The organism is Specibacter sp. NPDC078709, assembly GCF_040686795.1.
Lineage (GTDB): Bacteria > Actinomycetota > Actinomycetes > Actinomycetales > Micrococcaceae > Specibacter.
The window spans coordinates 859,066-916,736 of sequence record NZ_JBFBLU010000001.1 but is presented as its reverse complement, the minus strand read 5'-3'; the positions used below and the strand labels follow the sequence as shown (position 1 = coordinate 916,736).

Below are 57,671 nucleotides of genomic sequence, written 5' to 3'. Positions count from 1 at the left end.
AGCCCTTAACATTCTCGGGCGGCCCGAGGCAGCACTGGGCTGGCAGGCTGATTTGATGGGTATCGTCGACGATGACCCTCGCAACACCTCCAACTCCTGGATCGGCGTAACCGCCGCCGCAGCCCCGCTGTCCTCACCCAAGGTCCTAGCTGCTCTGAACCCGAGAGAGAGCAGCGAGCAATTCGACCCCAAAGCCTTCATCGAGCAACGGGGGACCCTCTACCTGATCGGGACTAAGAGCGGTGCTGCCGCGGCAGGTCCCTTCCTGTCCGCGTTGATCGATGACATTGACTACGCCGCCAGGGAGATGGCTTTCGTCTGCGCGGGTGGTCGGCTTGATCCGCCGTTGTCGCTCATCCTCGACGAAATTGCCAATCTTTCCCCATGGCCGGGGCTTCCAGTGGTGTTGTCGGACGGTGGTGGCATTGGCATCTCCACCATCGTGGTGCTGCAGTCCTTGTCCCAGGCCCGCTCTGGCTGGTCCATGGACGAGGCCGCCACGATTTGGGACGCCGCCATCATCAAGGTCATCTTCGGAGGCGGCTCGGACGAACGCGACCTCCGCGCACTCGCGGGCCTGATCGGCGAACGGACGCTGACGTTCAACACCCGATCCTGGTCATCGCAGGGCCGGCAGGACGGCGAGCAGATCCGCGAGTCACCGGTAATCCCGCTCCATGAGATCCGCCGACTGCCGGCCGGTACTGCCATCATGCTCGGGCGCCGCAGCCGCCCCATCCTGTTGGACCTGCGCGAATGGCATAAGCGCAAAGACGCAGCGCAACTTGGACGGTCCAAGGAGCAAACCGAGCTCGAACTGCTCACCGGCCACCTCAAACGACAGCACGAACAACAAACGCCAATCCCCGCACAAGAACAGGAGACATAGCCATGGACGAGGACGAATCCTTTGAATACGACGTCGAGAACGGTGCCGAAGACAATTTCGCGGCGCTGCTCTTCGGCTCCACGCGCGGTCTGCGCTCCGAGCGCGTACCCATGACATACCGGTGGCGGGACATGGACACCCGCACCGCCGAGACCGTGTGGAACCACCTCGGTAGTTGGGTCCGCTGGCTCGTAGAGACCTACCACCTGCCCACCTCAGTGGTTCCCGACTGCTGGTGGCGGCACTCGGACATCGTCGCCGAGCTGTATGCGCTGCAGCGGGCGGAGCAGGCCTCCTATACCGAGGACGACGGCGGTTTCGGTCCCTTGGGTTTTCATGAACACATGGAGCACAGCATCGTCCGCTTGCGGGATCTAACCAGGACGGCGGGCTGCGTCAGCTTGCAGCAGCACCGCGAACCGGTCGTCCGCCGATTGCCTGACGACGGCCCCGCCTTGACGGGGTTGCCGCATACAAGCTTGAATACGGCAAATCAGCCAGATTCGGGAACACCCGGCAGTGCGGATTCAGGCACCACCGATTCCGGACAGTAACGGAGGGATGAAGCCATGGAAGCCATATCCGAACCAACACCACGATGGCTGAAAGCAGTTCAAGCAAATGAGGGAGCGCCGCCAGCCACCCACCCCAGTCCTGAACAGCGAGTTAACGAGCTCACCGAAGGGCTCTACTCGCTGCTTGCAGAGGCTGTCGACCACCCGCAGCGATGGCACCGGCTCCTCGACGCTTCGGCGACCATGTGGCGGTACTCGGGAGGTAATGTCGCACTTTTGACGATGCAAATGGCCCAACGAGGTCCAATGAAGCCGACCCTCGTTGCCGGGTACAAGGAGTGGGAACGGCACAGTCGCTATGTTCTCAAGGGTGAACACGCCTTGTATGTGATTGCGCCAAGAACCGCCCGAATCACGCCTGCTGATGAACAAGGTGAGGCTTCCGGGGCGCGAAAACCTGAACTTGCGGCGTCGGGGGACGGTGAACACCGATCAAGGATTGTCGGATGGCGTGGACAGGCAGTGTTCGATGTGTCGCAGACCGAGGGGGAGCCTTTGCTTGTTCCTATTGCCGGTCAGCTGGAGGTGCCATCGCAGCCAGATTCATGCACTCAGCTGTGGGAGTCTCTCACTGGAGTGGCACGAAACGCGCGCTACAACATCGTCGTCTCGGAGATGCAGGCAGGATTGGCGGACGGCTACACCGACCACGGACGTCGCCTTATCAGCGTTGGGTCATGGCTGGATGCTGAGGATCGAGTTGCAACGCTCGCGCACGAACTTGCCCACGCTTCGTTGCACGTTCCAGGAGACGCCATCGGAGCCCTCTATGGCAGCAGTGCCGAACACCGTGGCCTCGCAGAGATCGAGGCCGAGTCAGTTGCCTACGTGGTCCTTCGGGCTCATGGCATCGACCGGGGTGTGCAGTCAGCTGCCTATTTGTCAGGTTGGGCCGACGCCGTGCTGGAAGCAGAATCACATTCAATTCTCCGATGTACTCGGGACAGGAAGCCTATGTCCCGAGTTGATGTCGCCAAGTCCGTTTTGGGCCGCGTGACCTCTGTGGCCAGAACGATTATGGAGACTACAAATCCGCCGGGGTTTGGTGGGAAGTTGGGGCTGGCAGGTCCCCGCACCTCTCCAAGGAATATGACACGGGATCCGGTCAATCAACCATTGATGAATGGCGGTTACGACGATTCAGCCTGGCGGGGGCCGATTGCCGCGGGCTAGTTGAGGCGCCAGCATCACAGCCGCTCGTCACCCCTCGAAGGCAGATCGCACCACTTCGGAAAGTAACCCAACGGACCATCCTCCAGAGTCCCGTATGTCCGAGCGCGGAACAAAGATCCCTGATCTCGCTGCTTTGCTGATGTTTGCCGGGTTCACGCTAGGTTGGTCATAATCTGCCTGTTGCTAAGAAGTTCATTGCCACGAGGAGCCTGACCATGACAGCCTTACCCGCCGATTTGAAGACAAAGTTCCAGACGTGGGATGACAGTGGACGCCCGCAGCAAGTCGGTTTTGAATGGAAAACAGAGAATTGGCGGAGGTATCTAAGAAATAGCAACATCTTGGATTCTCTTCCAAACCCCATCGACCGACGTGCCGTCATTGACACGTTTAGGCGGATTTACGACTCCGACTCCGCCCTCGACGCGTTCATCGCCAGCTACCTCTGGGGTTACGCCAAGGCAGGTTTCGGGCCGTACCGTGCGGAAAGAGTAATCCGTCTAAACAACGGTCCAGAGCGAGGGAAGGACTTCGCAGCAGAATTGTTCAAGCTCGCTATGATCGCGATGGAAGAGGGCGGGGTTGCGGCCTACGAACACATCGTTTCTGAGCGTCGCCGAGATCGCCACTTCTTCGCGCAGTGGGGTCCAGCCTTCGCAACGAAATTTATCAGCTATGCCACTCAGGCCTCCGACAAGGTTGGCACTACCCCGATCTTGGACGCCATAGTTTCCGAATGGTTCGGTGATCACTGCACGGAGATCGGGCGCCTCTGGCTGACCTGGCACAGTGCCGGCAGCTACCGCAGATACACGGACTGCATGGCCGAGTGGGCCAATGAACTAAGTATCGAACCTGAACAGGTGGAACAGCTCATCTTCAACGTACGTTGAAACGGAAATTGCTCTCTTCTTGGCAGCCACTGTGTAGGCCACTATTTGGGCTGACTGAACTGCTGCTGGGGAAAGGCAGTCGCCCGTATCGTCGAACGGCTGAGGTGGAGCATCGGCGCGCCTGGTGAAGTGGACCCGGCGGTTCATTGGATCAGGTCGACATACGGCAAGATGAATGCATGGGATCTGCAACATTCGAAGACGTTCTTGACCGCTTGTACTTTACTGCCATTGACCAGAAGGACAAGGGTAGCAAATTCGAGCGCTTGATCAAGCGCTATTTGGAGTTGGAACCGAAGTACGCGGACCAGTTCTCGGACGTCTGGATGTGGCAGGAATACCCCGGCCGAGACGGCAAAGTGGATACCGGGATCGATCTTGTCGCCAAGGACCGATACACGGGTGAACTGACAGCCATCCAGTGCAAATTCTATGACCCGATGTCGACGCTTCAGAAAGCGCAGATCGACTCGTTCTTCACGGCTGCCGGAAAGATTGATTTCTCCTACGGGATGGTTATCTCCACCACCGACAAGTGGTCCAAGCACGCGGAGGACGCGCTGGAAGGCCAGTCCAAGGAAATGACGCGGCTCCGTTTGCAGGACTTGGCTGAGTCGACCATTGATTGGGCCGAGTTCGACGTCGACGTGCCGGAGCAGATGACCCAGCTGGACCGGAAGGAACCCCGCAAGTACCAACGGGAGGCCATCAACGACGTGGCCGCAGGCTTCCAAACCGGCGACCGCGGAAAATTGATCATGGCCTGCGGCACCGGCAAGACCTACACCTCCCTGAAGATCGTTGAGGAACAGGTGCCCATCGGTGGGACCGTGCTCTTCCTTGTCCCCTCCATCGCGCTCTTGCAGCAGACTCTCAACGAATGGACTGCTCAGGCCACCGTGCCCATTAGGGCGCTCGCAGTCTGTTCTGATTCGAAGGTGGGCCGCAAGGAGAACGAGGACGTCAGTGTCCATGACCTGGCGTTCCCGGCCACCACTGATCCGGTCAAGCTGGTGAATCGCGCCCGGATCAGCACCGGCCAGGAGGCTGTGACGGTGGTGTTCTCCACGTACCAATCCATTGACGTGATCGCTCAGGCGCAGCAGCAGGGCCTTGCCGATTTTGATTTGATCCTCTGCGACGAGGCGCACCGGACCACGGGCATCACCGAGGCCGACCACGACGACTCTACTTTTGTTCGCGTCCACGATGAGACGTACTTGAAGGCGGCCAAGCGCCTGTATATGACGGCGACGCCGCGCATCTACGTCCAGGAGTCCAAGGCCAAAGCTGCCGAGGACAACGTCGCTGTCTACTCCATGGACGACGAATCCGTGTTCGGCCCGGAGTTCCACCACTTGGGCTTCGGTAAGGCCGTGGAGATGGGTCACCTGGCCGATTACAAGGTCCTGGTCCTGGCAGTGGATGAAGAAGCCGTGTCTCGTTCCTTCCAGGGCATGTTCGAGGAGAACGGAGACCTCAAGCTCGACGACGTCGCCCGCATCGTCGGCTGTTGGAATGGGCTCTCCAAGCGCGGCGTCAACGGCCAGCGCCTCGATATTGTCGACGGCTCGCCAATGCGCCGAGCTGTCGCGTTCGCCCGCAACATCAAGGAATCCAAAAAGCTTGCCGAAGAGTTTGAACTGATCGGCAAGCAACTCCTCGTCAATGCCGCTGACGAAGACGTGGCCGACGCGTTGAAGTTGGAGGCCGGCCATGTGGATGGCACCTTCAACGTGCTGGAGCGTTCCGCGAAGCTGGACTGGCTCAAGGAACAGGCAGACGGTAATGTCTGCCGCATCCTTTCGAACGTTAAGTGCTTGTCCGAGGGCGTGGACGTGCCGTCTCTGGACGCGGTGCTATTCCTGAATCCGAGGAACTCGCAGGTCGACGTCGTCCAGTCTGTGGGTCGCGTGATGCGCAAGTCCGAGGGCAAGGAATACGGCTACATCATCCTGCCGATCGCAGTGCCGGCATCCCAGGATCCCGAGACAGCACTGAATGACAACAAGAAGTACAAGGTTGTCTGGGACGTACTTCAAGCCCTGCGCGCCCACGACGACCGCTTCGATGCGATGATCAACAAGCTTGACTTGAACCGCAACGCCAACGATGTCATTGACGTAATTGCGGTCTCGGGCACCTTTGACGGGAACGACGGCGGTGCCCCGGCAGGGGAGAAGAACGCCACAGACGCTGCGGGAACTCAGGAGACGTTGTTTACCCTGGCGCGGGCAGACGAATGGCGCAACGCAATCTTTGCCCGCATGGTGCGCAAAGTTGGCGACCGGCGCTATTGGGAATCATGGGCCACTGACGTCAAAGAAATTGCTGACCGGCACGTCATTCGCATCCGTACCATCTTGGATGGGCCCGATCCTCGTGCTCGCGAGGAATTCACGGTGTTCCTGGATGGGCTGCGCGGCAACCTCAATGACGGCATCAGCGAATCCGACGCCATCGACATGCTCTCGCAACACCTGATCACTAAGCCCGTCTTCGAGGCCCTCTTTGAAGGCTATTCCTTTGCGGCTCACAATCCAGTCTCACTAGTCATGGACTCGATGATCGACGTACTGGAGCAGTACAACCTCGATTCCGAGGTTCAGAACTTGGAGGACTTCTACCGCTCCGTGCGGATTCGGGCCGAAGGCGTCACGAACGCCGAAGGCAAGCAAAAGATCATCACCGAGCTCTACGAACGGTTCTTCAAACTCGCATTCCCTAGAACAGCTGAGTCGCTCGGCATCGTTTACACACCTGTGGAAGTAGTGGATTTCATCATCCGTTCCATGGACGATGTCCTAGCGAAGGACTTCAACTCGTCATTGTCGGCCCCCGGCGTGCACGTCCTGGACCCATTCGCAGGAACTGGCACATTCACCGTGCGGATGTTGCAGTCGGGTCGAATCAAGCCAGAGGATCTCCTCCGGAAGTACACCCAAGAACTGCACGCCAACGAGATCTTGTTGATGGCGTACTATATCGCCGCAATCAACATTGAAGCTACCCTGCACGGCTTGCTTGAGGGCCAGACAGCTGCCAGTGCCGGGGATAATTCCGCAGCGGCATACGTTCCTTTCGAAGGCATAGTCCTTACGGATACTTTCCAGATGTCCGAGGATGAAGACACCCTAGATGAGCAAGTCTTTACTGCCAATAACGACCGAGTAATTACCCAAAACAAATTAGATATCAGGGTGATTGTAGGAAATCCTCCATATTCCGCAAAGCAGACGAGCGAAAATGACAATAATCGCAATATGAGCTATCCAAGATTGGATGCGCGTATTCGTTCGCAATATAGTCAAAGGTCAATTGCTCGAAATCGCAATTCTCTCTACGATCCGTATATTCGTGCGATATGCTGGGCGACCGATAGGGTTGGAGCGACTGGCGTAATTGGATTTGTGACGAATAGTGGCTTCCTAGACGCAGCGAACTGCGACGGGTTGCGACGTACGTTGGTGGAAGAATTCAATCACATCTATATCTATAATTTACGCGGAAACCAAAAGGCTCAAGACTGGAGGGCTGAAGGCGAAAAGATTTTTGGTGAAGGCAGTCAGACTGGGGCAGCGATCACCATATTTGTCAAAGATGGTAGTCGATCTGCCTGCAAAATATCCTATTTCGAAGTGCCGGACAATTCAACTCGAGTTGAGAAATTGAGAGTTCTAAACGAAGCAAATCTGCAAGAAGTAGAATGGATTGAGCTGACTCCTGATGAGCATAATGATTGGCTCAATAAGCGGTCCAGAAATATTCTAGGGTCACCATTGGCGCTTGCTAAGGATTCGCCACAACAGGATATTCCTATATTTTCTAGAGCTTCTCGCGCCTTAGGTACGAGCCGAGATGCCTGGGTTTATGGATACTCGAAGAAAAATGTTTCGGAGAATGTGAAATTGACTCTGGAGACCTATGATCTTGATCGAGAAGCCGCGCGTCGTTCAGGTGATGTTTCGAATTACATTGCCAGTGACCAGCTTGATCGAGATCCAACGCGGATAAGCTGGACGTTAAGTCTCAAGAACCGACTTGCGGCAAACAAGACAATAGATTTCGAGGAGGATGATCTTAGGATTGCAGCCTATAGACCATTTTCGAAACAGTGGATATATTTCAATCCTGACCTGAATCACGAGAGATCAAAGCTGCCAGAGTTCTTCCCCGCCAGTGATTCTGATGCCTTGGGATTCGTGATCACCGGACCACGTTCGGCACGTCCCTTCACAGCGTTGATGGTTAGTAATCCACCGGATCTTGCCAGTTTTGGTGGGCAGACTAATGCCCAATTCTTCTCGCGGTATGGTCACTCCGCCTCGGTTGGACAGGATGACCTGTTTTCATCACAGGGCCCAAGTCGCTTTGACAACGTTACTGATGCAGCGCTGGCTAGCTACCGTTCTGCTTATGGGGTAGAAACCTCAAAAGACGACGTATTCTTCTACGTATACGGGCTGCTGCACTCGCCCGACTACCGAAGTGAATTCGCGGCGGACTTGAAGAAAATGCTACCGCGCATCCCCAAGGTCGCTGGGGCGGAGAAGTTCCTGGCGTTCTCGCAGGCAGGCCGGGAACTGTCTGCTCTACACATTGGCTACGAACAGCAAGAGCCGTACCCACTCACAGAGGTGGAGACCGCCGTCGTGCCCGTGGGAGACGACTACACGAAGTACGCGGTGAAGAAGATGAAGTACGGCGGCAAAGCCGGAGCTTGGGACAAAACTCGTATTGTCTACAACAGCAACGTCACCCTCGAAGGTGTGCCAACGGAGTCGCAGAGATACATGCTGGGGTCCAGATCGGGCATTGACTGGATTCTGGAGCGATACCAGGTCAAGACGGACAAACCATCGGGGATCGTCAACGATCCCAACGACTGGTCGCGCGAACATGAGCAGCCGCGGTACATCGTCGACCTGATCGGCCGAATTGTCACCGTGAGTCTGGAGACCAATCGGATCGTGGATGGGCTGCCCTCCTTGAATCTTGAAGGGTGAGCGCCGGGATGATGGCGGACTGGCAGGTTCTGAATGGGGCAGGCATTCGCGATGTCTGGGCCTGGAGTTGTCAATAGGAGTGTCAACGTCTGGGAAAGCCAGCAGCGTGGAGATCAACTGTGCATGAGTCGTTGGCGTGAATTCAAGGCATCCGAATCTGGCAGCTTCTGGCATTCGGCAACATGATGGCCCTCGTCGGTCGGCAAGTCGCGAAATGACAGGTTTGGAGACTCCTTTTGTGTAGGCTGCCCATATGCAACTGAACAGGGCCCTAGAGCAGCACATCGCAGTTTTTGGCGAGAGCGGCAGCGGCAAGACCGTCATGATTTCTTCGTTCTACGGCGCTGCACAGGAGCCTGAGAATCTCAAGAAGAATCTGTTCCACGTCGTGGCAGACCGAACTGGTCAGGGCAATCGGCTTCATCAGAACTACCTTGGCATGAGGGATTCGTCGAAGCTTCCTGCCACGAATCAATTCTCGGCCACCTCCTACTCGTTCTCCATCAAGATGAAGGATGGAGCCAATGAGAATGCCAAGGCAACGAAGGGAAGGCCCTTCGATGCCCTACGTCTCGTCTGGCACGACTACCCGGGGCAGTGGTTCGAGCAGGACGTCAGCGGACCTGAAGAGGCGCAGCGCAGAATTGACACGTTCAAATCTTTGATGAGTTCTGATGTTGCCCTGTTGATGGTGGACAGCCAGCGGCTGCTGGATAACGCAGGCGAGGAGGAGCTGTACCTCAAATCGGTGTTGGGTAATTTTCGTAATGGACTACTGTCGATGAAGGGAAACCTGTTGGTCGACGGCAAGCCCCTTATCGAATTTCCTCGTATCTGGATTATGGCCCTCTCAAAGTCTGACTTGCTGCCAAACATGGACGTGTTTAAGTTCAGGGATCTTCTCATTGAGAAGGCCAGCGATGAATTGAATGAACTAAGGGAGGTCCTTGCTGGACTCGTCGAAGCCAACGAAGCACTGTCTGTGGGTGAGGACTTTGTACTTCTTTCGTCAGCAAAGTTTGGGTCAGACAAGATTGAGATGACTAAACGCGTTGGTCTGGAACTGATCCTCCCCATTTCCGCGATGCTTCCATTCGAGCGGCACGCACGGTGGAACCAGGCGTATCAACTGCCTGCGAAAGTAGCTCAGAATCTACTGGTCGGTGCCGGCGCTCTGGCTGCCGTGTTTGTTTCGCGTAAGATCAAGCTGCCTGGTCGGATAGGCGCGATATTTGCCGTCGTTGGTGCCGAATTAGTGAACGAAGCCGTCAAGATGGCATCGGACAAACTCAGGGACGCCCAAGCTGAAGCACTAGCCAAGAAGGACTACTTGGCAGCAACGTTGACTCGCTTTCGGCTGGACTTAGTCAAAGGGGAAGAGGAGCACGTCCTTCTTCGGAGTCTCAGGTGAGCATAATCTGGGCTACACGGGGGCGTACCTGGGGATTCCGGTTCCTTCGTGACCGGCAGTTCCCAGATCCACTCACGGAATACGACAAAGTCTTCTCAGGCGTGGGGGATGGACCAGAAGCCTTCAGCCATGTCAGCAGCAAGGTGGCGCTTCGCTTCCCGGATCCATTGGGTAGGAAAGACCGAGCAGGTCGAGTCATTCCACACGAATTCGTTGTTTTCCCGCCCTTGGCCGATCAGATCACCTCGAGCGACGATGGTCTTCGGTTGGTCTGGCCATTGGTCGCCGAGGAATTCGCACGGGTCTGGGATCAACCCCAGCCGCCCGCGGCGAACGGATGAGATCTGCTGCGGAGAGCCGCCTTGGGGGAGCATGACCTGATATTTCAACTGCCTACACGACCCGAAGCGGTATGTGTATCTTGCCGGTCTCGGCGGAGACATTTAGAACGAAACCTGCGCTAGCCGTCACTTATTGGCCCCTGTACTAGCCTCTGTCTTGATCCGCTATCCGTTTGAAGATCGCATCGGCCAGGTGGTCGTTGTGGAACCGGGTGTACATGGAGGGACCCTTGCGCATGAGGTTCAGGGCGAGCTCTTTGGCTGGTTGGGCGATTGGGCTGCCCTCCTGCAAGAGGTGCGACAGTGTTTGAAGCCCTGTGAACCCCAAATGGAAAACATCACCGATGGTTCCGTAGGCGCTTATCTGGTTGTAGACGTCGAGGTTTTGTTGCCGTAGCCATGGCTGGATGTTATTGCTGGCACTGTTGTGGAGGTTAATGAATCCTGCAACGACGAAATCGCCCTCGATGGTAGATTCTCCGATGACAAGGACCTCGGCATTCTGGGCGCTGATGGTGATCAACCGGCGCCATGTGGAGCTGCGACCCGTCGAAGCCATGGCCGTTGCGGCCCAAAAACGTCCTTCAGTCTGGCTGGGCCACGGCAGTGCAGTGGCAACATAGCTTGCGGCGGCGGCGAGGAGTTCTGGGAAATCACTGCGACTGCTGAGCTCTTGAAAACGAGCAAGTCCAGCCACCCGGCGGGCAGCTGCAATATATCTGGGTGCATCGAACGGTTCCGAGGCGTTGGATTCGAGCCATTCGGCCTGGGCTTGTTCTTCCATGACAATGTTCAGCAGGCTGTCGCCGCCGGGGCGGCCCGCCAAATCGAGATTGCGGACCCGGTGGCCACGCTGTTCAACGGAAGCGAGGACCTCCCGCTCTCGGAGATTGAGCTCCTCGGACAGGAAAGGCCGGAAAGCGATGTGGGTGATGTCATCCCAGCGGCGCCTGTGGGAGCCAAAGCGGTTGACCACGTTCAGGCTCTGGCCCACGTACCTTTCTCCGTTTGCGAAGGACAGGATGTAGATTCCGGTGCGACTGTCTTCGGGTTCAAAGCGAAAGGCTAGAGATTGCACTCCAAGGACTGGCCAGTTTTGGAATCGTAGGGCACCCACTTCAAGGGTCCTGTCCATGATCAACTCCGATCAGTGCATGTAGTGCAACTTTCGTCCATGCTATAGCGGCAAGGGTAATACTGGCGGCGAAGGAATCATGCTCTTGCCATGGACGGAGCAATGGCCAAACAGGCGTGGGACCGAAGATAGTAGGTTGGCGGCCAGGGCGCGCCGACCTGAATTTGTGTCGGGTCGGGACGGATGAGCAGGACTGAGTCGGGCCAGATGGCAAACGTTCCGTTCTCGATCCAGACTGGTTGAACGTAGCCGAACTTGTTCCAGCGGATGGTTGCCCAAGAGCCAGTCGGTTGGATTTCTTCGAAACTGAGGACGGTGATCTCGGCGGTGGCCTCATGTTCACCTTTGATCCGGGTTAGGTATTCCCACTGCCTGTTGGCGAACTGCTGCCACTGTCTCCGGTCCTGAACCCGCCGGGACCAGCGCCAGAAAACGAAGCCTGCCGCCACGAGCATGACGCCGAGCGCAATCCAAACACTCTGGAATCCAGGCCACGCGATGGCAATCGCGGCGACCAAGTACAGCAGGGCCACACTGATAACGACGGTCGTTGCGACAAGGAGGCCCCCGCTGAGCTGCGGTTTGATCATCGGGTTGCTTTCCATGGCTGCCTCCTCCGCTCTTATTCTAAATTTCCCAGCCGACATTGGTAAGGGCAGCACCAACGGAAACCTTCACGGCACTTGTTTCATTGCTGGTCGCTGCGGTGCTTTGCAGCCGGGCCAGCTCTTCGTCGAGCTGCCGCCGGTCGTTGGCACGTTCCCACTCGTAGTCTGCCGTGGGAGGGCCCAACGGTTCCGGGTCGTTCCCGATCTGCCAACGGTCCCTGTAGATGGCTATTTGTTCCGCCAACGTGTTTCGGTCTATCGCTGTTGTGCCGCTCGGGAGCATGCCGTCTACTCGATGTATCCACGTGTCGGTGCCGGCCAGTACCTTCACTTTTAGCTCCTGGACTCTGGCTGCAGCGAGGCTGCGTACTTGGGCAATCATGTCCGAGAGATCCGGCCGGCTGCTAACGAGCGCCTCATACAACCAATCATCGAGGCCAACCGACGCGCTGCCGCCGAGAAGGCGGAGCCGCGCATGCAGGACGGCCATGAGGTCATCGGTATCGCCGGGACGTCGAATGGTGTGCTCCAGCGTTGCTACCGCCGCACGAGGCTCGCGGGCTGTTGCCCGTCGCCACGCGGAGACACCCGCACCCCACGATGGTGAGCACTCCAAGATGCTCGCAAGTCCTGGCAGGACATGTTCGACGGCGGTACGCAGGTCGTCTGCGGCCGCGATCTGGGCGAGGTAGTCGTATTCAGCGGCCAGACGGTGCAGGGAATGCGCGTTTTCCTGTTCCTCATCACCAACCTCGTGTGCGGTCCTCTCGGCTCCTTGGGCTGCCAAGACTTCACCGATGATCTCCAACCATGTCGACTCGGGGCCTTCATGGAGCTCGTCGTCGCTGGCTGGGCCGGATTCACACACATAGGCGGTGTTGCTATCCTGCCCGCGGGTCATGCCGACGTAGAACAGTTCACGCGTCAGGCAACCTTGGGTCAGCAGGGTGTGGCTGGTTCCAACCGTGATGCCCTGGGAGCGGTGGGCCGTCGTCGCGTATCCGAGCTCGGTGGATTCCGTGAGGTATTCGCTGCTCAACCGGATACTTATGCCGGTGTCGAGCCGGCGAGTCATCACTGATCCGTCTCTGTCCGGCGTCGCGGTGATCTTGATGAGCGTGCCATTACGGATGAAGTCACCGGAGTCATCGGTCAGGCGCCGGTCGTTCTTGCGGGCAATGACGGTATCACCGCGGCCGGCGCTGAGTTCGTCGCTGAGCCGCACTGTTCGGACGGCATCAACTTCGCCTCGGTCCACCAGGTCGGCGTGGGCTCGTTCATTGAGGGCTGTGACAGTCTCATTGTCCGGCGCAATGAGAATGGACGAGACCCCGGCCTGAATGTCCGAGGCCCACCGCTCATACGCCTGGTCAACCATCTCGACATAGTCGCCGTGGCGAAATCGACCATGCGCTGCGTAAGCCTGGATCGCTGCCAGATCACCTACACGCAGAAGGAGCGACGCCGGGCCCTCCCACTGATGGCTGAACCTCCGCACACTGGTCAGTTGAACCGCCTTGCCCTGCCGGGCCAACCAGCCCAAGATCCCGCCGGCATCGATCGCGTCCAGCTGTGCAGGATCACCCACCAACACAATCTTGGCCCCGGCATCGCGCGCCTGATGTACCAGTGCCGCCAATTGCACGGTCGAAACCATCGACGCCTCGTCCACGATCACGAGCTGATCGCGCCGAAATTGCCACTGCTCGTGCTGCATAGCCAAGGCAGCCATCCGCTGCGTCGTTCTGGCCCGCTGCCACGATGATGGTGGATCCGCAGTCTCCAAATCCAGAAACTGTTCCGCCCGGTGAACAGCGCCTTGGCCGACCGTTTCATACAGCCACTTAGCCACATTCTCAGCGGCCAAACCCAGCTTCCTGCCGAGCACCTCGGCACTGGCAGCTGCCGGGGCAAGTCCGACCACACTGCCGGCACCGTAGGCCTGTTCCCAACCGTCACGGATAGCGGCCATGGTGGTGGTCTTGCCTGACCCTGCTGGACCGACGACGGCGTCAAGGAACCTGCCGCTGGAGAGCACCTCGTGCGCTGCGGCGCGTTGGTCAGGTGCCAACCCAAGGTGACCAGCAGTATGGCCACTCGTGGCGAGGAAGGTGTCGGCGAGGTGGGGTGCGATGGCGGGTCCGCCGTCGTCGTTCATGGTGTCCAAGACCAATTGCTCATTAGCGAGGATGCCGGCGTCCGTATAGAGGCGGGCTCCGGGGAACTCGAAGACGGCGTGACCGGCGAAGGCGATGTCATTGCTGGCGTTGAGCGGGACGTTGTAGCGGTAGACGCTAAGGGCGACGCTCTGGGACTCGGCGGCGGTGGCGATGGCGTCGAGCATGTGGCGGCGGTCGGTGGGGGAGGCGCAGCGGATTTCGGAGCAGATGCGTTCTGCCTCGGCCAGGAGGTTCCAGCGGGTCCATGTTGCGCGGCGTTGCGCCACCGTCTGGCGGGTGGCGGAGGCAGCGGCGGTTACCCATGGCTCGGTGAGGTCGGCAGTGGTGACGGGGCGTTCGTGGGAGCGGTTGATGGTGTTGCGGACGACGTCGGCGGGTTCAAAGCCGAGCTGCTGGGCCGCAGACCTCCAGCCGGCGGCGAGGTCGCTGAGCGGCAGGGGATCTTTGCTCTTCGCCTTCCTGGTGGAGAGTGTGGCCTGCTGGCGCAGCTTGATGACGATGGTGGGGGAGGGCTCGCGGCCGTGTTCCTGTGTCCAGGACTCGACGAGCCGGTCCTTCTCGTCGTCGATGCGGTGGGTACGGCTGGAGAACTCGTAAATGAGGGCATCATCGACGCCGACGAGTTCATGGCGGGCGTTGCGCACGTGGCTGGTGGGTGGCCGGAAACCCGGGACTGCGCCCAGCCGTTCCTGCAGGCGGTCAAAAAGCAGTCCGTTGTAGTGTTGGCTTGCAGCCACGGTGGCCTTGTAGAGCGCCCTCGAATCCAGAGTGGTCCACGCGCCATCTGTGGCGCGCTGGACCCGGTTGGCAATGACGACGTGCGTGTGGAGTTGGGGATCGCGGTCACGGGATTCCCAGTGGTCAAAGGCGGCGGCAACGGCGCCTTTCGCTGCGACGTGGGCGACTCCGCCACGTCCGGTGCGCGTATGGATGGCAGATTCCTCCAACCACTCTAGGACCTCGTTGACTGCGTCATGATGGGCAGCGAGGACCTGCTGTTGTTCATCGCGTGAAGCCAGCGCCCACAGGACGGAGATAGACTTGGGGACGCTGAACGTCAAGTCGAATCCGGCCACGGCAACGCGCTGGACCTCCTCACCGTTGCGATGGGCAACAGTGGTTTTACCGTGGTGGTGGCCCAACGCCTGATGTGTGTCCGGGTGGTCGGCATGGGTGAAGACTGCGGTGGCGTCATCACGGGTGACGGGGTCCAGCCTTTCACGGCCTATTCCAGCCAGGCCGCCGCCCAGCCAACGGCCTGGAGGAGTCCCGGCCTTCATGTAGTAGCTCGTGGCGTCGCTTGTGGTGAGTGGGACGTCGTCGTGCATGGTGGTTTTCAGCAGGTACTTGACGCCGCTCTTCGCGGTCAGGCGGGCGATGGAGACGGTCATCGCGAGGCCTCAGTGATCTTCGTGTTCCAGCCGCGCCGGTGGAAGATATCTGAGGTGGGCCGGTCAAGGGGGATGCCGAGGTGATCGGTGAGTTGAAGCATGCGAACGGCGATCTGCATTAGGTCTTGCAGGTCCGCCCGCCTGTCCTTCAGGACGCGCGAGACTTCCAGCTGCAGCTCGACAGATTCAGCTTTGGCTTCTGCGAGCTGGCCGGACTGGTCAAAATACCTGGTGGCCAACTGCTGAAGCTGGGTCCGTTGTTCGTCGATGACCCGGTCCCTGGCCAAAATGGTTTCCTGGGACTTGGACAGGACGATAGATGTTCCAGATTGCAGACTGCGCAGGTGCTGCTTCTCAGCGTTGAGCAGGCGGGCGTTGCCATTGGCGCGCTCAAGGGCAACGAGGGTTTGGGCGGATGAATGTGATGTGGCACGTTGCTTTTCACGGTGGCGTCGTTGACGGGAGCGTGCCGAGCACGTGGCCGAGCAGTACAGCTGAACGGACAGCCGTGGTTCAAATGGGGCTTGGCATTCTGAGCATTTTTGCGTTGACATACAGATTCATGGCCGTTTGGGGTCAAATCCCCATGACTGCCCGTGACAATTTTCGTCACGGGACAGGCCTTGGATGCCAGACGTGTGACGCTCTTAAATATGGGCGAAGTCGCCTAGTGTCTTGATTTTGGCAGCTGTTTTGAGCACTACCGTTGCCAGCCAGAAGGAAGAATCGGTGGTGTTTCCGGAGCGGGTGTTGCCTGGTGCTGTGTGGCGGATCATGGAACATTGGATGGGGTATCGCGCCATCGCAAGGAGGCATGACGTTTATGCCAGAAGCCTGTCCATGAGGGATTCTGCGGTACGTGTCCGGACAGTGCGTGGCCGTAGCATCGGCTATTTCACTTCATTACAAGTCGCCCCGGTCCTAACAAGTTGGCTGGAACGGGTGCTTGGCAGACTGAGCTTGCATGAACGCGAGCGCTGCGAATGTGCAATGGTGACTTACGAATGATTACCGGTTTGAGCTCCGGCTATGGCTGGAGCTCAGCTACGTTGGCCCAGAATCTAGGATATTCTCGGACGATGGTTGATGCAGCGTCGGTGTTCGGCAGTGAGACACTTGGGAAGTTGTGGGGAGAGGCCCAAAAAAACGGGTGGGCTGTTTGTCATTTCACCGGGGCCATAGCGGGTTGGCAGATTTCTTCCCTTGCCCAACAGCTGGGATGGGTTGAGGCGGAGACAAGAACGGGCCAGGGCAACGTTTCTGTACTTCGCCCCGCATCTAAAGAGGAAGCACGCAGAGCAACTATGAGCTCTGTTCATGGGCTCGGAGAGCAGCCCTTGCACGTAGATGGTTCGCATCTGCTTTTCCCTCCTGATGTGGTCATTCTGTACACCGATGTGGTTAATAAGACGGAGACTCGAGTCTGCCCACCACCCAAAGACTGGAAGGCCCTCGAACAAGCTAGACATGGACTCTTTACGGTTGGTACCGGCATGTCCACATTTCTTGCTCCTGCTATGGAAGACGGCAGAAAATGGCGCTACGACCCCACGGTCATGCGGCCGGCAGATCGACGTTCCCGGGAGGTAACGACCGCCCTTGAAGAACACTCAACTGAGCATTCGCAATACATCGGTTGGGATAGGCCTCATAAGATGCTTATGCTATCGAATCGTACTGTTTTCCATGGACGAGCGGCTGTTAAAGATGAAGACTTAGATAGAACGCTCACTAGATTCACGTTTCGAGTAGGTGGCAAATAGTGAGGCAGCCGTTTGACACGCACGGTCTATGGCTTAAAGCCAAACTATTTATCAATAGAGCAAACGACGAAGACTTCAGGTCATTCGATGAACAGGCAATGTGGGCATCATTAGGGCTGGAACTTTTAGCTAAAGCAGCTCTAGCCAAACAATCACCCTTTCTCATCGCTGATCCCTCTGATGACGAAAGCTTGATTCTTGCCTCCACCCTTGTCGTGTCTGATAGCCGATTTAAGTCGGTTCCGGCAAAAACGTTATATAGGCGATGCAAGCGGCTCTTTCCACCGTTTGATGATCGGAAAGCCGAACAGCTTGCTCACGCCAGAAACGAGTACTTGCACGGTACTGGAATCACTTTCGAGGTTATACCCGAACAAGTCTGGTGGGCTGACTTCTGGACGTTAGCATCCCACCTTGTCGCAGCCCAAGACAAATCGATAGAAGATCTTGTCGGAGACTCTAGGCAGCCTGACGTAGAGGAATACTTACAGCTAAATAAGAAATACACGGAGCAACACTGCGAGGCCTTGATCAATCGGGCAAAAGCTAGATTCAACACGCACAAGAAAGGCACGATCACTACAGCAGACATGAAGGCCTGGAAGAGTTCGGGAGTCCTGCTAGCAGGACTGAGGTATTCGGCAATGCGTAGTTGCCCTGCTTGCGGATCTGATGGACTAGTTGAGGGCGAAGACGTCCAGAATGTCCGGATTGAAAACTTTGGAGACGATGATGAAGGGTCGCATTATGCTGTGGGATTCGGGGACGTGATGGCAGATTACTTTTCCTGTGAATCGTGCCAGTTAGTCCTCGACTCATATGAACTACTTGAGGCTGCGTCAATCGGAGACGACTTCGAAGTAGAAAGCGAAGATTTTGTTGACCAGTATCTTGGAGAATCCGAATACGGCAACGAGTAGGGGCCGTGCGGCCAATTATCGGATTGGCCCGGAGTAGGTGATTTGCTGTGTTGGGATGGTCTGTGGGCTATTAGTGTCGGAATTGAGACGTTAGTCTACTGCCCACCAGACCGCAGCCACCATCTGCACGCTCAATCCATACGAGCCAATTTGTCCCTCTTCCTGCCCCTGGTCGTCAGTGCAGGGGCACGGCTTGCTGGCAAGATCACCAGTTACCTCGTCGAGTCGGCAACGCAATCCTAGATTGGCGGGTGAATGCTATGCAGCACCACCCCGGCTGTCGGGAGTAATTGTTGGCTTCCCTCGTGGCCTCTATGGCTGCTCCGGAACGTCCCCGAGATTGGTCACCATGATTGTCTTTCCCGCAGTGTTTCGCGTTCTCAGACGCAGCTCGAAGTCATGCGATATGCTCTTCAAAAAGTCGTATGGATCAACGTCGTGTAGTAGGAGATCTCTGGTTGGGATATGCCCATGTTCCGCCAGCAGCCGGTCAATCACACTGCCCTCACCTGCCGGCACTGCCTCCAGATCGACGGCGACCACATGAAGGTCATGACCGTGTTCTCCACCGCCAATGTCGAAACCAACGACCAGCCACTTTTCCTCGTCAATCCCTGCCACGGTAAAGGCACTGTCGCCCGTCAATCTGCGGTCGAGCTGGGCAGTGCCCACAAAGTCCGGAAAATTAACCTCGGCTTCACGCCATATATACGGATCCAAAATTCTCTCCTAAATTGCCTCGGTGCGGAGACGCTCCCCCTGCATACACTACCGGTGACGTGGCCCACAACCCTTGAATGTCGTGTGTTCCGCACCTCGATCAAAATCTAATGCCCCGGCCCTCAGTGTAAATACACGCGCCAGTACAACTTCCAGGCAAGCCCCATCTCGCCGATTTTTGGGCCCCGCGTATGGGGTGGATGGCATGCTGTTTGTTTGCCCGTGGCTCACTCGGAAATGACCTTGCCGGGGACGAGAAGATCTGTCAATTGGGCTAACGCTGCGGTCGAACGCTCAGGAGGCGGACACCCACGGGCAGCATGCGGCGCAGCTGTTCGAATCCCGACGTGTAGTCCTGGCATTCGACTGTTGTGGTGTCGACCTCACCGGTCTCGATGGTCTCCAAAGTTGCTGTGATGATCATGGACCCAGCATAGGGCAACCTTCAGACACTCTAACTATGTCAGTGCTTGTGTGCATACTTTCCTCGTGAATAAATTCGATTCTGAAAATAATGCAATTCTTATGGCCATCATCGACGCCGAGAGGAGACCCCCCCAAACCAACAGATGGACCAGTGCAACGTTTCTCTGTTTGGAAGACCCCGCTCGTGAAGGTAAACGAGATGTATGGATGCGCCTACGCTTGGACCAGGTCGTACGGACTGATTGGCTGGCGAGACGACACCGGCCAGCAACAGCATGAATGGTTTCCGGCTGGACTGATCAAGCGGGTTGAGCGCAGCGACTGGCACGGCCACTGACAAAGTCCGGCTTTGTACTTTAGGGTGGGTCCATGTCGCCCCAGTCGTTTTCGTTTCACCCGTCGTGGGACCGAATGTACACGTCTGGGATGACCGTTCAGGAGATCTCGGACTACACCGGCCGAGCCCGCTCCACCATTCACCGCCACCTGCAGGTCCGTGACGCTGCGGAACGGGATTGCGTGCCGTCCACGACGCCGCCCGGCTGGCGCTCGGACCTGACTGGCCAACCACACGTTGGCAGCATTTGTACAAGGCAGCCCAGGAATTCTACAAGTTGAACGGCAGACTCCCGACGGTCAGCGACGGAGAAAATGAACAAAAGCTCGCAACTTGGCTCCATACCCAACGCATCATGCACCGAGGTGGCGACTTGCCAGCAATCAAGGTCACGCTCATGGACATGATCCCGGACTGGGTAGGGACGACTTGGCAGACGACTCTAGACGACCGATGGCGGCAACGACTCGACGAGCTGGTGGCCTTTGTTGACGAGGCAGAGCACATGCCTCGCTGGTCAAGGCATAGTAGCGAGCATGAGCATGCCCTCGGCGTCTGGCTGCACACGCAGCACCAATGGCGCGCTGAGGGCCGTCTACTGGAGTGGCGGCTTGCTGCACTAGATGAAGCCGTGCCAGGTTGGCACAGCTTCACGTAAGGCCGGGGCAGCTATCCCATACCCAAGCCGCCGATTTCTGGTCCGCGGGCGTGAGGTGGTTGGTAGGCGGTTTGTTTGTCGGTGGCCCAGTCGGAGAGGATGCCTTCCCGGACGAGGTGGTCGGTGAGTTGGGCGAGTCGGTACTCTGGGTCTGATTCGAGAGCGCGCTGAAAGCACTCATGGGCTTTGCTGCCGTGGCCTTCCCACCATTGGATGACGCCCAGGCTGGTGAGTACGGGTGCGGCATCGGTGCCGTCTGTGCGCATGTAGAGCTGGAATAGCACCTCGGAGGCGCGCTCGACTCGCTTCCAGTGGGGGCTTTGTTTGGTTTGTCCCAGGAGAAGGTCGCGCATGCTGTCGTCGATGCCGGGGATGTCGGCAAGGAGTCGGTCCCGGACGCTGATGAATTTGAGGTTCGCGATGAGTTCGGCGGCTTCGTCGTCGGTGGGTTCGCTGCCGCCGTCGAGCATTTTGTTCCACAGGATTCTGGCGCGGCTGATGGCGGCCTGTGGGTTCATGGCTTCGATCCTGAAACAGTGCCGCATGATTTCGGTGCTGAGCGCCGGGCGGGCAAGCATTGGGATGCGAAAGCCGGGGGAGGCTTCGATGCTGGACCCTCGAAAGACCAATTCTGCGTTGAGCTCACTGGACAGCACCCCGTCCAGCGGGTAGCTGACGCTATTATCGGTGCCCATGAGCAGATAGTTGCTGAAGGTGGTTTCGCCGATGAGCCAGCCGTCTCGGACAATCACACCTTGCTGGCTGAGCCTGCCAGTCAGCTCCTCCATCACGGCCTCGTGAGGTCGCAGGTCATCCTGGGTCCAGGGCTTGTGGGTGAAGATGCCGAAGACGACGCCGGTGGCCTGGCGGTCTGTGCCGACATGATGCACGACCTGGTTGATGAAGTGTTTGGCGTCTGTGCCGGGAACCGGCAGGTTAACCCGGAGTGTGGCTCCGATGCGCTTGTCGTCCAGAATGACGCAGACCAGGCTTTCCTTGGGCCAGAATCCTAAACTGTGGCCCATGAGGGCGATGAAGTCGTCAGGGGTCTTGATGCTGAGCTTTTCCATGATGCCTCCACATGGCGGTGCGGCTGGCGGATGCCGGCAACACTTGTTCATGGTTTGGCGGCGCGACACCTACATGACCGCAACCGCTGTGGGCTCAATCATGCCCTTGGAGTAGTTGTTCTGCTTGGTTGACGAGGATTCTGTCGCGGGGGTGGAGTGCCAGTCCACGTAGCTGGCAGTCGCGGATCTCGATCACGCGGCGGTGCAGATGATCGACCGGATGCCCTGTGACCGGATCCAGCAGAGGAGTCCATCGATTGCGGAGCAAGTACTTCCGCTCCGTGCTGCTCCGGCGCCAAGTTGGCGTCAATAGGACCATGAGCCAGCGTGACCGGAAGCTACGTCGAATAAGTCTTGCGGATACGCCGTACCGGGGAATCATAAGGCCGAGGGTGACGAGGATAACCGCGAGCGTTTCAAAGATGGGAAAAGACCAGTTAAGTCCAACGACAAGGGGGTTGTCGGACGACGATTCTCCGATAAGCCCAAGCGAGAGTCTGTTGCCTAGGGCCACAGCCATAAGGAGGCAGCCGGCGGCGAAACAGCTCACGCCGGATCTAAACGACCTGCCGCGCAATTCCGGTAGGAAGCGAAAACAGTTCAACGCGACGTCGGAACAGACCCAAATGATGAATGCTGATCCTGTCCATAGGAACAATTGCATGCCTGGCTGGTTGCCGTAGACCAGAGGAAGATTTTGGTTAGTTATTTCGACATGGCTCACGGAGAATCCGTAGACGACGCATGTGCCGGCCACAATGGCAGCCAGACGTCCGCGCTTGAGATGGTGGCGTCGTCGTACGTCATCAACGAAGGTGGCCAGGACTGTGGCCGTGTGGAATTGCCAGAACCCGGCCATGATGGCAATGATCAATACCAAGCCCACATGGTTGCGGCCTCCGAGGAGGGGATCTGTGTTCGCGTAGACCTCGGGAATGAACAGCGTGCAGGCGATGGCGGCGAAGAAGGTGGCGCGCAGAACTGAGGCACGTTCCTTGTGCAGGATGGTGGGGATCCTGATGATTGTGAGCAGCCACAGCATTGCGGCTGGCACGTAGTCCATTACCCAAAGACCTTGTTGAAGCCTGGCTGGTCATCCGTTGGGCCCTCGAGATCGGGACGGATGCGGGCCATCAGGAGGTCGGCTAGGAACTCAGCGACGGCTTCATCGTCGTCATCGAAGCTGTTGCGGCCGAGTACCTGCAGGGGAGTCTCATTGAATCCCGGGAGTTGCACGAGCTGCAGAGAAGTGGCGGTGATTTGGTGGTTGAGGATCATGTGGGCAAATTCGTGAACGATGATCTGCTGCTGGTGCAGGCGTGAACGCGGTGGGGCATGAACGACGACATCGTGGCTGGAGTAGGCGACGCACAACCCACAGAGGTCATCGCCGCGGAGGGTGGGCAATTCCATGATGGTGATGGGCCTGCCCCGGGCGGCCTCCAGTGATGACTTGATGCTGTCAAGACTGGGATGGGCGCCAAGCTCGAGCTGACGATTGGCGTCGCGGGCTGTGTGGCGGATCTTCCTGTCACTCATGGGAGAACCTTTGCCGCGCTACGTTATTGCCTGCCTGCGGCCAGGTTACCGTGTTGCTCTGCACGAGCTGACGCCTTTTGGTGTTCATGTGCTGGACCCATCGAATTGCTTCAACGATTGAGACTCTTCGCCATGTAATTCATGCTAGGTCTGATGTCGGTGACTGAACAGGCGCGGGGCACATTTTTTGCTGGCTATTTATTGCCGTTCTGCCGAGCCAAGTAGTCTCTGAGCCCTTCCTCGCCACGGCGCATTAGGGCGGCGTGGGCGTAGGTGAACGCTGGTGCTGCGACTGGGCTGAGGAATGACATCCAGCGGCTGGTGGGGCGGACGCGCCATTCGATGTCCATCTGGGTGACTTTATTTGCCTTGTCCGAAAGGATTACGCGGCCCTCGCCTTCCAAGTCTCCTCCAGCGTCGAAGATGATCTCTTTCGGATCGTCAACCATGGTCGGGTGGTAGGAAACAGATAGCGTGTATCCGAGGGAAGCCTTGAAGTTCAAGGTGGCGGTCGTGGCCAGGAGAAGCTCATTGTTGGACGTGGCGGTCTGCGATGACCGTTCCAGCGGCTTCGCGAGAGTGCATCCCGGCCACCAGTCTGGCCATGCCATGCTGGGGTCGGCGATGACGTCCCAGACTTGCTGTCGAGTGTTCGGGAAGGTCCAAGATGATGAGAGGTCATAGAGTCGAGCTGCCATGGGGATATTGTTGCACGATGGGGTCCATCGCTAGTGCTCTTCACGAACGACATTTGCCGTCCGGATCGGGTTTGGACCTAGTGCTGGTGAGTCTTTGGCATAGAGAGTCCGTGCTTGGGGAAAGGCGTTGGCCAAGCCCACGGACTCTGAAGCGAGATCTACCGAACTATGAGCGCAGGAAGCATACGACACTTGGATAGGGTTATTCCATGTCATCACGTGAAAGAGCTCTTGAAGCTACTAGACGAGCACTTGACCTGTTTGAAGACCCAAATGTAACGGTTGCTTCGCTCGTTCGTATGTGCCTCCGAGTTGCTAATCTGCGCAATGATGCAATCGGGCTCTCGATTCTTCGCATGGAAACGGTTGACCTCCAGACTCCGGCACTAGGACGGACTTTGTTTCCAGAAAAAGTGGAGGAACTCAGCGCCTACCTGCCGCGTGCCGAGGCCCACAAACAGATGCATTTGTCCATGGAAGCCCGGATTGCCAGAATGACGCTTCCTCCAGAGCCAGATAAGACGGAGGAAGTATGGGGAGGATCAGCTGCGACGCTTGAAGCTTCCGTTGCCATGATCGAACGGCGTATTTTGGATTTGAAACTTGAATCACGACGCTTGCCGCCGCACATATCCGACCAACGGCTGGAAAACGAGAAAATTATCCTCATGCTTGAGACTACAAGCCTCGCGCGCCGACAGATTCTTGAGCGAACGAAGACCTTTCTCTTTGATTACCTGCTGGAAGCCGAAGCCGAACTCGCACGCGGCCAGACCTTCGCTGGCATCTTTGAAGAAATGAGGCGCTTCGTGGACGATTCACTCACTGAACTCGCGCCGGCTGCTTTGGACGAACTGCGCGCGGGTGAAGAGCGACTTTTGGAAGGTAGCGCACCGGCACTTTCTCAAGCATTGATGTCATGCAGACGGGTGCTGAAAGCGCTCGCAGACGTCGTTTATCCATCATCGGTTGAACCGGTTGTCGGCACAGACGGAAAGGTTAGAAAACTAGGGGACGACCAATACGTCAACCGTCTACTTGCCTACGCGATTGAACGGACGGGTGCTCATACTGCCGGCGAGGTTTTCCAAGCAGGACTTGATGCGCTGGGGCGCCGATTAAATGCGCTAAATGCCCTTGCCAATAAAGGAGTTCATGCTGTCGTGGCAGCGGAAGAAGCCCAAGCTTGCTTTGCCCAAACGTACCTGCTGTCAGCCGAAATTCTGCGGCTTAGAGATCGCACGTCCACACTACTTGATCCCAGCGATTCAATTAATCATCCAACATCGCAAGTCGACGGTTCTTTGCCTCTGCTGTGAATCCACAACTAAGAAGGTCGTACTTGCGTGCAACAGCTCGCCTCGAAGTTCTGCGTCCTGGACTCATGGTTACAACAGCGGGAGGGCAAACCTACGCCTTAGTGATTGCTAGTCTTCTAAAGAGATCACAATATTCCATCCTCGAAGAAGGTGTGCTGCTCAATGCCAGAGTATTTGTACTTCCCGACGCAGTACGTCGGTCCTATCAAAACCTTGCTCCTTGACGCCAACGTCACGGGCCACTTGGACTCCATCGCACAGCGGGGGTCTTCCTATCCGCATAGTACGGTAAGGGCTCGCATGGCTGACTTAGTTCGCCGGCTTGATGAGGACGTGCTGGTCATGCCTGGTCTCGGTGCGGCGGAAAGCGTCATACGGCGAGAGGCGGAGATGTCGAAAGTCTCGAACTATCATCGGCGGAGCGAGAACGCTATGCGACTCTTGGTTGACGACAGGGCGTCGCTCCGAGCATGGCTGAAGGGAGAGGACGTCCTGCCTACAGTGTACGCACCGGATACCGTGGAGGGCTCAAGCGGCGTTCTAGATAAGGATTTGCGTATCGTGCGCGAGAACCTGATCATTCCGTCCTATGCGACTCTGCTCAAGTCGTACCAGCTCTACCTTGAGCAGGGAGATCCTGTCGATGCGTTCAAGGAACTCGAGTTGTTTGCTGAGGAGCTCTTCAGCCGTGGGTCCAGGGAGCTTATGCTCGGTGCACTGTTGCTGACGGGCAATTCGACGGGGCGTCAGTTGGCCCTAAGCATCATGAAATTGCACAATGAGCAGGATCTCAAAACTACTCTGGACAAGCTCTGGAATACGAGCTTCGATCTCACGTATTCTCGGGTGGCCAGAATGCCGTCGCTGCCTGAACTGAGGACTAGATTCGTGCAGCCTGCAGTCTTTGTCACAGATGACAGAAATTTAGGCAAATTGCTCGCGATGATTCAGCCAGCGGGGGCAATGTCTCACTCGCGGGGTGGTGGACTCACCGCGGACTTCGTTACGTTGGGTAAACTTGTTCGTGAAGACCTGATCGTTGAGGTTGCCAAGATCGTGAGCAATAGCGGCGAAAAGGCGCAGCAGGACCGAACGGATTTCCAGCTGGTCCCGCGGATCCGACGCTACAGGTCCATGAAGTATTGCGACGATCTTGAGAAGTGGTTAGCTGACCGGTACTCGGTGTGTTCAAATGTGGCCGCATCGTCTAGTTGAATGAGCCCGGTAGACCGGCGAAATTTGATTCTTATCAACGAGCCGGTAGCGCTGTCCGTGCCATAGCGTTCCGTCAATTAGAGAAAGGCCACTCGAGCAAAGAGTTCTTCGTTCGTTGGTTGGCAGAGAGTCCAGGCGTGTTGTTGTTGGAGGATATTTACTGCCTCCCCAACGACCAAGTGGCTGAAATCCTTTTGGAAAACGTCGGTGTCCTAACCTGGTATGGCCTCAACATTAATGCCTCCATGATGGGTGAGGCCTTTGGTCTCGAACCGCCGTCTACCATGAACTGTCTGAGAAATTTTGACGGGCGCCTCCATTCGAACAACAAGCGCCTCGTGGCGCACGTCTCAACTCAGGATACGGGCGCATATGATGTTAGCAATGGAGCCTCGATGAACCTTGCAGTGTGCGGTCGAGCACAAGTTAGTGCGAGGATCCAGATCCATATTGACGAGTCTGCGCCGACCAACGCCGTTGGCTGCCGCTATCTTTTGAATTGTTTCGAAGTAGGAATTTAGGCCGATCGCACAGGAGGAGATGGATTGAGTATAGGACATGGCGGAGCGATACTTCTGTACCACCGGGTGACCGATGATGAAATCGATGCTCACCAGATGGCCGTGCATCCCCACAATTTCGATGCTCAGATGCAAGTCCTGGCCGACGTAGCTGATGTGGTCTCGCTTGACACCTTCGTCGATCGGCACTCGCGTGGGCTGAGCAACGATGGCTTGGTAGCGATCACATTTGACGACGGCTATCGCGATGTCGCCCATAACGGCATACCCATACTTGAAAAGCATGCTCTACCCGCTTCGCTCTTCGTACTGGCAGGCCGAGAAGCAAGTCGGAGGATGTGGTTCGATGAGCTCGAACGTGCGTACTTCGAGTGCGGTCCAGCTGGGGCCCGCCACGACCTAGTGAAAGAAGGAATCGATCCAGTGGTGGCGTTCTTCCGTCACGCGTCGGTGTTTCGAGGGAAACATGCACTAGAGGCACTTGACGACATATATGGCCTATGGCCAGATCTGGCCGTTACAGAGCCTAAGCACGAGATGATGACAACCTCCGACCTGCTGGCTCTAGCAAGTCGGAGCGGAGTGAGCATCGAAACGCACGGCGTGACTCACACGGCGACGTCAGTACTCAGCGAAGGTGAGTTGAGGCAAGAAGTAGCGTCTAGCGCAGTTCACATTCGCGAACTCACCGGCAGATTCCCTACGCACTTTGCGTATCCGTTCGGAACCCCGAATACAGTGCATAGTCAGGCGGGGAAAATTCTAGCGCAGCAGGGAATGCGATCTGCGCTGACGACCGATCAAAGCGGAGTTGATCGGGGTTCAGACCCTTACCGAATGCCTCGGCGCCTGGTGCGCAACTGGGGTGCCGGAGACTTTCATGACTGGCTGATGGCACCGAGATTCGTGCGATGGCTCGACACTAGCGATCAAGATACCCGCGAGAGGCTTAGCTCTGTGCTGGGCGGGCCATCATGCGCGTAGTACATGTCAATACTGTGGCAGGTCGAGGCGGCGCTGGCATGCACGCTTTGCGCTTGGTTGAGCGTGAGCGCTTGAGCGGCCTTGATTCCCGCATGCTTGTCGCAAAAAGTTTCGTGACACAAGATTTCGTTCAAGAGCTCGTGGTCGAGCGCTTCGCCACCGACCCGGGGATGCTCGATTTCGACCTTCGTGCGGATGGGCTGAGCGCGCATCCATGGATCCGTGCTGCGGATCTCGTGCACTTCCATAACTTGCACGGTGGATATGTACACCCATACTCGATCTCGAGCATCTCCAGAATGCGGCCCACCTTGTGGACGTTACACGACATGCAGGCGCTGACAGGCCGCTGCTTTCAATCGCTCGGGTGCGAGCGTTGGAGGGAAGGTTGCGGCCATTGCCCCCATCCAAACACTCCACCACTTGCGATGCCCGACCGAAGCGCAGAACTCTGGCATTTCAAGAAGGCAATCTACGACAGATCTCATTTCACGGCGGTAACCCCTTCGGCGTGGCTTGAGGGGCTTGCACGGACGAGTTTGCTTGGAGGGCATGCGATCCGTCTGATCCGGAGCGGAATCGACACTGACATCTTTCGTCCTGGAGTATGCATCGGCAAAAGCGGCTCGTCGAGAATTCGCATAGGGATCGTGGCCGAGCGTGGCGAGCGCTCGTCGTGGAAATTCGTGCAATCCATTGAATGGTTGCTGGACTCCCTGCATCCGTCGGCCAACGGCTTCGAACTGAGTTTGGTTGGAATAGACGAGGATGACGTGAGCACCTCTGATTCCCGGCTCGTTCGTATCCCACGGTTGACCGGAGACCAGGCGATGGCGAATTACTACCAGTGCCTAGACTTCTACGTCTCCCTCTCGGGGGCTGAGAACTATCCCTTGGCAGTTCTCGAGGCCCAATCTACTGGACTACCTGTTGTAGCGTTCAGCGTTGGTGGAACAAGTGAGATCGTTGAGCACGGCCGCACCGGTTTCGTAGCCTCAGTGCAAGAGCCCGATATGCTCGTTCAATACTGTTTGGCGCTCATCAACGACGCAACGCTACGACATCGCATGGGCGTAGCCGCTCGGGAGCGAGCACTAGAGATCGGTCAGATCGACCGGGCAGTCACAGAGTATAAGGAGTTGTATGAGTCCCTTGTCTGATCCGATCGACGGAGACTCACTGTGGACAGCGGTCTCTTCCAAATCAGTGTTGGACGCTGCACTAACGGGTAGCGAGCTACCGAGCGATGCCGGACTATCTGCTCTCAAGTACCCTCGGCGCGCGGATGACTCACTGATCATCACGCTTGACGCCGATTATCAGACTAGATCTCGGGTGGTCGCGATGAAACTGCATCCAGATTTATTCCCTATCGGCAACCAGATATACGCTCAACCTGATGCACTCCGACAGATCTGTGCCAGCGGCGCTGTGGTCTCCGTGTACGAGTCGCGGGTCCTCGAGTTGGCAGGCTTGCGGCCAGTACGTGCCATCCTCTTCGAATTCATTCGGGGCATTCACCCCCGTGAAGCGTTCATCAAATTCCCCGGCGAGGCGAACCGCATTTTCACCGCGGTCCATGATTGCAACCAGGCCATCTTTCGTTCCGGTTTCCATCCGATTGTTAAAGATGAGACCGACTACGTGCTGCAGCGGTATGACACCGGCATCTGGAGTTGCTGGATGACTGACTACAACGCACTAATCGACATCCGCGAGGTGCACTCGTCCGTTCGAGAAGTCGCTGCGTCACGGGTTAACCGAATATTCGACAAGTTAATATCTCAGAACTCGCCCTACCAGGGCGTTGCTGGATCTGCCACATGGTAACTATTCTTGGCTTGTGGTCTGATCACGACTCATCTTACGCGTGGATGAAAAATGGGGAGATCCAAGTCCACGAAGAGATTGAACGATTTGTCCGCGAGAAGGAGGTGATCGCAGACTCCTTTGCGTTCTTCGAAAGCGCATCCGCGTCACTTGGTTTCGGCTCCAATATTGACTGGATTGTCAGCTGCTATCCGTCAACGCAATTGATCGATCAGCCTTCGTGGCCCCGGCTAGCGCGAAAGCTTGCTGAGGGCACACGTTTCGAGTGGGTGGGACACCACAGAGCTCATGCCGCGCACGCATACTTCTCCTCTCCGGGGCACCTGCAGAATGCGCTGATAGTCTCCGTCGACGGAGGAGGGTACGAGCGTGACGGTACGCCATTAACGAGCGCGACGGCGCTCTCGTTTTGGCACGGATTGGGACACGATATTCGACACCTCGAAACGGTACCCCTCGCGCAGAGCAACATCGGGTCGGTCTGGACTAGAACTACGCGGCATGTTTTTGGCTTGAGTTCGGGCTGGCCTTCTGGAGATCAGGCGGGTTCCGTAATGGCGATGGCAGCACTCTCCGATGGTGGTGAGTCGGTCGGGCGTTTCATGAGAGCACTTACTGAGGATCTCGCGGTTTCGTCGGGTGGAATGGGAGAGGACTTATGTGCCGAGTATTGGGCACCACTCCGGCTGGAGGCTGAGTCTTCATCGGAGGCGCGAAATTCGCTGGCAGCCGGGCTTCAGTTAGCAACTGAGCGTCTGTTCCTCGAACGACTTGACCCATACATCAGGATGGGCAATTTCGATGGGCTTTGCATTGCTGGCGGGGTGGCTTTGAATAGCGTCATGATGGGGCGAATTGCGATCATGTATCCACACCTCGAAGTTTTTATCCCACCGGTACCATACGACGGGGGACTGGCGATCGGCGCAGCACAGTACGTCTGGCATGCATTGCTCGGGAACGAACGGATAACGGGTACTCCATCCCTAACTCCGTTTCTCGGTCGAGAATACTCCGTCAACGAAGAAGCCGCCATTATACGAGGTTTGGGTTCGCGTGCGGTTCGCGCGTCTGACGCTGAGGTAGTGAGGTTGATCGCGCTCGGAAACATCGTTGGCGTGTTTAGTGGACGATCCGAGTCTGGTAGACGAGCGCTTGGGAATCGAAGCATCTTGGCCGATCCCAGGGACGGCGACGTGCAAGAGAGACTCAACGCTCGAAAGCACCGAGCCTCCTACAGGCCTTTCGCGCCGGCCGTGCTTGTCGAATGCGTCCAAGATTATTTCGGCGGCTACGGCAGCGACTATATGGCACTCACAGTGCCCGCTTCGTCGAGCATGATTGCGGCGGCACCGGGAGCCTTGCATTCGGACGAGACAGGACGACTCCAAATAGTTACCCCGACAAACGCACCAAGATTCTACGATCTAATCAGCGAGTTTCGAGACCTCACCGGGGTTGGAGCGCTGCTAAACACGAGCCTTAACGACTCCGAACCTATTTGTGAGAACCTTCACCACGCTTTGCGAAGTCTGGATCGGGGGGTCGCCGACTTTCTGTACCTACCGTCGCACGGAGTCGTGGTTTGCAGGTCTTCAATAGACGCTCAGTAGATCTTCAGCGATATCGTCTATAGACATCGAAATTCCCCATGCTGGATAGTCGCATTGGAACCTCTCAGACGACGAAATCCACCACCGATGATCGCCCTTACGAGGCCGCTCGAGCGACGATTGGTCCAAAACTGCCTCGTTGCCTGTAAGAATCTCAAACTTCTGGACCGCTTCGATCACTGAGATGCTATTCTCACGGCCTCCGCCCATATTAAAGACTTTGCCTGGTTTAGGATTTCTGAGGTACTCTCCGAATGCTCGCGCGAGGTCGGATGCGTGAATGTTGTCTCGAACCTGTTTTCCCGCGTGGCCAATGACGCGGTACGGCACTCCCTCTCTCACGCATTTCGCGAGGTATGCCATGAATCCGTGCGCTTCTACCGCGGCGTGTGCTTTTCCAGTAATGCAGCCGCAGCGAAATACGGCGGTGCTCAATCCGAAATACCTGCCGAACTCTTGAACCATCACATCGGCGGCCAACTTCGAGACGCCAAAGAAGGAATGTGTGGTCGCGTCGATGCTGAACGACTCCGGTATGCCAGCAAAGTACTCATGATTGGCTGGTAAGTCCAGCCTAGTGTCCTGCAGAACGAGGGGCAATTCATTAACTCGGTCGCCGTATACCTTATTCGTTGAGCAGAAAATAAATGAGGCAGCAGGGGAGTATTCGATCGTGGCGTCGAGTAACGAATAAGTAGCCGTCGCATTTACGTCCCAGTCTATGCGTCGATTGTGGGTAGCCCATTCGTGTGAAGGCTGAGCGGCGGTGTGAACGACGGCTGAAATTTCTTTACCGTACGTGCTAAAGATTGTCTTGATTGATTCAGTATCACGTATGTCGACATCAAACCGTCGCAGGTAGATGCTAGGCCCGGCCGCGGGCCCACGTCGAATGGACGTCGTGCCACCCGATCCGAAATAAGTTGCTCGAGAGTTGTTTTCGATGCCGATGATCTGATAACCCAACGAGTGGAGGTGTTCCGCCGTGGCGGATCCAACTAGGCCATCGCAGCCAGTGACGAGTGCTATTGTCATGATACAAGTGTCCCAGATGAAAGAGGGTGGTCGTGGACGCCGTTCTCGTCGCCAGATGCGTGCTGATGGTTTCCGACTCCCCCCTCCAGCATGCCGTTTCTACCTCCGTGTCGAGGCGAGATAGTGACGTCCGTGGCTATCGCCCGGGAGGCGCGGATGCGCATCAACTGGCTTCCTGACTATTCGCTGACCAGGGCCGTCGGCTACGGCTGGAGTTCAATCTTGACCGAGAGACCATCATGATCTCTGAGAAGAGAGTCGTCGTTGCTGGAGGGCTGGGCTTCATCGGCTCGCACCTCGTCTCGCGCCTGCTGAGACAAGACAACGATGTTGTCGTGATAGACAACGGGATCACGAGTGGCGGACGCACGCTGGATCGCCACTCACGCCTTGAGATAGCAGATGCTGACGTAACCATGCCTCTCTGGATTGAGGGCCACGTCGACTATGTCGTGAATCTAGCATCGCCCGCTTCCCCTGAAGACTACACAGCGCTACCACTCGAGACATTGCGGGCGGGCGCGATCGGCACAGAGGAAACCCTGAAGTTGGCGGCCAGACACGAGGCTGGCTATCTGCTCGCTTCGACTTCAGAGGTCTACGGGGATCCTTTGGTCACGCCGCAGAACGAAGGGTACTGGGGAAACGTCGATCCAATCGGGCCGCGAAGCATGTACGACGAGGCCAAGCGTTTCGCTGAGGCTATGACTGTTGCGTACTCGCGTAGCAAGGGTGTCCGAGTCTCGATTGCAAGGATCTTTAACACTTACGGGCCCGGGATGCGATCGACAGACGGACGCGTAGTACCGACATTCCTGAGTCAGGCCACACGCGGACTGCCGTTGACGATCCATGGCGACGGCAGCCACACCCGGTGCTATACCTATGTGACAGACACCGTAGAGGGACTACTCCGAGTACTGGAGCATGGAACCACCGGTCCGTTCAATCTAGGCGCGACGGAGGAAGTGTCGGTGCTCGAACTCGCACGACTCACAATCGATATCTCCGGCTCAACCTCCTCGATCGTGCACCGCGCCGGCAGACCTGGTGATCCGCGTACTCGGAAGCCCGATATTCGGGTTGCTCAGGAGGAACTCGGATGGAATCCCCTTATATCGCTGAGTGAAGGAATTAAGTTGACCCTCGATTCAGGATTGGGGATCGCCGCCGTCGATTGACACACTTTGGCCGACGCCGCCCCGCCCAAATCTTCGGCGATTTCCAGGCTAGATAGCGGTGACTTTCAGCGAAAGTTGGGCCCCCGGGGTAGATTTTGCCTCGGGCAGAATCTACCTTCGTCTGAAAACTGCTCAGCTTGAGCAGCCACCGCATTCCAACTGGTATGTCTTCCATTGTCCGAAGACCATGCTGAAACCCGCAGGGTCCGCTGGCTCCTTGGACACCGAACCCACACCAGCCATGGCAACCGTAACCTCTTAGTCACTGACAAACGCAGGTGGCAAGGCCGTGGCAGAACTGAAGGTCGCGTTTTTGGCGGACGATGTTCACGCAAAAGTTCGATGCTCCGTCATGGGCGGTCGCATTCCCTCGCTATTTCCTAACGCGGCAGTCAGAGCCGACCTCCGTAGTCGCATCTACTCGGATCTAGAATTCATCAGGAAACTGCGGAATCGAATGGCTCATCACGAACCCACTTTTGCGAGAAATCTCAGTGACGAACTGGAGCAGATTCTGGACCTCATTCAGTTTCGCTCCGTGGAGGGTTCCGCGCGGGTTCGGGCAAACGAGTCAGTCATGTCGCAGTCAGCTGCCGAAGCCTGAAACTGTACAACCCGCTGAGAATCCGTGACTGCCGAGCCGGCTGGGTTTCGTTGGCTGAGCGAGCCGATGTTCCTTGGGCCAGTACAGGCGCGTGAAGCGCCACACGGAATGTAACCGACTCATTAGAAACTCATTAAATTGGGCGAAAACTGCCGCCTATTCAGTATCATCCATTGTTGCGCACCCGGGTCACCAACAAAGGCCAGGAACGACTTTTGACAAGTCAAATTGGACGATAGAGGCGACAGCGGGGTTCATAACGTTGATAAGCTGTCATAAGTGCCAGGCGCAGAAAACGTCTCTGACCTGCGGTGATGGCTTTCCGAGTGAATTGAACCGCAGAATTCCATCCGACTATCTGATGAAGCGAAATCGGTTCGAATCTCCAGTCGCCCGGTTTGCAGATGGTGCTGCTGACCTCAACGGGACGTAGCCACGGGTGGTGTGCTCGGTGGGAACCGAACGGGATCTTGTCGGTTCAACATATTCGTTGCTGGGTAAGTCTGGTTTTGATCAGTCCTGGATCAGGTCCTTAATCGAAAACATTCACTCGGGCATGGCCAAGGAGGCCCTATCTTCACTCTGCGGATTCACGGCAAGTTATTGCGTGGCCATTTTTGAAGCGATAATCGGTGAGTCGGTCGTCATTAAAGATGGAGGTGAGCATGGGAGAGTCAGGTCCAGTTTGCCTGGATATCCAGAGCCATTAGCTCTTGCTCTTGTGATCCCCGAGACGGAGCCTCGTACCCCTTGGATAGAAATATCGGCAGGCACTGGAGCGTCATTGCGGCGTTGCCAGTGGCTGTCGGTAGGCTCATCGAAGTGGCAAGTCTGTTGCCCACGGGAGGCAGAAGGATGAGTGTGTGGCTTCACTGATTTCGTGGCTTGATGCCAACACGGCTGAGACAGCACGCTTGCGTGAGATCGCGCGTATGTTTGAGACTCCCGACAGCATTGATGACTTGGCCCTTGGGCAATTTCGGGACACGATCAGTAACGCTTTGTTCCCCGGAACATCGGTTTTGCACGTCGCTGCCCGGTACCTCCTGCTTGTTCCATGGTGCTATCAGACTGCGAGCAGTGCTCGAAGTCCTGAAGGGATCCTGAGGGACGCAAAAGCTGCAGAGAAGCAGCTGATTCGGCGTTTCCACGAGCTAAACGCCAAACGATTCATTGGAAGTACTGCTGGTGACGGAGTGGCCCAGTTGCCTTCCGTGGCTTATTGGTCAGCGCTCAAGAAGTGGGGCATTGTTCGCGAAGACGTAGAGCGCAACGCCATCGGTGATGCCACTGTTGAACACGCAGCTGCACAACGAGACGGAATTTCTGAACGACCTGTGTGGCATGCCGGACTTCCGCCAGCACCTGAAGGATTTCCACGAACCGAGGCACGAGGGATCGAACTCAACCGCGCCGAAGCCGAATGGATCAGGGACCGCATCCTTGCCACGGTCCCCAATGCGATGCTGGCTCAGCTCGCGGCCAAGCCCCAGTACATTCTAAAGTCGAACAATCGGCCTTGGACCGATCCGGCAGCCCAATCCGCAGTCGGTGAAGCAGCAGTGTGGCTGAAACACGCCGAAGCCTTCTCCGCGCTACAACACGGACTGGAAGCACTTTACGCATTTCTGGTCACCACTGAACTTCGCCGGCAACTTGGCGAGGAACCAGAGGATGACGACGCTGCTGCGTTGAACGGATGGCTCGCAGACTCAGTGGCTCAAGATGTCATTCTGATGTGGAATGTTGAAGAATTCATCGAGCTGGTACGCGCAGCGAACCCACGGATTCAACTTGGGAACATCGCATTTCTAACAAGCACTCTCGATCAAGTGCGATCCGGCACCGACCCACTCATCAATATGATGCTGCACTCCATGATTCGGGCACGGGAAAAGCGCGCCAAGGGTGCCAATTCTCGCTTCCTCAACAAGCGCCGACTCCACAATTGGACCGCACCGACGCAAGTTGGTGTGCAGACTTTTCGCTGGACCCAAGTGAGGAATATGATGGTTGATCTGCGGGAAGGGCTGGCCCGTGCTTGATCCTGGAAGCCGTGAATCGCTCACGGAACAGCTACGTCCACCTGCCGGGTATCGACTCAGCCATGCCATTGGAACCACATTTACCCTCGACATGATCAGCGCCCTCTCAATTCCGCTGAGTTTTGTCCGCGGATCAGGTGAGGACCCTGGCAACAGCGTTGCCCTCCTTAACGCCATCAGGAAAGTCTCCGACAGAATCGACATCTTCTGCCAGGCCGGGCTGATCCGCGTTCCCCGACAATCAAACGACCTTTTGGCGGTACTGGAACCCATCATTCACCAGGTCACCCCGAGCGGTTCCAACGCTCTTTTTCACCCCAAGGTTTGGATCTTGGAATTCGAAGCAGACGGCGACTACCAATACCGATTCCTCTGCAGCAGCCGGAATCTCACACCTGACACCTCCTGGGACCTGCTCGTCCGCCTCGACGGCTGGCCGGCAGACACAGCGGACGATAGGAACGACGCCGCAGCCGTCGACAATGAACCCCTTATGAGGTTTCTCGCCAAACTACCTGAGCTCTGCACAGCGCCACTGGCAGAAACACGAGCCCGAGCCATTCAAGGTCTCATTGGCAGGTTGGCATCTGTGAGCTGGGAATTGCCACCGGATATCCGCAGTTTGGCGTTCGGCCCGCTGGGCACAGGCGAACGCTACCCGGCCAACACCCTGTTGGGTCTGCTCCAGAACCCAAGTTCCGCCGTCGGACTTAATGGGCAGATGGGCGAGAAGCGAAATTTTGGTGCCAACCGTATTGTGATTGCACCATTCGTGGACAACGCAACCATGGAGATTCTTGCCGGTTCATGGGCCGAATCAGTACGGGTCTATGGGCGCAGCAACGAATTTGAGCGGCTGGCGCCCGAAACTCTGGCTAGCCGCGTCATGACTTTCAATGCTGTGGATGACAGCGGATTGTCGCCCTACGACGAAGAGCAAGCTGAGGCTGAAGGGGAGGACCTTCGAGGGCTGCACGCGAAAGCCATCTTCACGGACTTTGACCATACGACGCATGTGTTGATGGGCTCGGCCAACGCAACACGCGCCGCATTCGAGCGCAATGTGGAATTTTCTGTTGAAATGACCGGGGCGAAGAAACGCATCGGCACGGAAAAAATCACCAATGCGCTCAAGGGACTGCCGTTCAGCGATTTCACCGGGGCAGGTGGTGCCGAGCGCAGCGACGACGAGAAGGCGGATTGGCGGCTGCAAAATGCCCTGATCGCGGCGGCGACCCATAGCTACACGCTTGATGCTGGCGGCGAGGCTGACAACTACACAGTCGTTGTGGAACATGGATATGTACCGCCGGCTGGCATTTTAGCGCGGATGGGGCTGCTGACACTGCCAAGCCGGATGCTGGAGGTGACGGGCGCCGGCGCCGCGCTGCGTTTTGAGAAACTGCAACTGGAGATGGTTACGCCTTTTATGATCATCGAGCTGGAAGACACAGACACCAAATTGCGCCGGTCCACCGTGGTGCAGGGGGTGCTGCGGACGGATGTTGCCGGGCGGATTGACTATGTCATGGCGAACCAGCTCAACACCGTGGAGAAGCTGCGCGCTTTCTTGTTGCTGTTCCTGACGCCGGAACAACATGCGCCACCCGGCGGAGGCCAATTTGCTGGGGCTTTTGGCAAATTCGGGACCGGTGGGTCTTTTGCAGGGCTCTTTGAAGCCATCGCTTCGGCAGTGGCGAGCCCTGATGCGCCGGAGTTGTTCGCCGATTTGGACCCTGTCATGAAGCAGCTGTACCGGATGTCGGAAGCGAAAGCTGGGGGAGCGATTGCCACACTCGAGCCGGAGGATATTCAAGAGCTCGACGACGTACGCCGGCTTTGGGACGCAGCGGTGGCTGCAGTAGGGGAGACACCGTGACCATATTTAGTGCGAAACAGACCTTGGCTGGGCTCAAGCCGTTCCAGAAGCGCACGGTGAACCACGTCTTCAAACGCTTGTACACGGGTAGTGCGACCACGGATCGTTTTCTGGTTGCCGACGAAACGGGCCTGGGCAAATCAGTGGTGGCCGCCGGTGTGGTCGCCAAGGCCATTGAGTATCTGGAGTCGGTGGACGATGTTCGACGGATCGACGTTGTCTACATGTGTTCAAACGCCGACCTGGCACGGCAAAATATCGACCGCATCAATGTCACCCGGCAAAAGGACATCATCGAATCTGGACGGCTTACGCTCTTGCCGTTGCAACTGAGCCAACTGAATGCACCCGCTGCTGAAAATACGGTCAAGCGGGTCAACTTCATTTCGCTCACGCCGGGCACGTCTTTCGACGCCGGCCAGAAGCTGGGCAATGCGCAAGAACGAGCGGTGCTGTTCCTCATGCTCGAAGCGATCATGGGTGAGCCGGCCGCTCCCCATTCTCGGGCACCTCGGCAATTCACTCCCGAAATCGCGGACAAGGCTGCCGAACTTCTTCGCGGGAACGCCGGGATCCCTGGGTTCGTGTATGAAGTTAGCCGGTTCCGCAAGAATCATCCGGAAGGCTTCACAAAGGAAGTTAGGGATGATTTTTACCGGGAAGCGATTGACCGGAAACTGATGCGTCGCTTCAAATCCTTGTTGCGATCGGATGTGCCCAATGACGATTTGCGTGTTGAGATGCCGGATCTCATCAAAGAATTCCGTGGCGTTCTTGCCGAGGTTGGGTTGAAGAGCCTCGAACCCGATTTGATCATTCTGGATGAGTTCCAGCGCTTTCGCGATCTACTGCACGGCTCCGAGGAACCGGTTGGCGACGTCGATTCTGCGCGGCCCGACAACTCCCTTGAACGGGCCGAGGTCTATGGGGCTGCAGAGCTGGCCCGAAACTTCTTCAGGTATGACGGCGCCAAATTGTTGTTACTCTCCGCCACGCCGTACAAGGCCCACACATCTGGGCTGGACGACGGAGGCGAGGACCATGCCCAAGAATTCACTGAACTGCTTGGGTTCCTGGCACAAGATGAACTTGGGTGGATGGACAAGCTGCGTAAACTTCTGGATCAGCGCAGACGGCAACTTGCAGGAATCGCACCTGGAGACAATGCGGCGACACTGGAACGGCATTTGAAGCAATTCATGTGCCGCACCGAACGGCCACAACTGGACGGCAGCGACATGTTGAGCGTGCACCACATGGCACCGAATGACGTACGTCCTGCCGATTTGCAAAGCTTGGCGGTCTTGACACGCTTGTCCAGGGCCGCTGGCGCGGGCAACCCAATTGAATACTGGAAATCCGTTCCATACTTCGCGAACTTCTTGGGCGACTACCAACTGGGTAAGTTGATCGAGAAGGATGTGTCCGCTGAGGTTCGTGACCAACTACCAGAACTGACGACAATTGATCGCGACAAGCACCTCAGATTTGAGCCGCTTGAAAGTGACAATGCCAAATACCGTTCGGTGGAACGCCATATGATGGCCGGCGGTCTGTGGCGGCTGCTGTGGATGCCAGCATCCTGTCCCTACACTCAGCCATCAGGTGTGTTCGCCGGGATTGGCAGTGGTGCAACAAAACAGTTGTTGTTCTCGGGGTGGCAGGCCACCCCGAACGCAGTGAGTGCCCTGCTGTCCTATGAGGCCGAACGCCTCATCATGTCCGCAGCGGGGACAGACCATGAGAACTCGCCGGAGGCTCGCAGCAAGTTCACGCCACGGTTGGCATGGCGCATGCGAGACGGCGAACCGACGGCCATGTCAGCACTTGCGCTCTTTGTCCCGCACGCCAGCCTGGCCAAAATCACGGACCCCATGCTTTTATCCAAAGGCGCAGCCGGCGATGAAGCACCCAGCGCGGATACATTGCTTGACCTCGCGGAAACATCATTGAGCCCTGCTGAGGGAACCGACCGCCACGGTGACGAGCGGGGCGTGTGGACTGCCTACTTCGGTGTGGGAAAAGCGCTGCCCACCGTCTGGAAGCAGGACGTTGAATACGCACACGACGCCATTGCCTCAGCGACCGTAGGGGAGACTGACCCCGACGAGTCGTCGCCTGATGAGGACACGGTCAGCAACTACATGTTGCACGTGGCTCGCATGCTGGAAACGGTCGCAGCTCGAAACGGTGACTGGCGCACCGGAGTCGGAGACCTGGGGCTCAACTCTCCCGCAAACTGTGTCTACCGTGCGCTCGGACGGATCTTGCCGGCGTCGTACGACCCCGAAGACCACTGGCTGGCGACGCTGCACGTGACCACTGGTCTGCGGACGCTGTTCAACAGGCCCGATGCGACCACGCTCATCAGCCAGCTCTACCCATCGCTCGACTATTGGCAGGCGATACTGAGGTACTGCGCAGACGGAAACCTGCAGGCGGTGCTAGACGAATATGTGTTTCAGCTGAGGAGTCAGCAGCCGGGCGGGGTGCTTGTGAGCGAGCAGCTGTGGGAGATTGCGGAGACGATGCGCAGTGCGCTGTCGATCAAACAGGTGCCGTTACGGGCCAAAGATCCCGCGATCGATGACAGCGGCCTGGCGATGGGCATGCGATTTGCCGTGCGATACGGTGGCGGGCGCAGCGATGACGGCTCGGTCCGCACCAAGGACGTGCGCACCGCGTTCAATAGTCCGTTCTGGCCCTTCGTGCTGACGTCGACCTCAGTAGGGCAGGAAGGAATCGATTTCCACTGGTGGAGCCACTCGGTGATCCATTGGAATGTGCCGGGGAACCCAGTGGATTTTGAACAGCGCGAAGGACGCGTGCACAGGTACATGGGGCATGCCGTGCGCAAGAATGTGGCAGCGGCGCACTGGGCGGCCGTGCGGTCGTCGGGCGCTCATAATCCCTGGAAGGCATTGTTTGAGTGGGCGGAACGCGACAATGTTTCTCGGGGTTCTGGCTTAGCGGGGGCGGATCTTAAGGACTTTTCGCCGTATTGGGTATTTCCGGGGGAGCATCGGATCGAACGCCGTTTGCTGGATCATCCGCTGAGTCGCGACGTGCTGCGGACGGAAAAGATGCTCGCCGGGTTGGCAGGCTACCGGCTGGCGCTCGGACAGGCGCGCCAGGACGATTTGCTGGAAACTCTGCGCAATCCGGACATGAAGCCTCTGGATCTCAGTCCCTAGTCCAGCTAGGGCAGAGTTGTCACACCCATGTGGCAGGTTGACTGTATCAAGTAGTTCGGGGCCCGATGGGCACCGCCTATGAACAAGAATTGGTGACAATGCTTCTCAAAGCAATGAAGGATATCTCCCACGAGGTGGCTGTAGGGCACATCAACAAGTACTTCGTAGTTCGCCCCAACGGGCGACCGCTGTACACAGGTTCCCGTTTCGAGACCTTCGCTGGCGGAGGCGATGTTGTTGAGCCGAACCGCGTCACTCCAGCCGATCTGATTGCCGTCTCCATGCTTTCAGTTCATGTGCCAGGCCAGGCCGCACTGGGAATCGTAGAGAAGTTGGACGGTGAGATCGAGAAGCTCCTGAAACCGTTGACTGCCGAACTGCGACTGGAAAACCTGACTTCGGAGCAGTTCTCACTGCTCCTTGATGACGGTTCGCCAGCTGATGATATTTGGAAATTGCTGCGCCAGAGAGCTGATCTCTGGGGCATCGGTCAAACAACGGCCAGCAAGATTCTCGCACGCAAGCGACCGCATCTGGTTCCCAACTACGACTCGGTCGTAGCTGAACAAGTTGGCATGAGGCACAGTGGTGGGCAGTGGCGCATTTGGTGGGAAGCGTTTCAAGGTGGGGAAGGTCGACGGTTCGCCGAGCGGCTAGAGCTTATCCGGGCTGATTCCGGTCAGCTTCATCTATCTGTGCTTCGAGTCATCGACATCGTCTTGTGGATGGATGGGCGCGGCGCCGAGAAGACTCGTGAGACGGTCGGCGACAGCGACTAGAAGCCATGGATAGCCGACTTGGCCGGCCCCACAGCTGCCGACTTCATCTATAGCGGATGATGCGACTCAAATGACCAAAAACGTATTCGCAAATGGAGAGAGCATGACGGAACCATTGACACTACACTCTGCCGTTGAACGAGTATTGGCTGAAGCCGGTCGCTCGATGACGTCCCGAGAGATTGCAGATGCTGTCAACGAACAGCGCCTCTATGAGCGGTGCGATGCGCAGTCCGTACCTGCATCGCAGATTAGCGCGCGTATTCGAAAATACCCTGCACTATTCACCAAAGTGGGTAACCAAATAGCTCTTGGAGGCGACAGTGATCAACGCCTGCTGGCGGACCCGGGAACTGAGCCCCTGCCACAATGGCGAAAGCGATCCCCCGTTGTTGGAAGCCTCCCGGCACCGCCGGCAAGGGTCGCTTCAGGAGATTCCTTGGCCCTGCTCGAGGATAGGAACTTTCAGTTGGCCGGAGCCGTCATCAACGCGGTCCCGGATCAGCCTGGTGTGTACGCCATCCGAGTGGTCGAATTCGGTGTACTCCCAGAGCCTTTTCGTGCGTATGCCGAAGAGCGCAATGACCCGCTCATCTACGTCGGTGAGGCGAAGGAAAGCTTACGAAAGCGATTGGGCCAAGAGCTATGGGCGAAGGGGCACGGCACGTTTTTCAGAAGCATCGGAGCTGTTATCGGTTATCGGCCGCTGCCGGGATCCTTGGCTGGGAAAGTCAATAAGAGCAACTACACCTTTGCTCCGGAGGACGAAGCAGCCATAATCCGCTGGATCAACCGAAATCTGGAGGTGGCTTGGCTCGTGCTTGACGGTGCCGTCCACGACACAGAGGCACGGATCATCCGAGAATTCGGTCCCTTGCTCAATCTCAGTGGCAACCCGAGGAAATTGCCCGAACTTAGCATCGTCCGAGAGGAATGTCGAAGACTCGCCAGTCAGTCCTTGACGATTGATCCAAGGGGTTAGGGGTCGTAGGCGGTCAGTACCGAATAGGCCCATCCGTCGAACTGCCTTAACCTTTGCATAAGCGTAGTCGCAAATAGTGTCTGAAGTCCCGAGAGTGCGATGATTGAACTCTGCTCCACCGCTACGGGTGGTCCACGTATTGGGGAAGATAAACATGCAAAAATCCAATGTTATGGCGCGGGTCCTCGATGGGAATCGCTTGGAGTGCCACATAGTCTCCCCCAAGGGGCAAGAACTGACGTTGTCCGGACTCACCACAGACGTTGAGCCACAAGTTGGTGCAGGAATGCTTGGCGCCAATCGCCTCCTGATGAACCATGCTTGGATTTTTGCAAAGGCCAAATTTGACGCCGTGAACCTGCCCGACGAAGAACAGCAGAAGAGTGCTACTGCACGTGCCAAGAAACACCGGAAACTTGCCGAGTGGATTGCCGACATAGCAGAAGATGTCACGGATGTGAAGAAGCATGCCTGGTGTTCCGCCTGCTTTGGCCAGCACAACCACTCGAAGGTAAACGTATCAGTCACTCAACTGAATACATTCGTGTGTGATGGTTGCGGAGCGCCTGGCTCGCCCTGCATGGGACCCGTGTGCCAGAACATGGCTGTGCGCGTGCCTGGGGCCGTTCAGGTAAACCCTTACTGCGCCGAACACAGCCATAGAATTACCGGTTTTGAAAAGGCCGATCGCAAAATGGGTGCCCTCAATAATTACGAGGAGTTCCTAAAGTACGACAAACAGAACCTGTCCCGCACCACCAAAGTTGTGGGACTCGCCGGTCTGGGAATTGCTGCGGCTACACCCATCGCATTTTTTGCCGCACCAGCGATTGGCGGGGCTGTGGGTGCTGCTATTGGTGGCTACACGGGGGCTGCTGCCACCAGTTATGGGCTCGCCTTGCTGGGCGGCGGTTCACTGGCCGCAGGCGGATTGGGCATGGCTGGCGGAACACTTGTCGTCACGGCTGTCGGCTCTGCATTGGGAGGGGTTCTTGGTGCCTCCGTGGTGAATGCCTATGTCAGCGAAGACAAATCGTTCCACATCGAAATGCTGCAAGGAGGAACGGGCGTACCTGTAATTGTGTGCAGCGGATTCCTCAACGAAGGCGGCAAAGGGTGGGGAGGGTGGCATAACGTCATCACCGGCCGGTATTCCGACTCTCCTGTATATCGCGTTCACTGGGGTTCCAAGGAACTCAAGCACTTGGGGTTGCTTGCTGGGGGAGGTGCGGCCCAGGGCCTGGGTATGGCGGCTATAAAGGAAGCGGCGTTGAAGGCCGCGAAAGTGGCTGGAAGGAAACTTGGCCCCATAGTGCCAGCATTGGTGGCAACCGATGTGGCCAAGAACCCCTGGAGCGTTGCCAGGAATCGTGCGGAGAAGACAGGTGCAATTGTGGCCGACCTGCTGGCCAGAACCGACGCGGAATCTTACGTCTTGGTGGGCCACAGCCTTGGAGCCCGAGCCATGATCATTGCCGCCGAGACGTTGGCCACCAAGCCTGGAGCCCCGAAGATTCAGGCAGCCCACTTCCTCGGTGCCGCGGTAGGGGCCAAACGCGATTGCCACGTCCTATCTGCGACCGTTGAAGACGCCGTCTACAACTACCATTCGAACAACGACAGCGTCCTGAAGTACGCCTACCCCATTGTGGAGGCGGGCAAAGAAGCCGCCGGCCGCGTAGGTTTCATTCCTGGCACCGACAAAGTTCAGAACATCGACGTTTCGACTATGGTGAAGGAGCATTCTGACTATCTCAAGACCGTCAGTTTGAGGTAACGCCCAATACATCGAGATCGCCGTGGCGCCATACTCGGGGTGCATCAAGAGTAAAATGATTGGCACAGTAGTGGCGGCTGACCGGCTATGCTCGGGGTTCGTGCAGCAGTCGGGTGTGACTTCCGACTGGGCCACCTGAAACCTACCTGTTTGAAGGAAAAACAACGGCAATATAGTAGCTATCGTTGTTGCGCCTGATCCTTAGGAACAAGCACCAAAAGCCATGAATGGCAAGGGTGAATGGACCCTCGGTCCTACAGCGGGGGTCATGGGTTCGAATCCCATAGGAGGCCCATTGGTGGTCAGTAGCCTTCAAAAGCCCACAATGTTGAGGAATTTGAAGGCCTTGATGACGTCGGTATGGGAGCATTTCAACCTGGGCCATCTTTAACTCATACTTTTGAGCTGGAATTTCAGTCAGTTTTCGGCTTCGGGCGCCGTCGTGTTCACCCATTTGCCGGCTTGAAATGGGTTCTCACAAGCTGATGTCTCGCGTATCCGGTAGGCCCTCGCCTCGGGGCGGTGGGCCCCGCGAAATTTACCTGTCCATCCGCTGCCATTACCGTGCCCTGGTGTTCAACGGGCTCCGCGCTACGCGAGCCGTGAATGCCGCCGGGTAGACGCTCGCCGCTGCAGTCGTGGTTGGCTCGCTTCGTACTCTCGGCAGGGGCGGCCGCCATGGGATCCGGTATTCGAACCTTTTGAATGCAAGGGTCGTCGGTCGAATCCGCTGGGGTGTTGGTATGCTCCGCTGCATGCATCCGTTGACAGATCTACACCCGGTTTTTTCGGTTTGTACGCTCGGTCATCAAGCGGCAGTCAAGGATCTGCGTGTTCCACAACCTGGCCCTTCTCCACGCGATCAAACGGACTTGCTATTTCCCCGTGGTACCGCCCCCGCCTGACACGTGGCCCACGGCAACAAGTTTTTTCCCCTACTCATCTGGCTTCCTGTCAAAAATCCATGTGCTTTTTGCCAACTAACGGTCAGGCTGTCGGTGCGCTAATGAACGTAACACCATTGGCACCTCGGACGCACTCACTGGGTAGTTGTCGCTGAGTGTTTGAATCCGGCTGCCGGATACGGATCATCTGAGGTTCCGAAACGCCAAGAACTGCACAATTAGAAAACCGCACAACGCCGGAAATTGCTGCAGCTGCCGAAATGAATCACCCAACTACGCGTCGATGGGACTTATCGCAAGGTCAATAGTCGGTGGGACAGGCTGGAGAGCTGCCTTGGTTCATTGGTTTTTGATATGCGGGGCATCGGAATAATGAATTATTCAGAGTGTTGTGAGCTGGGCTACTCTGATGTGAGTCAAGCCACGGTGGCTGTCGGGACCAGCATTGGCCGTGTGGACATCACAACTTACAACCGGTACCAACCCAGTTTGCACGGGTCATGTAATCGTTTACAAAACGTTTTTGTAAACGATTACATGGGCCCCACCAATGACACAAGGAGTTCAGATGAAAAATGGCGTCAAAGTAGCCGCTGCGGTGCTGGCAGCCTCCCTGCTTGCAATGACGGGATGCTCGTCAGCCGGTGATTCGGCTGGTGGGCCAGGCCCCATCACCAGTGAATGTCCAGCCGGAGTCACCACGTTGAAGGTGCTGACCTCCGAATTCGGATTTCCGAAGCCATCCCAAATCGAGGACTACGCAAAGATCCAGCCCTGTATCAAATTTGATGCAGAACGAGTTCCGTTTGCGCAGTTGTCAGAGAAGATATCGGTAGCGGCCTCGTCCAACAACCAGCCTGACATTATTGGTTTTGACGGTCCCTGGACCCAGAACTTTGCTTCCTTGGGAATTTTGGCGCCGCTGGACCCCTATCTTCCCTCCGGATGGAAAGATGACGCAGTCTCAGCAACTGTTACGGAACAGTCTTACAAGGACCAGCTGTATGGCATGGGAGTTCAACAAGACAGCCTGGCGCTGTTCTACAACAAAAACCTGACTGACGCGGCAGGGATCAAGGTTCCCTCCAAACTTGAGGATGCATGGACCTGGGAAGAAGCCCGTGATGCCATGGCGAAATGCCAGCAGGGTCCCGCCGAAAACCCCACGGTATGGGGCTGGGCGCCCAACCGGTGGAGCCCGGGATTCTCGTACCGCGACCAGTTGTTCCTGCGTTCTGAGGGTGACCCGAAGGCACCGAAAGACTCCACAGCCTACAAGACCTACTATGCGATTTCCGATGACGGAAAGTCCGCCTCGGGTTGGCTCAACACTCCAGAGGCGATCAAAGGTGCAACGTTCTACCAGAGCCTATTCAGTGGTCCAAATGCCGTCGCATCCCAGACGGCCATCCCGAACTCACTCATCGATCAGCGCAGCTGCTTCGACATTGAGGTGGTGGGCATGATTGACATCCTGAACAAGGCAAATGTTGATTTTGAATGGGGCATTGCACCGCTTCCCTTCATGAAGACTCCGATCGCCCACACCGGATCCATCACCATGGGGGTCCCTGCAAAGTCCAAGAACAAGGAAATTGCAGGCAAAACCATCGTGGAAATGAGCACCGGCGCGATGCTGAAGCAATACTCCGAGCAGACCTTTGCCCAGCCAGCGCTGAAATCCACGGCAGCCGAGGTCCCCGCACTCAATGAAGAACCGTATGTTCTCTTCACCCAGGAGATCCAGCAGATCGGTGTGCCCCGCCCCCCGTCAGCCCACTATGTCCAGTACGACCAATTTGTGGGTGAAGCGTTGAAAGACATTGCCTATGGTGCCGATCCGAAGACTGCCTTGGACAAGGCAGCTTCACGCATCGACCCATTTCTTGCCAAGTAAGTAGCCGAGGAAAAATGACTGACACCCTCCCCGATCGCCGACAAAAAGGACGATCCATCGCCCTTCCCAAGACTGGGGAGGGTGCCGGGCGAAAACGCCGCCCTATGAACAGGCACGACGTCATAGCGGCCGCTGCCTTCCTGTCACCTTTTCTGGTCCTTACCCTGGTGTTTCAATACATTCCACTCGCTGTACTGGCGCGAGACAGTGTGCATGAGTACACGCTCTTCAACCCCGAAGCGGCGACTTTTGTGGGTGGCAAGAATTTCGCCAGAATTTTCACTGACCCCGATACACTGCAGTCCTTGGGAGTCACGTTCATTTTCATGATCGGATTCCTCTTCCTGGTTGTACCGCTGGGACTCATGGTGGCGGTCTACATCAACGGCAAGATGGCTGCCCGTGGACTGGTCAGGACGATCATCTTCCTGCCCGTTGTCACGTCGTCCGTTGTTGTTGCCACTATGTGGACGTTCATCTTGGCCCAAACAGGCTTGCTCAATGGAATCCTGAGCAGCTTTGGCATCTCACCGGTTGCCTTTCTGACGAACAAGGATACGGCGCTTGTCGCCATCATCGTGATGTGCGTTTGGCAGCAGTTGGGCTTGGCGGCGGTCCTCTTTCTGGGAGGGCTTCAGTCCATTCCGGCGGACGTGCAGGAAGCTGCCGAGATTGACGGCGCCGGTGCCTTCAAGAAATTGGTTCATATAACGATTCCCATGCTGTCTAGAACAACAATGCTTGTCGTGGTCATGATGACGGTGTTCGGGCTGCAAGCCTTTGCCCCGGCATTTATCATGACAACAGGTGGACCTGAGGGCAGCACGAACTTCATCATGTACCACATTTATCGAACGGCTTTCTTCCTTCAGGACCCTGGATTTGCCTCAGCAATCTCCATCGTCGTGCTGTTGTTCGCCCTTACCATCAGCCTTGTCCAGATGAGGTTACTCAAGACGAAGTGGAATTTCTAAATGGCCATGGATATTAAAACCCCTCAACAGCGCAGGACGCTGAAGCTGGTCTGGTCCGGTGTCATCCTGGTCATTGTGCTAGCAGTATTCCTGCTGCCCTATCTGTGGATCGTTTCTTCTGGGTTCAAACAGCAAACCGAAATCTTCCGCGACATGTCACCGGTCTCGTGGCGGACATTTTTCCCGAGCAATGCCGTGATGGACAACTTCATTGAGTTGTTTACCGTCAAGGGTGTCGGAACAGCAATGACGAACTCCTTCCTAGTGGCTGCCATTGAGGTCGGTGGCGCGTTGATCGTCTGCACCACCGCGGCATACGCTCTAACCAGGATTCAGTTCCGCGGTCGTGGAGTCGTATTTGCCCTCATCCTGGCAACATTCATGCTTCCCGTTGAGGCCATGGTGGTGCCCATGTACAGGGTCGTGTCAGGGATGGGCATCCAAGACACACTCTGGGCGGTTGCCCTTCCCGGCGTCGCCAGCGTATTCGGCCTGTTCCTGCTCCGGCAGTCGTTCGAGCAGATTCCAATTGAACTTGATGAAGCAGCCAGGCTTGACGGAGCTGGCCACGTGAGGATCTTCTTTTCCATCATTTTGCCCAATGTGAAGACATCGCTGGCAACATTGATTCTTATCAAGTTCCTCTTTTCATGGAACGCGTTCCTGTGGCCACTTGTAGCAATACAGACGCAGGCGAAGCAAGTGATCCAGGTCGCCATTGCCCACTCGGCTGCTCCCGACTACCTTCCAAACTGGGGCCTGACCTTTGCGGGGGCTGCTGTCGCCACTCTGCCCCTGCTGATTTTGTTCTTGCTCCTGCAGCGGTACTTTGTCAAGGGACTGGCAACGACAGGCATGAAATAGTCGCTGGCGTAGGCTCCCTTCCAGGGAACTATCAAACCCTGGCCATGTCCGGCTTTGTATGAGGTGAGGCACAAGATGGCGATTGTTTCCATGCGGCAAGTAGCCGATAAAGCAGGAGTGTCAACGGCGACAGTATCTCGTGTACTGAACAGTACGACTGCCGTGAGTGAACAGGTGCAGATCCGGGTGCGGCAAGCCGTGGAAGAACTGGGGTACGAGCCATCTGCCGCGGCCAAGAGCCTGCGACTGCGCCGCAGCGGCATGCTGGGGCTCGTCCTGCCGTCATTGCGCAACCCGTTCTTCCCGGACCTCATCGCTTCTGTCACCACGGTTGCCGCTGACAGGGGATATGGCGTCCTGATAGCAGTGTCGGAGAACCCTACGGATGAAGTCCTGAGAATGGTCCGTTCCTCAACTGTCGATGGCATCGTCGTAGTGGGAGCGACCTCCGGCCGCGACACCGTCGCCGGGGTCAACGAAATCAATGTTCCGATCGTCGCTTTTGACCGGGCTCCATCGCAATTGCGGACCACTGTATTTTCCGTGGACAACGAACTGGGTGCCGCGACTGTTACCCAGCACCTGATCTCCAAGGGCCATAGCAGAATCGCACATATTTCCGGTCCTCGGGGATTGGGCGTTTCGGAACAGAGAGCCAGGGGTTTCCGGCGAGCTTTGGAGAAAGCCGGATTGGAGGACTACCCGGAATTCAGGGTTTTCGGGGATTTCACGGAAGAATCGGGGTTTGCAGTTATTGATCAACTGTTTGATGTTGCTCAGCCGCCGACTGCCATTTTCGCTGCCAACGACATGATGGCCATTGGCGTGTTGTCCGCCCTGAAAGTCAAAAAAATCGCCCCTGCCGGCGTTGCTGTTGCCGGCTTTGATGGCCTAACAATTTCCAGGTACGTATCGCCGCGCTTGACCACTTACCGGCAACCAATATCGGAGCTGACCATGCTATGCATCCAGCAACTCCTGCTCGCTGTTGAAGCCCAAGATCCAGGGATGCTTTGCGGTCCCCACGATGAACAGGTCACCCAACTTTTGCCAGGGCAACTCGTCGTAGGCGAGTCAAGTGATGGCGTATTTTTTGATAAGGATATTTTGTGAATTCGGTATTGGTTTTTGGATCGATCAACCACGACACCATTGTGTCGACACCCAGGCGGCCTCAGGCCGGTGAAACGCTGCTGGGCCATTCCGTGACGACCCAGCCAGGAGGCAAGGGGGCAAATCAAGCCGTGGCTGCTGCTCGTTTGGGTGCGCGCGTCAAAATGTTCGGTTCTGTAGGCGCGGATGCCGCCGGTTCCATGATGGTGGATAGCCTGGCCAATGAGGGTGTGGACGTTGTGGGCGTTCTGCGCGCACAGGTGGAGACAGGTGCCGCAATTTTGACGGTTTCTGACGATGGGGAGAACTCGATCATCGTTATTCCAGGTGCCAACAAGCACGTAGGAGAATGGCAAGTTCAAGAACTCGAAACCACCGTCAAACCTGGCGACGTAGTTGTTTTCCAGTTGGAAATTCCACTTGCAATTATTGCCCCGGCACTCAAGGTCGCACAGGATGGGAACGCCCGAACAATACTCAACGCCGCCCCAGCACACGAGATCACCAGCCTTCTTCCGCAGGTGGATATTTTAGTGGTCAATGAAACCGAAGCTGAATTGTTGGGTGGTTACCCCGTTGCATCGGTTGCTGAGGCACAGCGTGCAGCCGCCAACTTCGCGAATGCGTACGAGGTCGTCGCCATCGTCACGTTGGGTTCGCTGGGCTCGGTCGTGGCCGAAGGGGAAAACCTTCTTCATATTCCCGCTGTCAGCGTTGACGCTGTTGACACCACAGGAGCCGGTGATACTTTCGTTGGCGCACTGGCGGCGTTTCTGGCTGACGGAATGAGCATTGCAGAAGCCGCGCATATGGCGTCCCGCGCCGGTGCGATTGCTTGTGTTGCACTCGGAGCACAAGCCTCCATGCCCACGCGGGCTGCTCTGCTCTAAGGACCACCGGGCAGAATACGCCGGAGTTCCACCCACCGAATATCTGCCATTCCCAACAAACCAATTGACAAGGATCGCAACACCATGAAGCACATCATTCTTGATACGGACCCTGGCGTCGATGACGCCGTCGCAATTCTCCTCGCTTGCGCCTCGGAGTCGATTGAGCTCCACGGCGTGACCACGGTCGGCGGCAACGTTGGCATCGACGCGGTAACGGCCAACGCGCTGGCGGTACTTGAACTTGCAGGGCGCCCGGACATCCCCGTATATCGTGGAGCGGACCGTTCGCTGTCTCGCGAGACGCAGCGCAAGTCGCTCGCTCACGGAGACGACGGTCTGGGCGGGTGCCGCCCTGCCTTATCGGAGGATGCAAAGCCTTCCGAGATTGATGCGGTGACGTTTTTGACAACCCATGTGCGGGAAAATCCGGGTACGATCACCATCGTTGCAATTGGCCCGTTGACAAACATCGCAGCGGCAATACAGGCGGACCCGTCATTTGCCGGCAACGTCAAGGAAGTTGTACTGATGGGCGGCGCTGAAGGAACAGGCAACGTAACACCCTCGGCCGAATTCAACTTTTGGCATGATCCGGAAGCAGCCGAGATTGTCTTCACTGCAGGATTCGCCTCACTAACCATGGTGGGACTGGACGCGACGCATCAGGTCTTCATGACTCCCGGCACCCGAGAACTGGTGCGGCAAATCGGTACTCCTGCTGCTCAATTCATTCACAAGATCACCAGACTTTATACGGACTTCTACTGGAAGCGCTATCGCGAAGTGGGCGCTGAGCTCTGCGATGTCCTAGCCATCGCGTATCTCATCGAACCGGATCTCATCCAGATGGTTCCCGCAGAGGTCGAAATTGCTACGACTGGCATCTGCGAAGGACGATCAGTGGTCGCACGGACCGGCCGCTATGTGGAACGGACCGCTAATGCTGAGGTCGCCACGAAGGTCCAGACTCGGCGGTTCTTTGAGCTGCTGCTCACCACGCTTTTCCCTGCAGACCACGCGGACATTTCCCGAATAGTGGATCACGAATACCGCTAGCCGGATCGCCGGCCCAGGTGACCCCTGATCCTGTTCTGCCTGCCCGGGCCGGTCCGGTCCGGGCAGTGGGTCAACCATCAAGGCCGTATTCCGCTGACCGCAAACAGCCCGTCTGTTTGGTACCTGCGGGGACTTATCATGAGCGGATCTGTCGAATACCCTGGATTCCATGTTACTGCTTCCCCGCCGCGGAAGCGGGGCATTTTTTTGTAGCAGCAGAGAAACCCTCGGGATCCCGGTCGCCTGCCGAGAACCCAAGGGTTTCTCTTGGGAAAGTATTAGCCTTCCTGTATGGGCGGATCTAGGGCGTGTCTCCTAATGCCTGGTTCCGGGCTTTTACATAATTTTCGGGTGTCTTCTCGTTATTCTGTTTTGTCTGATGCCCAGTGGGAGTTCATTGCCCCGTTGATGCCGAGTTCGTCGGGGAAGGCTGGGCGGCCGTTCAATGACCACCGGCTCACGACGGAGGGCATCATTTACCGGTACCGCGCCGGGATTCCTTGGAGGGATCTGACACCGCATTTTGGTGCGTGGCAGTCGGTGTGGAAACGCCACCGCCGCTACAGCCTGGACGGAACGTGGGACCAGGTCCTGGCCGCCTTGCTGACCCGTGCCGATGCCGCGGGGCTGATCAGCTGGGAAGTGTCCATCGATTCCACGGTCAACCGTGCCCACCAGCACGGCACGAACCTGCCCCGCCACACAGGGGGACCTGTCGAATTACAAAAACCTGCTGGATGAACCCGCCGACCATGCCATCGGCAAGTCCCGCGGCGGACTGACCACCAAGATCCACGCCCTGGTCGACGGCAACAAACGCCCGCTGGTGTTGCTGCTTGGCCCCGGCCAGGGCGGGGACGCGCCCATGTTTGAAAACCTCATGGAAGCGTTGAGAGTCGAGCGGGAAGGTCCCGGGCGGGCGCGAACCCGCCCGGACCGTGCCATGGCCGACAAGGCCTACTCCTCCAAAGGGATCCGGTCCTACCTGCGCGCCCACGGCATCCAGTGCGTGATCCCGGAGAAGGAAGACCAGAAAGCCAACCGCAAGCGCAAGGGATCCGTCGGCGGGCGGCCCGTCGCCTACGACAAGGAAGCGTACAAACGCCGCAACGTCGTCGAGCGCAGCTTCAACACCCTGAAGCAATGGCGCGGACTGGCCACACGCTACGACAAACTCGCCCAAACCTACCGATCGGCCGCCGTCCTGCAAGCCGTCGTCATCTGGACCGCAGCATTAGGAGACACGCCCTAGAGTGCGTAGGCATCCGCCGCTGTCGGGACTGGGCCCGCGGTGTCGCCCTGCCCCGTGGTTTCAATACCATTGTCTGGCGTGGTGCTGCCCAGATGCTCCAGGTATCCGCGCTGGATCATGATCTGCTCGGCAATGTATTTCGCATCGTGCCAGACACCCCAAATGAAACTGGAGCCGCGGTGCGACTGCCAGGGCAGTCCTAGGAAATAGACTCCGCTTTCTGCCGAAACGCCGCGTTGGTGATTGGGTCGGCCATTTTCGCTGACGGCATTCGTCGGCAGCCAGCTGTAGTCGACGGCGAACCCCGTTGCCCAGATAATGGACGTGATCCCCGTGGCTGCAAGGTCGATTTCCAGCGTCGGGTTACTGACGCAATCGGGATCGGCGCCTAGGACGTGGGCTTCTGGCTCCTCGGGGAAGTCCAGGCTGTTGCGTTGAATGTAGGCGTCGGCCTCATCCAGCACGGACAGGTAATTTGCGTCACCGTTGGCAATGTTCCGAGCCAGATCCTGCGAGAATCTCAAGGACCCGTCCTTGTAGGACTCCGTACGGCCCACGAGCTTGATGCCGCTGGCGGCTAGGGCTCGGAAGTCCACTGTATGCCCACCGTTGGCGCCACTGACGGCGATCGTGACGTGTTCGGCGCCCTTGGGGGGAGCCACGGCCGACCACTTGTTCAGGACGCCAAGCCACCAGACAAAGTCCTGTCCGCGATACTGGCGCGGCGGCCGGTCATGCGGACCAACAGAGAGGATGACGTCACGGCCTGAGCGTCGCAGTTCCTCGGCGATCTGGACGCCGGAAGAACCGGCGCCCACAACCATGACGACACCATCGGGCAGCTGTTGCGGGTTGCGGTACGAGCTGGAGTGCATTTGCTGTACGTTGCTGTCCTCCGGCACCAGGGCGGGGATGATGGGTTTTTGGAATGGCCCGGTCGCCGCCACCACGCTGCGCGCCGTGATGGTGCCGTCAGAAGTCTCCACGATGAAACCGGAAGATTCCTTATTCCTGATGACCTTCTTAACCTCCACCCCGCAGCGTATGGGTGCATCGAATTTTTCGGCATAGGCCTCAAAATAGGCGGCCACACGATCCTTGGAGGCGAACGCGTTTTGGTTCATGCCGTCGAATTCCAGGCCCGGGAAGCGGTCATGCCATGCCGGTCCGTTGGCCACGAGCGAGTCCCACCTCCCGGTGCGCCACTTCTCGGCAATGCGATCCCGTTCCAGGACAAGGTGCGGCACGCCGCGCGCTGTCAGGTGTTCGCTCATGGCGACTCCGGCCTGTCCTGCGCCAACAATTAGGACTTCAGTCTCGTGGCTAGGCATGGCAGCCTCCATTTTCATAGTTTGATTAGTTGGTTTTGTTTTGACTTGCTGACCAGGGGCCCACATATTCCAGCGCTGTTAGTGCCAGTGCTGCGGCGCCGTCGTGGATGGCACGATTGGCCGCCTCCCCAATGCAGTGGGCAGCGAATTCGGGCTGGTGATTTGCCGCGGGGAAGCAGCCCAACCCAATGTAGGGGTGGATTGCCGGGACAATTTGGGACACATTGCCCATATCGGTCGACGCCCGGTTCATTGTTGCCTGTTCGGGCGGTGCGTCGAAGCTGCGGCCTAGGGACTGGGCCTGTCGGGTGTAGATTTCCAGGGCCCGCGTTTCGGTGCGGAATTCTGAATAAGGCTCGGATTCCGGTGTGATTTCCAGTTCGCAACCGGTGGCCAGGGCGCCGGCCTCAAAGCATCTATTGACGCGCTCGTTCAGAGGTCCGAGTTCGGACAGGGATTCCGCCCTGACGTACCAGCGGCCCTGTGTGATCTCGGGGATGGCATTAGGTGCCTCACCGCCACGGGTCTGAATTCCATGGACGCGGGTTTCCCGCGGAAGCTGCTGGCGCAGCAAGCCGATAGCCAACTGTGCGATGAGGAAGGCATCGTTGGCGTTGACCCCCTGATCTGCGTAGGCTGCGGCATGGGCCGACTTCCCGCGGTACTCCACATGTTGGTGAGCGACGGCGAAAGGGTCCGCCACGGCAGAGTCGACGGGGCTGGGGTGGACCATCATTGCTAAGTCGAGGCCAACAAATGCGCCTTTCTTCAGCAGCTCTATCTTGCCGCCGCCGCCTTCCTCCGCGGGTGTTCCGTAGAGTTCAATGCTCAGGTCGAATTCTGCGGCGAACTCTGCCAGTGCGCAGGCGGCCCCGACGGATGCCGCGGAAATAATGTTGTGCCCGCAAGCATGCCCCAGTCCGGGGAGGGCATCGTATTCGGCCATGAGGCCGATCCGCCGGCTGCCGGTGCCCAGGACTGCCCTGATGGCCGTGGGGAATCCAAGATAGGCGCGTTCGACGCTGAATCCGCGCCCCTCCAGGAACTCAGCCGTCCAAGCAGCGGCCTGGTGTTCCTGCCAGCCGAGCTCCGGATTGGCATGGATGGTCTCGGAAAAGGCGACGAGGGCTGGGTGCTCTTCCCTGACGGTTGAAAGCACGCGTTCTCGCGCACAGTCTGACAGCGGCTCAGCGGTGCCCACGCCGGCCGGGTTGCTACCGATCATCGCCCGGCACCCCGTATCCCTCCGACAGCTGCGGGTCCAGCCCGCGGGTCACATAGGCATCGCGCTGCGGAAGCCAAATATCTAGGATCCTTCCGAGCTCGGCGACGGGGTCATCGTGCCAGTCGACGCGAAGGTCGGTATCTCGCCAGCCATGGCCTGAGACCACGGCGAGCCCCGCCGAATGCACCGGGCCAGCTTCACCTCCTGCAGCCACGGCGCCGTTCAGGCCTGCCAACAGCTTGACTTCCAGATCGCCGCCGGATGATTCGAACGCGTCGCAGGCAGCCTGCAGCACGCCGTCGTCCGAGAGCATGTTGCCGGCACTGACGCAGGACGGGCCACGGCCCTCGCCGAACGTACCAAGCGTCCTGCCGCCGTGGTGGACAGCGGAATCACCACGAGAATCGAGCACCACCAGTTGGCGGAAGTCGATGTCCGGCGTTTCCGCGACCACAGAGTCCAAGGCCTGGCGGGCGGTGTCGCCGGCTTCGAGCCGGTCAAGAAGCTTCGTGCCCAGTCGTGGATCGGTGATATTTTGGGAACTGACGGCGCCTACTCCGTCGCGCAGGTGTACGCACCGTGCTGCGACAGCGGGGGAGGATGACGAGACGGCCATGCCGAATCGACCGGAGCCATCGGTGCCGACAATGCAGAATGTCATGCCTGCTCCTGCGAAAGTACGGCAGTGGCATCGATTTCAACGAGCCATTCGGGACGGGCCAGTGCACTGACCACCAAGCCGGTAGAGACGGGGAAGACGCCCTTTAACCAGCGACCTATGGTGCGGTAAACGGTTTCGCGGTAGCGCGGGTCGATCAGGTAGATCGTGACCTTCACGATGTCCTCGAGGGTGCCACCGGCTTCCTCAAGCAGCATCTTGATGTTGGCCATGGCCTTTTCCGTCTGCGCCTCGACATCACCGATGCCTACCGATTCACGCGTGTCCAGATCCTGACCGATCTGCCCGCGCAGATACACCACACCCCCGGCCACTACGGCCTGGCAGAGATCATTGTCCAAGTTCTGCTCCGGGTACGTTTCCTTGGTGTTGAACGTGCGAATGCGGGTGTGTTTCATGTGCGTCCTCAGGTGGGTGCTTATTCTGCAGCCGGAGCGTGTAGTTGCCGGATGCATCCATTGGTCCTTCCAGAATGCAACGATTAATTGCATCTGTCTAACAGTTTTTTACGAAGTAACACATCTGAATATCAGATGAAATGCTGTAGGCTCGGGGAATGGATGTGACATTAACCCAATTGCGGTATTTCAGCGAGGCGGCAGCAAGACTGTCCATGACCGTCGCGGCAGAGCGGCTCAACATTGCTCAGTCGGCAGTTTCCACTGCCGTCGCCCAGCTCGAACGCCAGATCGGCTCGCAGTTCTTCATCAGGCAGCGTTCCAAGGGCCTCGTCCTGACGCCGGCCGGGGAACTGTTCCTGCGGGACACACATGCGGTTCTGGCCCATCTCG

The 57,671-nt window shown here is 57.4% G+C and carries 48 protein-coding genes and 1 pseudogene (2 of these 49 only partly in view); 31 read left to right on the top strand and 18 right to left on the bottom strand.

Translation table 11 applies throughout. The features are described 5' to 3' along the window. The 6 genes from AB0P14_RS03965 to AB0P14_RS03940 form a co-directional block, all read left to right on the top strand. Window positions 1-889 carry the 3' portion of a TraM recognition domain-containing protein gene (locus tag AB0P14_RS03965; RefSeq protein ID WP_363837994.1) on the top strand. 932 nt of this gene lie to the left of the window's left edge, so 889 of the gene's 1,821 nt are visible here — the last part of the coding sequence; the start codon falls outside the window, past its left edge; the stop codon is at window positions 887-889. Window positions 890-891: 2 nt separating this feature from the next. Next, the gene (locus tag AB0P14_RS03960; RefSeq protein WP_363837991.1) at window positions 892-1,443 is read left to right on the top strand and encodes a hypothetical protein; all 552 of its coding nucleotides are present in this window, start codon (window positions 892-894) and stop codon (window positions 1,441-1,443) included. Between the two features lie 15 nt (window positions 1,444-1,458). Further along, a complete protein-coding gene (locus AB0P14_RS03955) occupies window positions 1,459-2,637 on the top strand; it encodes an ArdC-like ssDNA-binding domain-containing protein (protein ID WP_363837989.1) in 1,179 nt (392 codons plus the stop codon). A 215-nt stretch (window positions 2,638-2,852) separates the two neighbouring features. After that, entirely contained in the window at window positions 2,853-3,530 is a 678-nt protein-coding gene (locus AB0P14_RS03950) for a hypothetical protein (protein WP_363837985.1), read from the top strand. A gap of 179 nt (window positions 3,531-3,709) precedes the next feature. After that, the gene (locus AB0P14_RS03945; RefSeq protein ID WP_363837982.1) at window positions 3,710-8,536 is read left to right on the top strand and encodes a type ISP restriction/modification enzyme; all 4,827 of its coding nucleotides are present in this window, start codon (window positions 3,710-3,712) and stop codon (window positions 8,534-8,536) included. A gap of 253 nt (window positions 8,537-8,789) precedes the next feature. Beyond that, the gene (locus AB0P14_RS03940; RefSeq protein WP_363837980.1) at window positions 8,790-9,947 is read left to right on the top strand and encodes an ATP/GTP-binding protein; all 1,158 of its coding nucleotides are present in this window, start codon (window positions 8,790-8,792) and stop codon (window positions 9,945-9,947) included. Between the two features lie 95 nt (window positions 9,948-10,042). Here the strand turns inward: AB0P14_RS03940 and AB0P14_RS03935 are convergent, their stop codons facing one another. The 6 genes from AB0P14_RS03935 to AB0P14_RS03910 all read right to left on the bottom strand — a co-directional run bounded on the left by AB0P14_RS03935 (window position 10,043) and on the right by AB0P14_RS03910 (window position 16,378). Continuing rightward, a complete protein-coding gene (locus tag AB0P14_RS03935) occupies window positions 10,043-10,336 on the bottom strand; it encodes a hypothetical protein (protein ID WP_363837977.1) in 294 nt (97 codons plus the stop codon). 97 nt (window positions 10,337-10,433) lie between these two features. After that, the gene (locus AB0P14_RS03930; RefSeq protein WP_363837974.1) at window positions 10,434-11,282 is read right to left on the bottom strand and encodes a hypothetical protein; all 849 of its coding nucleotides are present in this window, start codon (window positions 11,280-11,282) and stop codon (window positions 10,434-10,436) included. Between the two features lie 218 nt (window positions 11,283-11,500). Then, entirely contained in the window at window positions 11,501-12,028 is a 528-nt protein-coding gene (locus tag AB0P14_RS03925) for a hypothetical protein (protein ID WP_363837971.1), read from the bottom strand. Between the two features lie 22 nt (window positions 12,029-12,050). After that, window positions 12,051-15,602 carry a MobF family relaxase gene (mobF, locus tag AB0P14_RS03920; protein ID WP_363837969.1) on the bottom strand — a complete coding sequence of 1,184 codons (3,552 nt, stop codon included), beginning with the start codon at window positions 15,600-15,602 and terminating at the stop codon, window positions 12,051-12,053. After that, window positions 15,599-16,156, bottom strand: a complete 558-nt coding sequence (locus tag AB0P14_RS03915) for a hypothetical protein (RefSeq protein ID WP_363837966.1) — start codon at window positions 16,154-16,156, stop codon at window positions 15,599-15,601. The genes mobF and AB0P14_RS03915 overlap by 4 nt, the downstream gene beginning before the upstream one ends. Window positions 16,157-16,249: 93 nt before the next feature. Further along, window positions 16,250-16,378: a hypothetical protein gene (locus AB0P14_RS03910; protein WP_363837965.1), complete on the bottom strand. Its 129-nt coding sequence runs from the start codon at window positions 16,376-16,378 to the stop codon at window positions 16,250-16,252. A 986-nt stretch (window positions 16,379-17,364) separates the two neighbouring features. On the opposite strand from AB0P14_RS03910, the gene AB0P14_RS03905 reads away from it, so the two are divergent. Next, the gene (locus tag AB0P14_RS03905; protein WP_363837962.1) at window positions 17,365-18,285 is read left to right on the top strand and encodes a hypothetical protein; all 921 of its coding nucleotides are present in this window, start codon (window positions 17,365-17,367) and stop codon (window positions 18,283-18,285) included. Window positions 18,286-18,597: 312 nt separating this feature from the next. On the opposite strand, the gene AB0P14_RS03900 is transcribed toward AB0P14_RS03905, so the two are convergent. Both AB0P14_RS03900 and AB0P14_RS03895 read right to left on the bottom strand, forming a co-directional pair. After that, complete coding sequence (locus AB0P14_RS03900) at window positions 18,598-19,005, bottom strand: hypothetical protein (RefSeq protein ID WP_363837960.1); 408 nt, start codon at window positions 19,003-19,005, stop codon at window positions 18,598-18,600. Window positions 19,006-19,279: 274 nt separating this feature from the next. Beyond that, complete coding sequence (locus AB0P14_RS03895) at window positions 19,280-19,429, bottom strand: hypothetical protein (protein WP_363837957.1); 150 nt, start codon at window positions 19,427-19,429, stop codon at window positions 19,280-19,282. 371 nt (window positions 19,430-19,800) lie between these two features. On the opposite strand from AB0P14_RS03895, the gene AB0P14_RS03890 reads away from it, so the two are divergent. Then, complete coding sequence (locus AB0P14_RS03890; protein WP_363837955.1) at window positions 19,801-20,049, top strand: helix-turn-helix domain-containing protein; 249 nt, start codon at window positions 19,801-19,803, stop codon at window positions 20,047-20,049. Further along, window positions 19,947-20,426, top strand: a complete 480-nt coding sequence (locus tag AB0P14_RS03885) for a helicase associated domain-containing protein (protein ID WP_363837953.1) — start codon at window positions 19,947-19,949, stop codon at window positions 20,424-20,426. Before AB0P14_RS03890 ends, AB0P14_RS03885 begins: the two co-directional genes overlap by 103 nt. 11 nt (window positions 20,427-20,437) lie before the next feature. Here AB0P14_RS03885 and AB0P14_RS03880 read toward each other — a convergent pair whose 3' ends face one another. The 4 genes from AB0P14_RS03880 to AB0P14_RS03865 form a co-directional block, all read right to left on the bottom strand. Then, window positions 20,438-21,496, bottom strand: a complete 1,059-nt coding sequence (locus AB0P14_RS03880; protein WP_363837950.1) for a DUF4192 domain-containing protein — start codon at window positions 21,494-21,496, stop codon at window positions 20,438-20,440. A gap of 94 nt (window positions 21,497-21,590) precedes the next feature. Then, complete coding sequence (locus AB0P14_RS03875; protein WP_363837948.1) at window positions 21,591-22,559, bottom strand: hypothetical protein; 969 nt, start codon at window positions 22,557-22,559, stop codon at window positions 21,591-21,593. After that, window positions 22,559-23,035: a hypothetical protein gene (locus tag AB0P14_RS03870; RefSeq protein WP_363837946.1), complete on the bottom strand. Its 477-nt coding sequence runs from the start codon at window positions 23,033-23,035 to the stop codon at window positions 22,559-22,561. Before AB0P14_RS03870 ends, AB0P14_RS03875 begins: the two co-directional genes overlap by 1 nt. Before the next feature lie 194 nt (window positions 23,036-23,229). Continuing rightward, window positions 23,230-23,733: a hypothetical protein gene (locus AB0P14_RS03865; RefSeq protein WP_363837943.1), complete on the bottom strand. Its 504-nt coding sequence runs from the start codon at window positions 23,731-23,733 to the stop codon at window positions 23,230-23,232. A 209-nt stretch (window positions 23,734-23,942) separates the two neighbouring features. On the opposite strand from AB0P14_RS03865, the gene AB0P14_RS03860 reads away from it, so the two are divergent. Next, window positions 23,943-25,052: a hypothetical protein gene (locus AB0P14_RS03860; protein ID WP_363837941.1), complete on the top strand. Its 1,110-nt coding sequence runs from the start codon at window positions 23,943-23,945 to the stop codon at window positions 25,050-25,052. Between the two features lie 162 nt (window positions 25,053-25,214). After that, window positions 25,215-26,267, top strand: a complete 1,053-nt coding sequence (locus AB0P14_RS03855; protein ID WP_363837938.1) for a hypothetical protein — start codon at window positions 25,215-25,217, stop codon at window positions 26,265-26,267. Window positions 26,268-26,617: 350 nt separating this feature from the next. Here AB0P14_RS03855 and AB0P14_RS03850 read toward each other — a convergent pair whose 3' ends face one another. Next, complete coding sequence (locus tag AB0P14_RS03850; protein WP_363838189.1) at window positions 26,618-27,073, bottom strand: hypothetical protein; 456 nt, start codon at window positions 27,071-27,073, stop codon at window positions 26,618-26,620. Between AB0P14_RS03850 and AB0P14_RS03845 the strand changes: the two genes are divergently transcribed. The 4 genes from AB0P14_RS03845 to AB0P14_RS03830 are packed head-to-tail and all read left to right on the top strand — an operon-like array spanning window position 27,002 to window position 31,215. Beyond that, the gene (locus AB0P14_RS03845) at window positions 27,002-27,772 is read left to right on the top strand and encodes a polysaccharide deacetylase family protein (protein ID WP_363838184.1); all 771 of its coding nucleotides are present in this window, start codon (window positions 27,002-27,004) and stop codon (window positions 27,770-27,772) included. The genes AB0P14_RS03850 and AB0P14_RS03845 overlap by 72 nt on opposite strands. 53 nt (window positions 27,773-27,825) lie before the next feature. After that, complete coding sequence (locus AB0P14_RS03840) at window positions 27,826-28,932, top strand: glycosyltransferase (RefSeq protein ID WP_363837935.1); 1,107 nt, start codon at window positions 27,826-27,828, stop codon at window positions 28,930-28,932. Next, on the top strand, window positions 28,916-29,602 hold the full coding sequence (locus tag AB0P14_RS03835; RefSeq protein WP_363837932.1) for a hypothetical protein: 687 nt from the start codon (window positions 28,916-28,918) through the stop codon (window positions 29,600-29,602). Before AB0P14_RS03840 ends, AB0P14_RS03835 begins: the two co-directional genes overlap by 17 nt. Beyond that, window positions 29,596-31,215, top strand: coding sequence for a carbamoyltransferase C-terminal domain-containing protein (locus AB0P14_RS03830; protein ID WP_363837929.1), 1,620 nt, complete (start codon window positions 29,596-29,598; stop codon window positions 31,213-31,215). The genes AB0P14_RS03835 and AB0P14_RS03830 overlap by 7 nt, the downstream gene beginning before the upstream one ends. On the opposite strand, the gene AB0P14_RS03825 is transcribed toward AB0P14_RS03830, so the two are convergent. Next, a complete protein-coding gene (locus tag AB0P14_RS03825; RefSeq protein ID WP_363837926.1) occupies window positions 31,198-32,250 on the bottom strand; it encodes an NAD-dependent epimerase/dehydratase family protein in 1,053 nt (350 codons plus the stop codon). The two genes, AB0P14_RS03830 and AB0P14_RS03825, sit on opposite strands and share 18 nt — an antisense overlap. Window positions 32,251-32,489: 239 nt before the next feature. On the opposite strand from AB0P14_RS03825, the gene AB0P14_RS03820 reads away from it, so the two are divergent. The 15 genes and pseudogenes from AB0P14_RS03820 (at window position 32,490) to AB0P14_RS03750 (ending at window position 53,645) form a co-directional block, all read left to right on the top strand. Next, window positions 32,490-33,431 (top strand): NAD-dependent epimerase/dehydratase family protein, encoded by a 942-nt coding sequence (locus AB0P14_RS03820; protein ID WP_363837923.1) that lies wholly within the window; start codon window positions 32,490-32,492, stop codon window positions 33,429-33,431. A gap of 1,467 nt (window positions 33,432-34,898) precedes the next feature. Further along, window positions 34,899-36,080, top strand: coding sequence for a DUF6361 family protein (locus tag AB0P14_RS03815; RefSeq protein WP_363837919.1), 1,182 nt, complete (start codon window positions 34,899-34,901; stop codon window positions 36,078-36,080). Next, window positions 36,073-37,959 carry a phospholipase D family protein gene (locus AB0P14_RS03810; protein ID WP_363837917.1) on the top strand — a complete coding sequence of 629 codons (1,887 nt, stop codon included), beginning with the start codon at window positions 36,073-36,075 and terminating at the stop codon, window positions 37,957-37,959. The genes AB0P14_RS03815 and AB0P14_RS03810 overlap by 8 nt, the downstream gene beginning before the upstream one ends. Then, a complete protein-coding gene (locus AB0P14_RS03805) occupies window positions 37,956-41,153 on the top strand; it encodes a helicase-related protein (protein ID WP_363837915.1) in 3,198 nt (1,065 codons plus the stop codon). Before AB0P14_RS03810 ends, AB0P14_RS03805 begins: the two co-directional genes overlap by 4 nt. 98 nt (window positions 41,154-41,251) lie before the next feature. Continuing rightward, complete coding sequence (locus AB0P14_RS03800) at window positions 41,252-41,932, top strand: DUF6308 family protein (RefSeq protein ID WP_363837912.1); 681 nt, start codon at window positions 41,252-41,254, stop codon at window positions 41,930-41,932. 70 nt (window positions 41,933-42,002) lie between these two features. Continuing rightward, window positions 42,003-42,224, top strand: a pseudogene (locus AB0P14_RS03795) (HTH domain-containing protein); the annotation flags it as partial. A 147-nt stretch (window positions 42,225-42,371) separates the two neighbouring features. After that, on the top strand, window positions 42,372-42,914 hold the full coding sequence (locus AB0P14_RS03790) for a GIY-YIG nuclease family protein (protein WP_363838181.1): 543 nt from the start codon (window positions 42,372-42,374) through the stop codon (window positions 42,912-42,914). A 154-nt stretch (window positions 42,915-43,068) separates the two neighbouring features. Next, window positions 43,069-44,691, top strand: coding sequence for a DUF726 domain-containing protein (locus tag AB0P14_RS03785; RefSeq protein WP_363837909.1), 1,623 nt, complete (start codon window positions 43,069-43,071; stop codon window positions 44,689-44,691). A gap of 1,473 nt (window positions 44,692-46,164) precedes the next feature. Then, window positions 46,165-47,493 (top strand): extracellular solute-binding protein, encoded by a 1,329-nt coding sequence (locus AB0P14_RS03780; RefSeq protein WP_363837907.1) that lies wholly within the window; start codon window positions 46,165-46,167, stop codon window positions 47,491-47,493. Between the two features lie 14 nt (window positions 47,494-47,507). Further along, entirely contained in the window at window positions 47,508-48,467 is a 960-nt protein-coding gene (locus AB0P14_RS03775) for a sugar ABC transporter permease (protein ID WP_363837904.1), read from the top strand. After that, complete coding sequence (locus tag AB0P14_RS03770) at window positions 48,468-49,331, top strand: carbohydrate ABC transporter permease (RefSeq protein ID WP_363837901.1); 864 nt, start codon at window positions 48,468-48,470, stop codon at window positions 49,329-49,331. A 75-nt stretch (window positions 49,332-49,406) separates the two neighbouring features. Then, window positions 49,407-50,444 carry a LacI family DNA-binding transcriptional regulator gene (locus AB0P14_RS03765; RefSeq protein WP_363837899.1) on the top strand — a complete coding sequence of 346 codons (1,038 nt, stop codon included), beginning with the start codon at window positions 49,407-49,409 and terminating at the stop codon, window positions 50,442-50,444. Next, window positions 50,441-51,334, top strand: a complete 894-nt coding sequence (locus AB0P14_RS03760; protein ID WP_363837896.1) for a ribokinase — start codon at window positions 50,441-50,443, stop codon at window positions 51,332-51,334. The genes AB0P14_RS03765 and AB0P14_RS03760 overlap by 4 nt, the downstream gene beginning before the upstream one ends. An 84-nt stretch (window positions 51,335-51,418) precedes the next feature. Next, complete coding sequence (locus AB0P14_RS03755; protein WP_363837893.1) at window positions 51,419-52,393, top strand: nucleoside hydrolase; 975 nt, start codon at window positions 51,419-51,421, stop codon at window positions 52,391-52,393. Window positions 52,394-52,711: 318 nt separating this feature from the next. Next, window positions 52,712-53,645, top strand: a protein-coding gene (locus tag AB0P14_RS03750) for an IS5 family transposase (protein ID WP_363837890.1) whose coding sequence is annotated in 2 segments (ribosomal slippage) — window positions 52,712-53,107 and window positions 53,109-53,645 — 933 coding nt in all. Because the reading frame shifts where the segments join, the coding sequence is not laid out codon by codon here. On the opposite strand, the gene AB0P14_RS03745 is transcribed toward AB0P14_RS03750, so the two are convergent. Genes AB0P14_RS03745 through AB0P14_RS03730 form a run of 4 tightly spaced genes read right to left on the bottom strand, consistent with a single transcriptional unit; the run spans window position 53,642 to window position 57,278 of the window. Beyond that, a complete protein-coding gene (locus AB0P14_RS03745; RefSeq protein WP_363837887.1) occupies window positions 53,642-54,976 on the bottom strand; it encodes an NAD(P)/FAD-dependent oxidoreductase in 1,335 nt (444 codons plus the stop codon). The two genes, AB0P14_RS03750 and AB0P14_RS03745, sit on opposite strands and share 4 nt — an antisense overlap. A gap of 25 nt (window positions 54,977-55,001) precedes the next feature. Beyond that, window positions 55,002-56,201, bottom strand: a complete 1,200-nt coding sequence (locus AB0P14_RS03740) for a M20 family metallopeptidase (protein WP_363837884.1) — start codon at window positions 56,199-56,201, stop codon at window positions 55,002-55,004. Further along, entirely contained in the window at window positions 56,191-56,862 is a 672-nt protein-coding gene (locus AB0P14_RS03735; RefSeq protein WP_363837882.1) for a DUF1028 domain-containing protein, read from the bottom strand. Before AB0P14_RS03735 ends, AB0P14_RS03740 begins: the two co-directional genes overlap by 11 nt. Continuing rightward, on the bottom strand, window positions 56,859-57,278 hold the full coding sequence (locus AB0P14_RS03730) for a RidA family protein (RefSeq protein ID WP_363837879.1): 420 nt from the start codon (window positions 57,276-57,278) through the stop codon (window positions 56,859-56,861). Before AB0P14_RS03730 ends, AB0P14_RS03735 begins: the two co-directional genes overlap by 4 nt. A 158-nt stretch (window positions 57,279-57,436) precedes the next feature. On the opposite strand from AB0P14_RS03730, the gene AB0P14_RS03725 reads away from it, so the two are divergent. Continuing rightward, a protein-coding gene (locus AB0P14_RS03725) for a LysR substrate-binding domain-containing protein (RefSeq protein ID WP_363837876.1) crosses the window boundary here: on the top strand, window positions 57,437-57,671 show its 5' end (the start). 677 nt of this gene lie beyond the right edge of the window; 235 of the gene's 912 nt are visible here — the first part of the coding sequence; its start codon is at window positions 57,437-57,439; its stop codon lies off the right edge, out of view.

Bases quoted from the DNA above. Each gene is read 5' to 3' on its own strand.
- AB0P14_RS03960 (WP_363837991.1), top strand. From the start codon at position 892: ATGGACGAGGACGAATCCTTTGAATACGACGTCGAGAACGGTGCCGAA.
- AB0P14_RS03955 (WP_363837989.1), top strand. From the start codon at position 1,459: ATGGAAGCCATATCCGAACCAACACCACGATGGCTGAAAGCAGTTCAA.
- AB0P14_RS03950 (WP_363837985.1), top strand. From the start codon at position 2,853: ATGACAGCCTTACCCGCCGATTTGAAGACAAAGTTCCAGACGTGGGAT.
- AB0P14_RS03945 (WP_363837982.1), top strand. From the start codon at position 3,710: ATGGGATCTGCAACATTCGAAGACGTTCTTGACCGCTTGTACTTTACT.
- AB0P14_RS03940 (WP_363837980.1), top strand. From the start codon at position 8,790: ATGCAACTGAACAGGGCCCTAGAGCAGCACATCGCAGTTTTTGGCGAG.
- AB0P14_RS03925 (WP_363837971.1), bottom strand. From the start codon at position 12,028: ATGGAAAGCAACCCGATGATCAAACCGCAGCTCAGCGGGGGCCTCCTT.
- mobF (WP_363837969.1), bottom strand. From the start codon at position 15,602: ATGACCGTCTCCATCGCCCGCCTGACCGCGAAGAGCGGCGTCAAGTAC.
- AB0P14_RS03915 (WP_363837966.1), bottom strand. From the start codon at position 16,156: ATGTCAACGCAAAAATGCTCAGAATGCCAAGCCCCATTTGAACCACGG.
- AB0P14_RS03910 (WP_363837965.1), bottom strand. From the start codon at position 16,378: ATGATCCGCCACACAGCACCAGGCAACACCCGCTCCGGAAACACCACC.
- AB0P14_RS03895 (WP_363837957.1), bottom strand. From the start codon at position 19,429: ATGATCATCACAGCAACTTTGGAGACCATCGAGACCGGTGAGGTCGAC.
- AB0P14_RS03890 (WP_363837955.1), top strand. From the start codon at position 19,801: ATGTCGCCCCAGTCGTTTTCGTTTCACCCGTCGTGGGACCGAATGTAC.
- AB0P14_RS03880 (WP_363837950.1), bottom strand. From the start codon at position 21,496: ATGGAAAAGCTCAGCATCAAGACCCCTGACGACTTCATCGCCCTCATG.
- AB0P14_RS03875 (WP_363837948.1), bottom strand. From the start codon at position 22,559: ATGGACTACGTGCCAGCCGCAATGCTGTGGCTGCTCACAATCATCAGG.
- AB0P14_RS03870 (WP_363837946.1), bottom strand. From the start codon at position 23,035: ATGAGTGACAGGAAGATCCGCCACACAGCCCGCGACGCCAATCGTCAG.
- AB0P14_RS03865 (WP_363837943.1), bottom strand. From the start codon at position 23,733: ATGGCAGCTCGACTCTATGACCTCTCATCATCTTGGACCTTCCCGAAC.
- AB0P14_RS03860 (WP_363837941.1), top strand. From the start codon at position 23,943: ATGTCATCACGTGAAAGAGCTCTTGAAGCTACTAGACGAGCACTTGAC.
- AB0P14_RS03855 (WP_363837938.1), top strand. From the start codon at position 25,215: ATGCCAGAGTATTTGTACTTCCCGACGCAGTACGTCGGTCCTATCAAA.
- AB0P14_RS03850 (WP_363838189.1), bottom strand. From the start codon at position 27,073: ATGCTTTTCAAGTATGGGTATGCCGTTATGGGCGACATCGCGATAGCC.
- AB0P14_RS03835 (WP_363837932.1), top strand. From the start codon at position 28,916: ATGAGTCCCTTGTCTGATCCGATCGACGGAGACTCACTGTGGACAGCG.
- AB0P14_RS03830 (WP_363837929.1), top strand. From the start codon at position 29,596: ATGGTAACTATTCTTGGCTTGTGGTCTGATCACGACTCATCTTACGCG.
- AB0P14_RS03825 (WP_363837926.1), bottom strand. From the start codon at position 32,250: ATGACAATAGCACTCGTCACTGGCTGCGATGGCCTAGTTGGATCCGCC.
- AB0P14_RS03820 (WP_363837923.1), top strand. From the start codon at position 32,490: ATGATCTCTGAGAAGAGAGTCGTCGTTGCTGGAGGGCTGGGCTTCATC.
- AB0P14_RS03800 (WP_363837912.1), top strand. From the start codon at position 41,252: ATGCTTCTCAAAGCAATGAAGGATATCTCCCACGAGGTGGCTGTAGGG.
- AB0P14_RS03785 (WP_363837909.1), top strand. From the start codon at position 43,069: ATGCAAAAATCCAATGTTATGGCGCGGGTCCTCGATGGGAATCGCTTG.
- AB0P14_RS03780 (WP_363837907.1), top strand. From the start codon at position 46,165: ATGAAAAATGGCGTCAAAGTAGCCGCTGCGGTGCTGGCAGCCTCCCTG.
- AB0P14_RS03775 (WP_363837904.1), top strand. From the start codon at position 47,508: ATGACTGACACCCTCCCCGATCGCCGACAAAAAGGACGATCCATCGCC.
- AB0P14_RS03770 (WP_363837901.1), top strand. From the start codon at position 48,468: ATGGCCATGGATATTAAAACCCCTCAACAGCGCAGGACGCTGAAGCTG.
- AB0P14_RS03765 (WP_363837899.1), top strand. From the start codon at position 49,407: ATGGCGATTGTTTCCATGCGGCAAGTAGCCGATAAAGCAGGAGTGTCA.
- AB0P14_RS03755 (WP_363837893.1), top strand. From the start codon at position 51,419: ATGAAGCACATCATTCTTGATACGGACCCTGGCGTCGATGACGCCGTC.
- AB0P14_RS03745 (WP_363837887.1), bottom strand. From the start codon at position 54,976: ATGCCTAGCCACGAGACTGAAGTCCTAATTGTTGGCGCAGGACAGGCC.
- AB0P14_RS03740 (WP_363837884.1), bottom strand. From the start codon at position 56,201: ATGATCGGTAGCAACCCGGCCGGCGTGGGCACCGCTGAGCCGCTGTCA.
- AB0P14_RS03735 (WP_363837882.1), bottom strand. From the start codon at position 56,862: ATGACATTCTGCATTGTCGGCACCGATGGCTCCGGTCGATTCGGCATG.
- AB0P14_RS03730 (WP_363837879.1), bottom strand. From the start codon at position 57,278: ATGAAACACACCCGCATTCGCACGTTCAACACCAAGGAAACGTACCCG.